This window comes from Winogradskyella poriferorum (assembly GCF_036553625.1).
Lineage (GTDB): Bacteria > Bacteroidota > Bacteroidia > Flavobacteriales > Flavobacteriaceae > Winogradskyella > Winogradskyella poriferorum.
Genome location: NZ_JAZHOU010000005.1, coordinates 115,344 through 173,014 on the forward strand (window position 1 = coordinate 115,344; position 57,671 = coordinate 173,014).

Annotated in this window: 55 protein-coding genes (1 of these 55 only partly in view); 29 read left to right on the forward strand and 26 right to left on the reverse strand. The window is 32.8% G+C overall.

All coding sequences use genetic code 11. The features are described from left to right. Nucleotides 1-28 precede the first annotated feature (28 nt). Together V1468_RS13600 and V1468_RS13605 are read left to right on the forward strand one after the other, a co-directional pair. Nucleotides 29-448 carry an EF-hand domain-containing protein gene (locus V1468_RS13600; protein ID WP_331810770.1) on the forward strand — a complete coding sequence of 140 codons (420 nt, stop codon included), beginning with the start codon at nt 29-31 and terminating at the stop codon, nt 446-448. Nucleotides 449-548: 100 nt separating this feature from the next. Next, entirely contained in the window at nt 549-1,439 is an 891-nt protein-coding gene (locus tag V1468_RS13605; protein ID WP_331810771.1) for a YitT family protein, read from the forward strand. Here the strand turns inward: V1468_RS13605 and V1468_RS13610 are convergent. The 4 genes from V1468_RS13610 to V1468_RS13625 all read right to left on the reverse strand — a co-directional run bounded on the left by V1468_RS13610 (nt 1,434) and on the right by V1468_RS13625 (nt 4,675). Next, nucleotides 1,434-2,123 (reverse strand): uracil-DNA glycosylase family protein, encoded by a 690-nt coding sequence (locus V1468_RS13610; RefSeq protein WP_331810772.1) that lies wholly within the window; start codon nt 2,121-2,123, stop codon nt 1,434-1,436. The two genes, V1468_RS13605 and V1468_RS13610, sit on opposite strands and share 6 nt — an antisense overlap. After that, entirely contained in the window at nt 2,123-2,881 is a 759-nt protein-coding gene (yaaA, locus tag V1468_RS13615) for a peroxide stress protein YaaA (protein ID WP_331810773.1), read from the reverse strand. The genes V1468_RS13610 and yaaA overlap by 1 nt, the downstream gene beginning before the upstream one ends. A 198-nt stretch (nt 2,882-3,079) precedes the next feature. Beyond that, a complete protein-coding gene (locus V1468_RS13620; RefSeq protein ID WP_331810774.1) occupies nt 3,080-4,114 on the reverse strand; it encodes an RluA family pseudouridine synthase in 1,035 nt (344 codons plus the stop codon). A gap of 9 nt (nt 4,115-4,123) precedes the next feature. Then, a complete protein-coding gene (locus V1468_RS13625; protein WP_331810775.1) occupies nt 4,124-4,675 on the reverse strand; it encodes a PASTA domain-containing protein in 552 nt (183 codons plus the stop codon). A 152-nt stretch (nt 4,676-4,827) separates the two neighbouring features. Here V1468_RS13625 and V1468_RS13630 point away from each other — a divergent pair, with 152 nt between their 5' ends. Beyond that, the gene (locus V1468_RS13630; RefSeq protein WP_331810776.1) at nt 4,828-5,805 is read left to right on the forward strand and encodes a D-alanine--D-alanine ligase; all 978 of its coding nucleotides are present in this window, start codon (nt 4,828-4,830) and stop codon (nt 5,803-5,805) included. Nucleotides 5,806-5,840: 35 nt separating this feature from the next. After that, nucleotides 5,841-6,299: a pantetheine-phosphate adenylyltransferase gene (coaD, locus tag V1468_RS13635; protein ID WP_331810777.1), complete on the forward strand. Its 459-nt coding sequence runs from the start codon at nt 5,841-5,843 to the stop codon at nt 6,297-6,299. A gap of 64 nt (nt 6,300-6,363) precedes the next feature. On the opposite strand, the gene V1468_RS13640 is transcribed toward coaD, so the two are convergent. From V1468_RS13640 to V1468_RS13665, 6 genes are all read right to left on the reverse strand, one after another. Continuing rightward, nucleotides 6,364-7,008: a response regulator transcription factor gene (locus tag V1468_RS13640; protein WP_331810778.1), complete on the reverse strand. Its 645-nt coding sequence runs from the start codon at nt 7,006-7,008 to the stop codon at nt 6,364-6,366. 67 nt (nt 7,009-7,075) lie between these two features. Further along, nucleotides 7,076-8,158 carry a sensor histidine kinase gene (locus V1468_RS13645; RefSeq protein WP_331810779.1) on the reverse strand — a complete coding sequence of 361 codons (1,083 nt, stop codon included), beginning with the start codon at nt 8,156-8,158 and terminating at the stop codon, nt 7,076-7,078. A gap of 31 nt (nt 8,159-8,189) precedes the next feature. Beyond that, nucleotides 8,190-8,948, reverse strand: a complete 759-nt coding sequence (locus tag V1468_RS13650) for a tetratricopeptide repeat protein (RefSeq protein ID WP_331810780.1) — start codon at nt 8,946-8,948, stop codon at nt 8,190-8,192. A gap of 38 nt (nt 8,949-8,986) precedes the next feature. Beyond that, the gene (locus tag V1468_RS13655) at nt 8,987-10,927 is read right to left on the reverse strand and encodes a tetratricopeptide repeat-containing sensor histidine kinase (protein ID WP_331810781.1); all 1,941 of its coding nucleotides are present in this window, start codon (nt 10,925-10,927) and stop codon (nt 8,987-8,989) included. A 207-nt stretch (nt 10,928-11,134) separates the two neighbouring features. Continuing rightward, on the reverse strand, nt 11,135-13,006 hold the full coding sequence (locus V1468_RS13660) for an outer membrane protein assembly factor BamB family protein (protein WP_331810782.1): 1,872 nt from the start codon (nt 13,004-13,006) through the stop codon (nt 11,135-11,137). Nucleotides 13,007-13,016: 10 nt separating this feature from the next. Beyond that, nucleotides 13,017-13,553 carry a DUF6252 family protein gene (locus V1468_RS13665; protein WP_331810783.1) on the reverse strand — a complete coding sequence of 179 codons (537 nt, stop codon included), beginning with the start codon at nt 13,551-13,553 and terminating at the stop codon, nt 13,017-13,019. A gap of 240 nt (nt 13,554-13,793) precedes the next feature. On the opposite strand from V1468_RS13665, the gene V1468_RS13670 reads away from it, so the two are divergent. Then, complete coding sequence (locus V1468_RS13670; protein ID WP_331810784.1) at nt 13,794-14,207, forward strand: HEAT repeat domain-containing protein; 414 nt, start codon at nt 13,794-13,796, stop codon at nt 14,205-14,207. A 3-nt stretch (nt 14,208-14,210) separates the two neighbouring features. On the opposite strand, the gene V1468_RS13675 is transcribed toward V1468_RS13670, so the two are convergent. Genes V1468_RS13675 through alaS form a run of 3 tightly spaced genes read right to left on the reverse strand, consistent with a single transcriptional unit; the run spans nt 14,211 to nt 18,113 of the window. Then, complete coding sequence (locus V1468_RS13675; protein WP_331810785.1) at nt 14,211-15,164, reverse strand: GSCFA domain-containing protein; 954 nt, start codon at nt 15,162-15,164, stop codon at nt 14,211-14,213. A 2-nt stretch (nt 15,165-15,166) separates the two neighbouring features. Next, nucleotides 15,167-15,496, reverse strand: coding sequence for a hypothetical protein (locus V1468_RS13680; protein ID WP_331810786.1), 330 nt, complete (start codon nt 15,494-15,496; stop codon nt 15,167-15,169). Nucleotide 15,497: 1 nt separating this feature from the next. Beyond that, nucleotides 15,498-18,113, reverse strand: a complete 2,616-nt coding sequence (gene alaS / locus V1468_RS13685) for an alanine--tRNA ligase (protein WP_331810787.1) — start codon at nt 18,111-18,113, stop codon at nt 15,498-15,500. A 130-nt stretch (nt 18,114-18,243) separates the two neighbouring features. Here alaS and V1468_RS13690 point away from each other — a divergent pair, with 130 nt between their 5' ends. The 6 genes from V1468_RS13690 to V1468_RS13715 are packed head-to-tail and all read left to right on the forward strand — an operon-like array spanning nt 18,244 to nt 21,964. Then, nucleotides 18,244-19,215: a M23 family metallopeptidase gene (locus tag V1468_RS13690; RefSeq protein ID WP_278004041.1), complete on the forward strand. Its 972-nt coding sequence runs from the start codon at nt 18,244-18,246 to the stop codon at nt 19,213-19,215. 1 nt (nt 19,216) lies between these two features. Next, nucleotides 19,217-19,546, forward strand: coding sequence for a MerR family transcriptional regulator (locus tag V1468_RS13695; protein WP_331810788.1), 330 nt, complete (start codon nt 19,217-19,219; stop codon nt 19,544-19,546). 12 nt (nt 19,547-19,558) lie between these two features. Then, on the forward strand, nt 19,559-20,143 hold the full coding sequence (locus tag V1468_RS13700) for a LemA family protein (protein WP_331810789.1): 585 nt from the start codon (nt 19,559-19,561) through the stop codon (nt 20,141-20,143). 11 nt (nt 20,144-20,154) lie between these two features. Then, on the forward strand, nt 20,155-20,592 hold the full coding sequence (locus V1468_RS13705) for a TPM domain-containing protein (protein ID WP_331810790.1): 438 nt from the start codon (nt 20,155-20,157) through the stop codon (nt 20,590-20,592). Next, nucleotides 20,592-21,428, forward strand: a complete 837-nt coding sequence (locus tag V1468_RS13710; RefSeq protein WP_408647374.1) for a TPM domain-containing protein — start codon at nt 20,592-20,594, stop codon at nt 21,426-21,428. The genes V1468_RS13705 and V1468_RS13710 overlap by 1 nt, the downstream gene beginning before the upstream one ends. Before the next feature lie 26 nt (nt 21,429-21,454). Next, a complete protein-coding gene (locus tag V1468_RS13715; protein WP_331810792.1) occupies nt 21,455-21,964 on the forward strand; it encodes a TPM domain-containing protein in 510 nt (169 codons plus the stop codon). On the opposite strand, the gene V1468_RS13720 is transcribed toward V1468_RS13715, so the two are convergent. The 3 genes from V1468_RS13720 to der form a co-directional block, all read right to left on the reverse strand. Beyond that, a complete protein-coding gene (locus tag V1468_RS13720) occupies nt 21,965-24,742 on the reverse strand; it encodes an outer membrane beta-barrel protein (RefSeq protein ID WP_331810793.1) in 2,778 nt (925 codons plus the stop codon). Between the two features lie 93 nt (nt 24,743-24,835). Next, nucleotides 24,836-27,268, reverse strand: coding sequence for a T9SS type B sorting domain-containing protein (locus tag V1468_RS13725; RefSeq protein ID WP_331810794.1), 2,433 nt, complete (start codon nt 27,266-27,268; stop codon nt 24,836-24,838). Between the two features lie 14 nt (nt 27,269-27,282). Beyond that, nucleotides 27,283-28,587 carry a ribosome biogenesis GTPase Der gene (der, locus tag V1468_RS13730; protein WP_331810795.1) on the reverse strand — a complete coding sequence of 435 codons (1,305 nt, stop codon included), beginning with the start codon at nt 28,585-28,587 and terminating at the stop codon, nt 27,283-27,285. Between the two features lie 122 nt (nt 28,588-28,709). Between der and V1468_RS13735 the strand changes: the two genes are divergently transcribed. Next, on the forward strand, nt 28,710-29,252 hold the full coding sequence (locus V1468_RS13735) for a GTP-binding protein (RefSeq protein ID WP_331810796.1): 543 nt from the start codon (nt 28,710-28,712) through the stop codon (nt 29,250-29,252). Between the two features lies 1 nt (nt 29,253). Here V1468_RS13735 and era read toward each other — a convergent pair whose 3' ends face one another. Further along, a complete protein-coding gene (gene era / locus V1468_RS13740; RefSeq protein WP_278004052.1) occupies nt 29,254-30,135 on the reverse strand; it encodes a GTPase Era in 882 nt (293 codons plus the stop codon). A 141-nt stretch (nt 30,136-30,276) separates the two neighbouring features. Here era and V1468_RS13745 point away from each other — a divergent pair, with 141 nt between their 5' ends. Then, nucleotides 30,277-31,944 carry a formate--tetrahydrofolate ligase gene (locus tag V1468_RS13745; protein WP_331810798.1) on the forward strand — a complete coding sequence of 556 codons (1,668 nt, stop codon included), beginning with the start codon at nt 30,277-30,279 and terminating at the stop codon, nt 31,942-31,944. A gap of 10 nt (nt 31,945-31,954) precedes the next feature. Here the strand turns inward: V1468_RS13745 and V1468_RS13750 are convergent, their stop codons facing one another. Next, nucleotides 31,955-32,413 carry an RNA methyltransferase gene (locus V1468_RS13750; protein ID WP_331810799.1) on the reverse strand — a complete coding sequence of 153 codons (459 nt, stop codon included), beginning with the start codon at nt 32,411-32,413 and terminating at the stop codon, nt 31,955-31,957. Nucleotides 32,414-32,513: 100 nt separating this feature from the next. On the opposite strand from V1468_RS13750, the gene V1468_RS13755 reads away from it, so the two are divergent. The 16 genes from V1468_RS13755 (at nt 32,514) to V1468_RS13830 (ending at nt 47,168) form a co-directional block, all read left to right on the forward strand. Further along, nucleotides 32,514-33,053, forward strand: a complete 540-nt coding sequence (locus tag V1468_RS13755) for a hypothetical protein (protein ID WP_331810800.1) — start codon at nt 32,514-32,516, stop codon at nt 33,051-33,053. Nucleotides 33,054-33,089: 36 nt separating this feature from the next. After that, on the forward strand, nt 33,090-33,272 hold the full coding sequence (locus V1468_RS13760; protein ID WP_331810801.1) for a hypothetical protein: 183 nt from the start codon (nt 33,090-33,092) through the stop codon (nt 33,270-33,272). Between the two features lie 176 nt (nt 33,273-33,448). After that, nucleotides 33,449-34,282, forward strand: coding sequence for a universal stress protein (locus V1468_RS13765; RefSeq protein WP_331810802.1), 834 nt, complete (start codon nt 33,449-33,451; stop codon nt 34,280-34,282). Nucleotides 34,283-34,798: 516 nt separating this feature from the next. Further along, entirely contained in the window at nt 34,799-36,685 is a 1,887-nt protein-coding gene (locus tag V1468_RS13770; RefSeq protein WP_331810803.1) for a sensor histidine kinase, read from the forward strand. Continuing rightward, entirely contained in the window at nt 36,678-37,727 is a 1,050-nt protein-coding gene (locus V1468_RS13775; protein ID WP_331810804.1) for a response regulator, read from the forward strand. The genes V1468_RS13770 and V1468_RS13775 overlap by 8 nt, the downstream gene beginning before the upstream one ends. Nucleotides 37,728-37,807: 80 nt before the next feature. Continuing rightward, a complete protein-coding gene (locus V1468_RS13780) occupies nt 37,808-38,656 on the forward strand; it encodes a universal stress protein (RefSeq protein WP_331810805.1) in 849 nt (282 codons plus the stop codon). Between the two features lie 7 nt (nt 38,657-38,663). After that, on the forward strand, nt 38,664-39,050 hold the full coding sequence (locus tag V1468_RS13785; RefSeq protein ID WP_331810806.1) for a hypothetical protein: 387 nt from the start codon (nt 38,664-38,666) through the stop codon (nt 39,048-39,050). 519 nt (nt 39,051-39,569) lie between these two features. Beyond that, nucleotides 39,570-40,418, forward strand: a complete 849-nt coding sequence (locus tag V1468_RS13790) for a universal stress protein (protein ID WP_331810807.1) — start codon at nt 39,570-39,572, stop codon at nt 40,416-40,418. A 19-nt stretch (nt 40,419-40,437) separates the two neighbouring features. Further along, nucleotides 40,438-41,280: a universal stress protein gene (locus tag V1468_RS13795; RefSeq protein WP_331810808.1), complete on the forward strand. Its 843-nt coding sequence runs from the start codon at nt 40,438-40,440 to the stop codon at nt 41,278-41,280. 74 nt (nt 41,281-41,354) lie between these two features. Then, nucleotides 41,355-42,185 (forward strand): universal stress protein, encoded by an 831-nt coding sequence (locus tag V1468_RS13800; protein WP_331810809.1) that lies wholly within the window; start codon nt 41,355-41,357, stop codon nt 42,183-42,185. Between the two features lie 42 nt (nt 42,186-42,227). Then, nucleotides 42,228-43,082 (forward strand): universal stress protein, encoded by an 855-nt coding sequence (locus tag V1468_RS13805; RefSeq protein ID WP_331810810.1) that lies wholly within the window; start codon nt 42,228-42,230, stop codon nt 43,080-43,082. Between the two features lie 114 nt (nt 43,083-43,196). After that, a complete protein-coding gene (locus V1468_RS13810; RefSeq protein WP_331810811.1) occupies nt 43,197-44,048 on the forward strand; it encodes an ATP cone domain-containing protein in 852 nt (283 codons plus the stop codon). 2 nt (nt 44,049-44,050) lie between these two features. Further along, entirely contained in the window at nt 44,051-45,424 is a 1,374-nt protein-coding gene (locus V1468_RS13815) for an MBL fold metallo-hydrolase (RefSeq protein WP_331810812.1), read from the forward strand. A 106-nt stretch (nt 45,425-45,530) separates the two neighbouring features. Then, the gene (locus V1468_RS13820; RefSeq protein ID WP_331810813.1) at nt 45,531-45,983 is read left to right on the forward strand and encodes an Hsp20/alpha crystallin family protein; all 453 of its coding nucleotides are present in this window, start codon (nt 45,531-45,533) and stop codon (nt 45,981-45,983) included. A 68-nt stretch (nt 45,984-46,051) separates the two neighbouring features. Continuing rightward, nucleotides 46,052-46,501 (forward strand): hypothetical protein, encoded by a 450-nt coding sequence (locus V1468_RS13825; protein WP_331810814.1) that lies wholly within the window; start codon nt 46,052-46,054, stop codon nt 46,499-46,501. A 7-nt stretch (nt 46,502-46,508) separates the two neighbouring features. After that, a complete protein-coding gene (locus tag V1468_RS13830; protein ID WP_331810815.1) occupies nt 46,509-47,168 on the forward strand; it encodes a hypothetical protein in 660 nt (219 codons plus the stop codon). 29 nt (nt 47,169-47,197) lie between these two features. Here the strand turns inward: V1468_RS13830 and V1468_RS13835 are convergent, their stop codons facing one another. From V1468_RS13835 to V1468_RS13870, 8 genes are all read right to left on the reverse strand, one after another. Then, nucleotides 47,198-48,031, reverse strand: a complete 834-nt coding sequence (locus tag V1468_RS13835) for a universal stress protein (protein ID WP_331810816.1) — start codon at nt 48,029-48,031, stop codon at nt 47,198-47,200. 191 nt (nt 48,032-48,222) lie between these two features. Further along, complete coding sequence (locus tag V1468_RS13840; RefSeq protein ID WP_331810817.1) at nt 48,223-49,683, reverse strand: cell wall anchor protein; 1,461 nt, start codon at nt 49,681-49,683, stop codon at nt 48,223-48,225. Nucleotides 49,684-49,685: 2 nt separating this feature from the next. After that, the gene (locus V1468_RS13845) at nt 49,686-51,632 is read right to left on the reverse strand and encodes a T9SS type A sorting domain-containing protein (RefSeq protein ID WP_331810818.1); all 1,947 of its coding nucleotides are present in this window, start codon (nt 51,630-51,632) and stop codon (nt 49,686-49,688) included. A 33-nt stretch (nt 51,633-51,665) separates the two neighbouring features. Next, a complete protein-coding gene (locus tag V1468_RS13850) occupies nt 51,666-52,094 on the reverse strand; it encodes a response regulator (protein WP_331810819.1) in 429 nt (142 codons plus the stop codon). Then, nucleotides 52,091-53,950 carry a PAS domain S-box protein gene (locus tag V1468_RS13855; RefSeq protein WP_331810820.1) on the reverse strand — a complete coding sequence of 620 codons (1,860 nt, stop codon included), beginning with the start codon at nt 53,948-53,950 and terminating at the stop codon, nt 52,091-52,093. Before V1468_RS13855 ends, V1468_RS13850 begins: the two co-directional genes overlap by 4 nt. After that, the gene (locus tag V1468_RS13860; protein WP_331810821.1) at nt 53,947-54,357 is read right to left on the reverse strand and encodes a DUF7793 family protein; all 411 of its coding nucleotides are present in this window, start codon (nt 54,355-54,357) and stop codon (nt 53,947-53,949) included. Before V1468_RS13860 ends, V1468_RS13855 begins: the two co-directional genes overlap by 4 nt. 177 nt (nt 54,358-54,534) lie before the next feature. Next, nucleotides 54,535-56,907 carry a sigma 54-interacting transcriptional regulator gene (locus V1468_RS13865; RefSeq protein WP_331810822.1) on the reverse strand — a complete coding sequence of 791 codons (2,373 nt, stop codon included), beginning with the start codon at nt 56,905-56,907 and terminating at the stop codon, nt 54,535-54,537. Nucleotides 56,908-57,542: 635 nt separating this feature from the next. Continuing rightward, nucleotides 57,543-57,671, reverse strand: the end of a protein-coding gene (locus tag V1468_RS13870) for an MBL fold metallo-hydrolase (protein WP_331810823.1). The gene runs 636 nt beyond the window's last position; the window shows 129 of its 765 coding nt (coding positions 637-765); the start codon falls outside the window, past its right edge — the gene reads right to left on this strand; it ends in the stop codon at nt 57,543-57,545.

A 57,671-nucleotide genomic window follows, 5' to 3' on the forward strand; every position in this document is an offset into this window, starting at 1 on the left:
AGTGTAAAACAATTAAAACATTAAACTTATGATTTCAAAAACATTAAAATTAAGCGTATTGGTCATCGCAATTTGCTCTATATCATTTATAGATGCACAAGAAAGACAGCGCAAACACAGACCAAGTCCTGAAGAGTTGTTTCAAAAATTAGATACTAATGACGATGGTGCACTATCGTTAGATGAATTTAAAGATAAACGTCAGCGAAAAGAAATTAAAGAAGAAACTCTTAACGAACACTTTAAAGAATTAGACACCGATTCTAATGGCTCATTGTCGCAAGAAGAATTTAATGCCAGAAAAGAAGTAATGAAGCAAAAACGTATCGAAGATCGTTTTTCAGAAATGGACAAAGATGGTAACGGCACTGTAGATTTAGACGAGTACAAAGCCTTTGTGGAAGACCACAAAAAAGAAAGACCAAAGCGTAAGCATGGCAAACACTAATTGAATCTTTAAAAATCCTCTAACATTAGAGGCTTTTTTTGTTTTCTTAACCAATTAATTATTTTGATTTTGTACCTTTTAGTTTCAAAAAAGGAAACTTTTGAAACACATAAAGTCGATAAAAATTATCTCAGAATATGTTCAAATTATTTTTGGTATCATATTAGCAAGTATTGGTTTAAAAGCCTTTTTATTACCCAATGGTTTTTTAGATGGTGGTGTTACAGGTATTGCTCTTTTAGTAAGTTCTGTTCTAGATATTAATGTTTCTATACTATTGATACTTTTCAGCATCCCTTTTTTAATCTTAGGTTTTTATACAGTTTCAAAACGAATTGTGATAAAATCTATAATTAGTATTCTAGGCTTAGCGCTGTTTATTCAATTTGAAAATTTTAGTACAATTACAGAGGACAAGCTACTGATATCTATTTTTGGAGGTTTGTTTCTTGGTGCTGGTATCGGAATTGCTATCAGAAATGGCTCTGTCTTGGATGGTTCTGAAATTTTGGGCATTTATATAAATGATAAATTTGGTATTAGTATTGGACAAATTATTTTAATATTTAATATAGTTTTATTTAGTATTACCGCTTTTGTACTTTCAGTAGAAGTAGCACTTTACTCCATATTAACCTACATCGTAACTGCAAAAGTAACAGATCTAATTATAGAAGGTTTTGAAGATTTTATTGGTGTTACTATTGTATCAAAAAAATATGAAGCTATTGAAATTGCCATAATGGAAGAATTGGGTGCTGGCATGACACTTTATAAGGGTACACGAGGTTTAGGCAGTTCTGGAAAAACTGAAGATTTTGACATTATACATACCATTGTTAATCGTATTGATATTAAAAAAATGTATCGTGTTGTCGATAAAATAGATCCAAAAGCTTTTATTGTTGAGTTTGATGTTAACACTGTAAAAGGTGGTGTTCTACGTCATTATCTCGACAAGAAAAAGAACAAAGTATTACCTAAGTTATAAAAACTCAGAATATTGCATCACTCTAAAATCAAAGGTATTAAACTCAGGATTTCTGGTTTTTAATTGTCGGTAAAGTGGTAATCTACTAATGGATATGTTTGCTGCTCCTGAAGCAGAAGTTAGAGAGACGGTTTTTACTATTCTTTCTGATTTGGCAGATTGCTTCGTTTCACTCGCAATGACAGGTAGTTGAAATTGATGAATTCGTGGCACTTCGTTGGTAACTAATTCTAGTTTTAGCTTATAGTCTCTTAAATGCTTTCTAAAAAAATATTCTGGTCCATTTTTACTGTTTCCTCCTGTAAATAAAATGGTTTTAATATTTGGATACTGTTTTAAATAACCAACAATATCTCTCAATTTCACATTGCTCATTCCAAGGTCTGAAGCATCAACTTTTTCACGTTCACATGATGCTACAATATCACAAACACCTATTTTGTTTTTAATCAAAAACTGTTTACGCTGTACTATGGCTTCTTCAGAGTTGTCGTATCTAAAATTAAGGTTATGAATCTTCTGTATAAACAGCCACAACGAATTATAATAACTCCCATAACAAAAATCCACATCTTGTTCTAATAAATCTCCTGTAGAAAATCTTGGAGGTGGTAAAGTGCCAACAATTAATTTTTCAGTATCATGTTTTATAAATGGAGAATATGGATGCTTATGAAGAAACATTATCTGGTAAACACCAACTCTTTTTCAGAAGATAATTCTTCACTAAAACCGTAGTTTTCATAATTAAAGCCTTTTACGTCGTCCAGCGTTTTTGCGTTTGTATCTATAATGTACCTTGTCATTAAACCACGCGCTAATTTTGCAAAAATGGCAATGGTTTTATACTTGCCATCTTTAAACTCTTTAAAGTTAACATCAATCACAGGTACTTTTAATGCTTTTCTATCTACAGCTTTTGAGTACTCGTTACTAGCAAGATTTAAAAACAGTTCGTCTTCTCCTAATTCGTGATTAAGTGCTTTTGTAACTTTCTTTTGCCAAAATTCATAAAGATTCTTATTCTTACCAACAGGCATTTTTGTTCCCATTTCTAATCGGTAAGGTTGAATTAAATCCAACGGTTTTAGAATACCATAAAGACCAGAAATTATACGAACCGTATCCTGTACCTTATCTAACTTTTTAGTGTCAATAGTATAAGCATCTAAACCTCTGTACACATCTCCATTAAAGGCATAAATGGCTTGTCTTGCATTATCTTTTGTAAATGGCAATTCCCATTCTTGGTTACGCTCGTAATTCAGCTGACCTAAATTATCAGAAATATGCATTAACTTAGATAAGCTCTTTGCAGACTTCTTTTTTAGTAATTTATTCAGACGTTCTGCCTCAGCTAAAAAACAACCTTCAGAAGTTTTTGTGGTTGGCAATTTGCTTTCGTAATCTAAAGATTTTGCTGGTGATAGTATTAGTTTCATAAAAAAGCCCCTTTTAATTTCCCCAAAGGGGAAAAATTGAACACTCAAAAATACAACCTTAAAGAGATAGTTAAAAATGGAACTAAAAACTTCTTTTGATAGTGATATTAATAATGTCTATCATTATTATTGAGATTCTGAAACAACACTTCGACTGCGCTCAGTGTGACAGTTCAGAATGACAAAAAAACTAGATTCTTACTGACTTTGGTGCTTGGCGTAGCCTCTCCATTTCTCTATACATTGCTGCATATCTTCTGGTATTTCGGTTGAAAAACTCAACCACTCACCAGTTGTTGGATGCTCAAACCCTAATGTTTTAGCATGGAGTGCTTGTCTTGGCAATACCTTAAATGCGTTTTCTACAAACTGCTTATACTTGGTAAAGCTTGTTCCCTTTAAGATTTTTTCTCCACCATAACGCTCGTCATTAAAAAGCGTATGACCAATATGCTTCATATGTACACGGATTTGATGTGTACGACCTGTTTCGAGCTTGCAACTCACTAAGGTAACATAGCCTAAGCGTTCTAAAACTTTGTAATGCGTTACTGCTGGTTTTCCTTTATAAGCTTCATCACCTTCATAAACAGTATTTTGAAGTCGATTTTTAGGATGGCGACCTATGTTACCTTCAACAGTTCCTCCTTCTTCTTCAATATTTCCCCAAACTATAGCCACATACTCGCGTTCACTGGTTTTTTCAGCAAACTGGTTAGACAAATGCGCCATAGCTTGTTCGGTTTTAGCAACTACTAAAAGTCCGCTGGTATCCTTATCTATACGATGTACCAAACCAGGACGATTACTAGAGTTATTCGGTAAGTTTTCAAAATGATAGATTAATCCATTGATTAAAGTCCCAGAATAGTTACCATGACCTGGATGTACCACCATACCAGCTGGTTTGTTTACTACAAGTAAATCATCATCTTCGTAAACAATATCTATTGGAATATCTTCTGCAACCAACAAATACTCATGTGGCGGATGCTCAAATTTCACAGTAATATGATCATTTGGTTTTACCTTGTAATTAGATTTTACAGGTGTTCCGTTTACAAAAATACTGCCGTCTTTTGCCGCTTGTTGAATTTTGTTTCGTGTGGCATTTTCAACAAAATTCATTAAGTATTTATCGATACGAAGTGGTTGCTGTCCTTTTTCTACCTTAAAAGCATAATGCTCATAAAGCTCGTCTTCTGCTTCAGACATGTCTACAATATCTGCCATGTAATGTTATTAACGGTTGCCGTTTCCTAAAACTACATCTATGGTAGATGTTAGAGGCAACATTGTTCCTGGTTTTAGGGTTTTGCCTTTATGTTTTAGACCTAATACTACATCTTTTCCGATGTTATCAATGTAGGTAATCTCACCAATCTTAAACTCTAATGCTTCTAACTGAGGTTTAGCTTGTCTAAAGGTGCGTTTTAAGATATTTGGCACCTCAACTTTTCGGTAACCTGAAGGATTTGTAATCAAATATATCTTCCGGTTTTCTTTTACCTGAGCACCTGCTAATGGATTTTGCTCAATAACGGAATACTTTGGGTAATTTGGATTATAGTTAGCCGAATCTTGAAGGTGAAGCTCTAGGTCTAAGTCGTCCAATTCTATCTTAGCAGTTTCTAAAGATTTACCCTTTAAGTCTGGCACAGTTACAAATTCGCCATGATTTGTTGTAACATTTAACCATTTTAAGATTAAAAAACTAAGAACAACGATGGCGACTATAGCCAATGCTAACTGCTTAAAAAACACTTTACTGGTTAAAAACTTAACTAAACTCATAAGCGAATGATTGGTTGACAAATCTAAATAAATAATCTAACGTTATAAAATTAATATACGTATGCTTTGTTTCATTTAGATTATTGAAAATAAATGATACTTTTACATTACGACTTGTTCAACATATATTACCTAGTTTATAGGCTCTGAAAATGAAGAAAAATATTGCTATAATTATGGGAGGCTACTCTAGCGAATATAAGATTTCGCTAAAAAGTGGCTCCGTTGTTTTTGAAACATTAGATCGCAATCTATATACACCTTATGCTATCCATATTTTTAAGGAGAAATGGGTTTATGTAAATGAAAATAATGATGAATTTCCTGTAGATAAAAATGATTTTTCAATTACACTTAATTCTGAAAAAATAACATTTGACTGTGTATTTAATGCTATTCATGGTTCACCAGGTGAAGACGGTTTTATGCAAGCCTATTTTAAACTCTTAAATATCCCTCAAACTAGCTGTAGCATGTATCAAGCAGCATTAACGTTTAATAAACGTGACCTGCTAGCGACCTTAAAACCTTTCGGTATTAAAACTGCTGAGAGTTACTATGTAAACCTTGGAGATGTTATTAATGAAGAGGACATTGTTAAAAAAGTTGGTCTGCCTTGTTTTGTAAAAGCTAATAAAGCAGGTAGTAGTTTTGGAATTTCTAAAGTGTATAAAAAAGAAGATTTAAAAACGGCTATCGAAACCTCTTTTAAAGAAGATGACGAAATAATTATAGAACAGTTTTTAGACGGCACTGAAGTTTCGGTTGGTGTGATTTCTTATAAAGGAAATACTACTGTATTACCAATTACAGAGATCGTATCTGAAAATGACTTCTTTGATTACCAAGCAAAATACGAAGGCAAATCTCAAGAGATTACTCCAGCAAGAATATCTGAGGATTATAAAACCAAAGTTGAAACTATCGCCAAGAAAATTTACGAGGTTCTAGGTATGACAGGTTTTTCTCGCAGTGAATTTATTTTTAAAAATGATGAACCTCATCTTCTCGAAGTAAATACTGTACCTGGATTAACCAAAGAAAGTATTTTACCTCAGCAAGCTGCAAAAGCTGGTATTAGTTTAAAAGATTTGTTTAGTAATGCCATTGAAGAAGCAATGAAGAATTAATAGTTATCTTTGAGGTCATAAAGAAGTTTACACAAATGAGACGCGCACTATTCCCTGGATCCTTTGATCCTATTACTAATGGACATTACGATATTATAAAACGTGGAGTAAAACTCTTTGATGAAGTTATTGTTGCCATTGGTGTAAATTCTGAAAAAAAATATATGTTCTCTCTAGAAGAACGTAAACATTTTATTGAAGAAGCCTTTAAGAATGAGCCTAAAGTAAAGGTGGTTACCTATGAAGGGTTGACTATAGATTTTTGCAAAGAAATTGATGCTGAATTTATATTAAGAGGTTTACGTAATCCTGCTGATTTTGAGTTTGAAAAAGCGATTGCGCATACTAATAGAAAACTTTCAAAAATTGAAACTGTATTTCTACTTACAGCCTCGAGAACATCTTATATCTCATCTTCTATTGTGCGTGATGTAATAAGAAATAATGGAGATTACACTGTTTTAGTACCTGAAAGCGTGAGAGTAAAATCTTAAAAATTTAAACTTATCTTGTCATGAAATACTGAAACAAGTTCAGGATGACAACAATGATTTGTTGTTAAATAATATTATTGCGTTTAGCTTTTTGTACAGCCTCTAACTTATTATGAACTTGTAGTTTGCGGTATATATTTTCTATATGCTTTCTAATTGTTCCGGTAGAAAGAATTAAATTTTCTGCAACCGCATTATAACTTAAGCCTTTGCTTAATTGCTCTAAGACATCGACCTCTCTGCTGGTTAACTTTATTTCTTCTTTTTCTTTTGCTTCTACAAAAGGGTTTCTAAGCAATTTTAATGTTTTTAACGCTATTGAAGGGTTCATAGCTGCACCTCCATTAAGGGTTTCTAAAATACCAGAATGTAAGTCTCCTGCATTTATTTCCTTAAGTAAGTAACCATCTGCGCCAGCTTTTATGGCGTTAAATATATTTTCGTCATTATCAAAAACAGTAAGCATTATAATCTTAATCTGTGGATACTTTTGCTTTACCAATTCTGTGGCTTCAATACCGTTCATTACAGGCATTTCTATATCCATTAAAATTAAATCTATACCATTGTTTGCTTCTAATTTTTCAAGAACATCTTTGCCGTTCATAGCTGTAAATCTTACTTCTAAATCTTCAAAAAAAGAAAGCTTCTCTTCTACCGTTTTTATAAGAAAAGTATTGTCATCTACTATGGCTATTCTTGTTATCATTCGCTTTTTAATTAGATTATAAATATCCTCAATATAATTATTTTATGCTATACGTATTTTATCGTATTTATATCTTTACCTCAACTGTAGTGCCTTGGCCTATCTCTGACTGAATTGTTAATTGCCCTTTTATATCCTCTGATCGTTTCCTCATATTATTAAGTCCGTTACCACGATTTATAGTAGCTTCGTTAAACCCTTTTCCGTCATCTTTTATTCTAATTATCATTGTGTCTTCTTGCATAGAAATATCAACATCTATTGCTGACGCTTCTGCGTATTTTACAGCATTATTTATAGCTTCTTGTATTATTCTGTAAACATTCATTCCCTTTACAGAAGTAAAAGCCATATCACTATCTACAGACTTATCTACATTGAAATTAAACTTTATGTTTTGAGCTGCAAGATTTGCCTGATCTATAAAGTTTGAAATGCGTATTTGTAAGTCTTCAAATGTAATTTTATCCTTATTCATGGCCCAAATCGTATCTCTTAACTCATGAATAGTTATTGTTGTAAACTCGCTGATTCCTTTTATTTTATTACCCAATTTTTCGGGTATTTTAAAACCATATTTTAGATTGTCTAATGACGAAATAATAAAGGTGAGCTGCGCTCCTATATTATCATGCAGATCTCTACTAATCCTAAGACGTTGTTCTTGAAGCTTACTTTGAGTTTCAATCTTTATTAAAGCATCTTTGAGTTGATTTTCTTTTTGAAGTTGACGGTTTTTTAGCTTTTGCTGGTTGTAAAACAAATACCCTAGAAGTCCTAAAACAACAGCTAGTGCGCCCAAACCTAAGATGTAAATATTCTTTTTACTAAGGTCTAATTCTTTTTCTGCAAGATCTGCACGCTGTGATAGGATTTCTTTTTCTTTTTTTTCGGTTTGAAACTCTATTTCGAGCTCTGCTATCTTACTTGTGGTTTCTATATTAAGAACGCTATCTCTTACCCTTGAAAACTCTTTATAATACGACAACGCTTTATCCTTATCGTTAGTAACTTCATAATATTGAGAATAATTTTGCAGAGCCATTTCTACATCCACTGCTACATTATACGTTGTTGCATAATAATAGGCACTATCAATATATTTTTTTGCTTCTCTTGCTCTGTCAAATTCCATTAAAACCTGAGCCATATTATTATAACTCGCCCCTACACCTGCATAGTTACCTATCTGCTTTTCTAAAAAAAGCTGATTTTTTAAAATAGACCAGAGCTGAATCTATTTCTTGCAAATAGTAGAAGACCGCACCAACATTATTTACAGACTCGGCAATACCTTTTTTGTCATCTAATTCCCTTTCAATTTCTAATGAATATTTAAAATAGTCGAGTGCTTTTTGCAAATCTCCATCATTGGCATAAATAATGGCTATATTATTATATACTTCTGAAATTCCTTTTTTATTATTTAACTCTTCGAAAACATCTTTGGCTTTTAGGTGATATTCTATGGCTTTATCATTAGCTCCTAAATAGCTGTACACCATACCAATATTATTAGTTACAGTAGCCTCTTTTGATTTTTCATTTAAAGCATCATATATATTGAGTGCTTTTAAATATTGGGTTAGCGCTTCTTCATATTCGCCGAGTTGTCTTTTACATACTCCAATATTATTAGAAGCACTTGCCACCAAAAGTGAATCTGAAGACATCTCTATAGCTTGGCTAGAAAGCTCAATAGCTTTATTAAAATCACCCAAATCTCTATATACTAATCCTAAACCATTAATCGCTCTAGCTTCTTCAAATATTTGGTTCTTTGCTTTAGCGATGGACTTAGATTTTTCTAAGATTGAAATTGCCTTTTTAGGATTGTTCTTATAAATGCTTATTGCTGAATCATTAAGCTTTTGTGGGTTTTCTTCATTTTGGCCATAGCACAACATATTAAATAGAAGAAAACAAATAAGTACTCTCATAAAATTTTAGTTGGTTAACAGAATATTTGTTTTAGCTTTTATACGATAACAATTATTTGGGTTCCTTGATTTTCTTTTGTGTTGATTTGAATTTCTCCACCAATATTTGCAATTCGTTTTTCCATATTGGTGAGGCCATTACCTCTTTTCACAGAAGCTAAATCAAAACCTTTTCCATTATCATAAATTTTAAACACCAAATTAGAAACTTCTTTATATACTTCAACTTTTATCTGAGACGCTTCAGCATATTTTAAGCTATTGTGTATGGCCTCTTGTATAACACGATGAATATTCATACCCTCAACAGATGTGAAGGTTTTGCTTGTATCTACACTGCTATCTACGTTGAATGAAAACTGAATATTAGCATCATACAAATGTGCCTTGTCAATATAGTTTGAAATTCTGGTCTGCAGGTCTTCAAAAGTAATTTCACTTTTATTCATTGCCCAGATGGTATCTCTTAATTCATAAATAGTGCCTGATGTAAAATCGCTTATCGTCTCAAGTTTATGAGTTAGATTTTCATCTTTAATGTCAAAACCATATTTTAGATTGTCTATAGACGAAATAATAAAAGTTAATTGCGCACCTATATTATCGTGTAAATCTCTACTAATTCTTAAGCGTTGCTCTTGTAACTTATTCTGGGTTTCAATTTTTATTAAAGCGTCTTTAAGCTCATTTTCTTTTTGTAGCTGATGATTTTTTAGCTTCTGTTGGTTGTAGAACAGAAAACCTACTAAGCCCAGTATTAATGTTAACAAGGCTAATCCGTATAGTTGATAGTTTCGCTTCTGAATGACCAAATCTTGCTCTGCTAATTCTGCACGTTGTATAAGAATCTCTTTTTCCTTTTTTTCAGTTTCATATTTTACTTCTAAATCTGCTATTTTTTGGGCATTTTTTTCTGAGAATATTGAGTCTTTTAATTTTATATAAGTTCGCTTTTGCTGTCTGGCTTGGTCGTAGTTTCCAAGCATGTAATTGCTTTCTGCGAGTGTTAAGTACAAATCTGCGGAAACCAATTCTATTTCTGGATATTTCTTTACCAAATTAAAACCTTCTTCTGCGTAATGTTTGGCTATTTTTGGTAAACTTTTTTCGTTATAAAGTGTTGCTATATTATTGTATGTAGAGAGCATTCCGCGCTCATCACCATTATAATTTTCTTTCTTTTTTAAGGCTTCTAAATACGTTTCTAATGCTAAGTCTTTATTCCCTTTATCGTAGTATGCATTAGCCAGATTATCTAAAATCTTATAGTACTCTATTCGGTTATCGAGTTTTTTGGCCAACGCTAATCCTTTTTTATAAGACAATATCGCTTCATCTATTCTACCTAAATCCTTTAAGTTTATACCAATGTTGTTATGTGATGCTATTTGCTCATTTTCAAGTTTATACTTTTCTCTGACTTTTAATGCTTTTTTATGATATTCAAGAGCTTTCTCATTAAGATTCATTTCTTGGTAAATAAGTCCAATATTATTCAATGATGTGGACGTGGATTTTTCACTTTGTTGAGCTTCATCCATTTTTAAAGATTGAAAAAAATAATCTAATGCTTCATTATAATTTCCGCGATTCCAATTAAACATCCCAAGGTTATTGATACACATGGATTCAATGTTTTTAAACCCAAAATCTCTACTCATCATTAGTGCCTTTTCAAAATAATAAGCTGCAGAGTCCGATTTACCAGTAACATCCATATATATACCATGAGTATTTACTAACTCTGTTAGACCGAAATTAAAACCTGCAGCCTTGGCAGATTCTTTTCCTTCTTTAAGTACTTTAAGTGCCTTATCTGTATCATTAAATATGTAACCAAAGGCAATTTTATTATACATTCTGATTTTTACAGAATCATTTTTTGTACTGCGTGCAACTGTAAGTAAACTATCTAGATTTTGAGAATAAGCAGATATGCCCATTAAAATACTCAAAGAGATGAGTAGGTTTTTCTTCATACCATTTAAAGAAAAAAGCATCAGAGATATGCTACTTGCTGTAAATAGTATAACTGATGCTTTTTTGAGAAAATTGATTAATAGCATTATCAATATAAAATTTTTTAACTGTAAGCTAACTTTTATTCGATTAAGGTACAATTTAAGAAGATTAAGCGTAACTACAGTTGGTTACGCTTAATCAAAAACAAATCTCAACAACAAGATTTATTTTTTAAGATCATAAGCATAGATAGTCTTGTCGTTTAACTTGTAGTATAAATACCCTCCAAATTCATCTACTTTATATTCTGGTTTTTTGTCTTTTAGCAAAATTTCTTTTTCAACTGCACCTGTATCTTTATTTAGCTTTACTAAACCCACTCCACTATCGAGCTTTGTAAGTATAAATTGAGAATTTTGGGTAGCAGATGTTGCCTTAAAACGTTTTGCCAATTCGTTAAAAGATGCTGTACCAATAGCAGCAAACATATCTTGTGTACGCTTCATTTCTGCACCATAGCTATTATATTTGCCTAAAGCATTTTTATTAGCACCAGCTCTGTAAGCCGCTGATGCAGCTATAGCTGTTGAAGCCACTGCGGTAACGCCTGCTAATACAGCTCCAAAGGCACTTTTTCCTGGTGCTCTATGGTACTCATGCCAATTGGTTTTTGCATCCCAATCTAACAGCATCATATTTTGATCTGAAGTCAACAAAATACCATTATCTCTAATCTCTACATGATTAGGGTCCTCTTTACCTTCAAAACTTGCTTCTGCTAATAGTTGAGAATCACCGGAAGTAGCATCTATACTATACAGTTTCTCATCGGCTGCAATTAGATACCTATTGTTCTTCTCATCAAACGTGGAGCTTACATTATTTGCTCGTTTAAACTTTAATGGTTTATCCCAAACTTGCTCACCTGTTTCTAAATTAACAATATTTGCATCCTCTGAAGTGATATAAATTAAGCCTTGAGGTGTTTCTGCCATGGTTAAAATATTTTCACCTGTTTTTAATGGCTTTTTAAATAACGACTGACCATCAAAAGAAATCTTATTTATTCCACCAGAATGTATTCCGAATAAAATACCATCTTCCATAATATAAAAATGCTGAACGTATCCTTTAGTTTTTGGTGCCTTCTCCCAAAGATCTTCACCATTAGAAGCATTAAACATTGTTATTTTAGACTCAGACTTGGCTGCTAAAGCACCGCTTCCGCCAACAACATTACTTACTACAGCCAAACCTTGTGGTAATATTTGAAAATTAGCTACAGATCCTTTCACTTTTCTTTCATCTTCCCAAGCCTCTGCTCCATTAGCATTCAACTTATAAATTCTGGTATTTTTACCGTTTGCTGTTGCTGCAAAAGCATAAATATCATTCTCTGTATCATTACTTGTCATCCAATTGACATTCTTTATCTTATTTTCCCAAAGTGTTTCCCCTGTTTGGGACTTAGCTACAATACCTTGACTTGTTGGAATTAGCAACTTATCTTTTAACAACAAAGGTTTTCCTGTAACTGCGTAGTATTTCATACTTACCTTACCTGGTGTTAATAAGAAAAACGAGTAATCCTCTTCACCTGTTCCTAAATCATAGACGGCTACTTTTGGAGTATTCTTATCTTTCATATCACCGACTTTTTGAAAACCACTTACTACTAATTTGTTTTGTGGCATGATAACATCGCATGTAAATACATTTTTCCATCCTTTTGATTCTGTAGTGAACAAAATTTTTCCTGACACATGGTCAATTACAGCCTTCTTTGAAGATAAATTTGCAAATCCTGTTTGGCCAACCATTACATACGGAGAAAGTGGTATATAATTTAATTCTTCAGGTTTCACTTTTCCGTAATCTGTAAAATTGAATAACAGGTTATTAGAACCTGGCTTTATTCCTACCAAACCATCATTTGTGGCTACGACTACAGTTCCGCTCTGGGTAATAGTCATATCGTTAATTTTAGCTCCTAAATCATAGCTAAAATCTGGTGTTTCTTGAGCAAACAACGATGTTGCACTCATTAAGAGCACAAACATCATTACCTTATTGATTGAAGTTAATAGCGTTTTCATAGTCAATCAATTATTGTACTTGCTTATTTAAGTTAAATGAACCATCTGTGATTGTTTTAACAGACTGATCTCCATTAACATTTTTGCAAGTAAACTCAAATGTTCCTATCAATTTATCTTCTGTTTCTTCTGAAATACTTAATGATCCTACCATAGAGTTGTCATATGGTGCCTGCCAAATTTCTGTAGTTGAAGCTTGCGGATTATTAATATCTACGTCTGTTTCTGTGTAAGAAGCAACATTTACATTATTTATATTAGAGCCATCTAAATCGTATGTTCCTACTCCGTCATAACCCCAAACCGTAAAAGAAAACGCATTTCCATCACTATTAGAAGCAATGATAATTAGATTTTGTCCGTTGTTTGCTATTGTTGCAGAAGAGGAAATCTCCCAAGATTCATAGCTAGTACCATCTACTTTTGCGACTAAAGTTCCTGATGGAGCATTACCACCACTTCCACCATCATCATCACTGCTACATGATGTAAATGTTGCTAATGATAATGTCATTACTAATAACATAAAGTTTTTTAAAGTTCTCATTGTTGATTTAATTTATTGGTTAATACAGAAGCAAATTTCAACAATAAGAGGATTGTAAACCATACGATGAATTACGTATATTCTTTCAAAACATTGATTTTTAATTATTTAACTTGTTAAAACAGAACTATTCAACCTAATATTTGATAAACTTTATGTAACATAACTCAGAAATCTACTACCAATAATTAACCGAAAACGTTAGTTATGTTTTATCAATTTTCATATTGGTTATTAAAAATGAAACTTTCTCAACCTTCAGAGAAGGTTATCTCCTATTGGGTTGGTACAAACTCGGTTAATAAGCTAGAATATGCTTTAACTCATGGCAACTATAAAACAAGGCAGCTAGCTGCTGAAGCTTTAGAATTTGTTGGTCGACCTTCTTCCATTCCTGTATTATTAATTGCTATTGATGATAAAATTAAAAACGTATCTATTGCTGCCCTAAACACATTAGAACATTTACAAGACAGTGATGAACTGATTAAATCAATTGTAAGAAAACGTTTTGATTGGCTTAAAAGACTTAGAGAAAAAGAGGAAAAACAAAAGAATAAAAGAGCTAAAAAGCATAATATTTATCGTTGGGAACGTGCAAGCAAAAAGTCTTTTGAAATGGTAAAGGAAAGATTGAAACGACCGATTCGGTAATATTTAATCGAATTTAACGTGAGGAAGTTCTTTCTGAATCTTCGCTATCTCTAATTGAAGAAGAACTAAAAATTTTTTATGCGCTTCAGAATTTGGATTAAACGGACGATGCGCTTTCTTAACTTGTATACTACCAATCTTCTGCGATGTTTCAATAGCATCTTCTGCCAACCAAACGGTTTTAAAGGTTTCCCAAATGTAGTCAATAGCTAAATCATTTGGATGTATCATATCCTGATTATAGAATCTGTAATCTCTCAATTCATCCATCATAATTTCATACGATGGAAAGTAAAACAGTTGTTTTCTTGGTTCTACAACCTGATGAATTACTGACAATAAATGAGCCTTGCTTCTATTGTTTTCTACAAAACCATCTTTGAGATGTCTTACAGGAGATACCGTAAAAATGAAATTTACTTTAGGATTTACACTTCGTACTAAAGCAATTATACGCTCTAATGAAGCAACAACATCTTCAACAGACAATAATTCTTTTAGAAACTGTTTTTGAGGTATTTTATGGCAATTAGCAACAATTTTATCAGTTGCTTTATGTCTATAAACCCAAGCTGTACCGAGTGTAATAATTATATGCGATGCAGATTTAACCTGATCTAATGTTTCGCTTAATTGCGTATTTAAACTCTCAAGTAATTGTACTTTAGAAAGCGCATTTAATTTTGAATGCGCATCGAAACAACTATAAATCTCATTCTGATGTATAACCTCTTCTTCACTATAGAAATCTTCGTTTATACTTCTAGTGACTAGATTTTCTATAGCCACAGGATGAAATAAAATTCCAAATGGATTTACGTCTGATTGAAACTTATGATACTCAAACTTACTACCAATATTCTCAGAAAAACATGATCCCAACAACATCAATTTAGACGTGTAATCTATTTGATGATGTGGTTGTTTCTGTAGTTTTATGTTGGTTTGTAGCTTCATTATCAATTTAACAAATCATCTAGCATGTTGTTGAATAGTGTATTCCAATCTTCTTTTCTCTTTTCCTTATCAATTGCTAAATGATTTAGTACCACTTCAATTTTATGTTTCAACAACTCATACTTCAACTTCGAAGTTTTCAAATCATCATGAAAATCTGTATGAAACATTACACCATATATACCTATAGTTATAGCATAAGGTGCGTTATAGCAGTTCTCTTCAAGACTTACTCTTGCTCCATTTAAGTGTTCCTCATCAAATAAAATCGTTCCTCCTTCGGACCCCTTTGAGTCTACTGTTTTACCATTATCAAAAGGAACCCAACTCATTTTACTTAATGTAGTCTTTTGCAGCTTCCAAAGCCTCCTCAATACCTGCTGGATTTTTACCTCCTGCTGTTGCAAAGAAAGGCTGGCCTCCGCCTCCACCTTGAATGTGCTTACCTAATTCTCTAACAATCTGACCTGCGTTTAAGTCTTTTTCAGCAACCAGATTTTTAGAAATATAGCAAGACAATAACGCCTTTCCATTATTATCTGCTCCGAATAAAGCAAAAAGATTATCCACTTCTCCTCCTAACTCAAAACATAGGTCTTTAATTCCAGAAGCATCTAAATCTACTTTTTTGGCAATGAAATTTACACCATTAAGCTCAGTGATTTCGTTTTTAAGATCACCTTTTAAGTTCTTAGCTTTATCCTTTAATAGTTGTTCTATCTGCTTTTTTAAACTCGCATTTTCATCCTGTAAATTCTGAAGTGCTTTTACAGGTTCTTGAGCATTGTTTAATAGATCTTTCATTTCAAAATACGCTCTGTTATTTTCAAAATAAAAGTCTTTAACCGCATCATAAGTAATAGCTTCTATACGACGAATTCCGGCTGCAACTGCTCCTTCAGATACAATTTTAAAATGCCAAATATCTCCCGTATTCTTTACATGCGTACCACCACAAAGTTCTATGGATTGTCCAAATCTCACGGTACGAACTGTGTCACCATATTTTTCACCAAAAAGCGCCATTGCACCATCAGAAATTGCTTGATCCATTGGTACATTTCTTTGCTCTTCTAATGGTAGTTTTCCGTCGATACGTGCATTTACAAAGTTTTCTACGTCTCTTAATTCTTCAACTGTTAGTTTAGAAAAATGAGAGAAATCGAAACGTAAATATTTAGAGTGTACTGCAGATCCTTTTTGCTCAACATGTGTTCCTAACACTTCGCGCAATGCTTGGTGCAATAAGTGTGTTGCCGTGTGGTTACACTCGGTTCTAAATCGTTGTTTTTGGTCTACAACAGCTTTAAATGTATCATTTAAATCGTCTGGTAAATTTTTAGCAAAGTGAATAATGACATTGTTCTCTTTCTTGGTGTCTACAATATATACTGTATCACCATGGTTATCTTGCAAGTACCCTTTATCACCAACTTGTCCACCACCTTCGGCATAAAATGGAGTGAGATTAAACACCAACTGATACATGTCTCCTTCTTTTTTTGAAGTGACTTTTCTGTAGCGTGTAATTTTTACGTTGGCTTCAAGAGCGTCGTAACCGATAAATTCTTGCTCAGCATCATCAACTAAAATCGTCCAATCTTCTGTAGAAGTTTCACTTGCTTTGCGCGAACGATTTTTTTGAATTTGAAGTTGCTCTTCAAATCCTTTTTCATCTAATTTTAAATTCTTTTCAGATAGAATTAAAGCCGTTAAATCTATAGGAAAACCATAAGTATCGTACAATTCAAATGCCTTTTCGCCCGAAACTGTATCGCCTTTTGTTTCTTCAACAATACCATTTAACAAAATAAGACCTTGCTCTAATGTTCTTAAAAAAGAGGCTTCTTCTTCCTTAATTACGTTTTCAATCAATTGTTTTTGAGCTTTAATTTCTGGAAAAGCAGTTCCCATTTTTTTGCTCAACACATCTACCAAACGGTAAATAAATGGTTCTTTTTTATCTAAAAATGTAAAGCCATATCGCACTGCTCTACGTAAAATTCGACGTATAACGTAACCTGCTCCAGTATTACTTGGTAGCTGACCATCTGCTATAGAAAACGCTACGGCTCTTACGTGGTCTGAAATAACTCTAATAGCTACATCTATTTTTTCATCCTTACCATAATCCTTGTTGGTAATGGTTTCAATCTCACGAATTATTGGTGTAAACACATCTGTATCGTAATTAGATTGCACACCTTGTAACACCATACACAAACGCTCAAAGCCCATACCTGTATCGATATGTTTGTTTGGCAATACCTCTAGAGTTCCATTGGCTTTACGGTTGTATTGCATAAATACCAAGTTCCAGATTTCTACAACCTGAGGATGATCCATGTTTACCAAAGACTTGCCATCAACTTTTGCTTTTTCTTCAGCCGAACGAATATCTACATGTATCTCACTACATGGTCCACAAGGGCCTTGGTCTCCCATTTCCCAAAAATTATCCTTCTTATTTCCCATAAGAATACGATCTTCAGAAATGTATTGTTTCCAAATATCGTAAGCCTCTTGGTCCATTTTTAGGTTATCGTTATCATCGCTACCTTCAAAAACAGTGACATATAAAATATCTTTATCTATACCATAAACTTCGGTTAGCAACTCCCAAGCCCAAGCAATGGCTTCTTTCTTAAAGTAGTCACCAAAACTCCAGTTGCCGAGCATTTCAAAAAGTGTGTGGTGATACGTATCATAACCCACTTCTTCTAAATCGTTATGCTTACCTGAAACTCTTAAACATTTCTGAGAATCTGCGATTCTGTTACTTTTTGGATCACTATTACCAAGAAAAAACTCCTTAAAAGGAGCCATACCAGAATTGACAAACATTAAGGTAGGGTCATTTTTTAAGACCATTGGTGCAGAAGGCACTACGAGATGTTCCTTACTTTCAAAGAATTTTAAAAACTTAGTACGAATATCTTGAGACGTCATATACAGAAATTATAGCTTGTTTAGTTTTAATTACCACATTTACAAAACAATTTATATCTTTGGTCGTTACGCTAATAAAAGACACCTGTTTTGTAGTCATATTAGGTGCAAAAATAGTATAAATTAGAACATGGCTAAGGTAAAATATTATTATGACGCTGAGACGCTTTCGTATCGTAAGATAAAGCGTAAAAAAGCAACAACGTTTAAATATGCTTTTGTCTTCTTACTTGCAGCAGCACTTTTTGCCTTATTGTTTAATTTTATTTCTAACCAGTATATAGATTCACCTAAAGAGCGTCAACTAGCCAGAGAATTACAAAATATGCAATTGCAATACGAGTTATTAAACAAACGTATGGATGATGCCATTGCTGCTTTAGAAAATGTTGAAGAGCGTGATAATGCCATTTACAGACTATATTTTGAAGCAAATCCGATTCCTGAAGAGCAACGACGTGCTGGTTTTGGTGGTGTAAACCGCTACAAAAAGTTTGAAGGCTACGATAACTCACAACTCATTGCAGAGAGCAATAAACGACTAGATATACTTGAAAAGGCTATTGTTGTTCAATCCAAATCATTGGATGAGATTGCTAAATTAGCTGAAGACAAAGAGAAATTTTTAGAAGCTATACCTGCGATACAACCTGTAAGAAACGAAAATCTTACGCGTATGGCTTCGGGATATGGTTATAGAACAGATCCATTTACTAAAGTGCGTAAGTTTCATTTTGGTATGGATTTTACTGCTCCAAGAGGTACACCTGTTTACGCAACAGGAAATGGTATTGTAAAACGTGCAGATAACAGTTCATCTGGTTATGGTAAACACATTCGTATAGACCATGGTTATGGTTATGTATCTCTATACGCACACTTGTACAAATACAATGTTCGTGTTAATCAGCGAGTAAAACGAGGCGATATAATTGGATATGTAGGCAGCACAGGACGCTCAGAAGCACCACACTTACATTACGAAGTATTTAAAGATGACGAGCGTATAAACCCAATAAACTTCTATTATGGCAATTTATCTGCCACAGAATTTAATGAGTTACTAAGAAAGGCATCGTTAGAAAACCAATCCCTAGATTAATATGCATATAGATCTTCCAGAAAAACGCTATTATGGTATTGGAGAAGTTGCTAAAGCTTTTAAGGTGAATGCTTCTTTAATTCGATTTTGGGAAAAAGAATTTGACATAATTAAGCCTAAAAAAAACGCTAAGGGTAATAGAAAATTTACTCCAGAAGACATTAAGAATCTTAAATTTATTTATCATCTTGTAAAAGAGAGAGGGTTTACACTTGAAGGAGCCAAAACTCATCTAAAAGAAGAACGTAAACAATCGCTCGAAAAATTTGAAATTATTGAAAAGCTGGAAAGCATTAAAGCACAGCTCATTAAGATAAAAACACAACTTTAAAACTTATCAATTATGAAAAAATGGTTAATCCCTCTAGTACTCATTGCCGTTACTTTATTCTGGGGAATTGGTGTATATAATAGCGCTGTAGAATTAGATGAAAATGTTGGTAAAGCATGGGCAGATGTAGAAAGTAGCTATCAAAGACGTAATGATTTAATAGGTAATCTGGTAAAAACCGTACAAGGAGCTGCAGATTTTGAAAAAAGCACTTTAACAGATGTAATTGAAGCAAGAGCAAAAGCCACTTCAATTAATATTGATCCAAACAATGTTACACCAGAACAATTAGCTGAATTTAATAAGGTTCAAGGTGGCCTTTCAGGTGCTTTAAAAAGTCTATTAGTAACTGTTGAACGTTACCCTGATTTAAAAGCTAATCAAAACTTTATAGAACTTCAAAGTCAATTAGAAGGCACTGAAAACAGAATTGATGTTGCCAGAACTCGTTTTAACGAAGCTGTTAAACCCTACAACAGTTATATAAGAACTTTTCCCAAAAGTTTAATTGCAAAAATCGCTGGATTCGACAAAAAGGCTTATTTTGAGTCTGAGGATGGCGCTGAAAAACCTGTGGATGTAGAATTCAACTTTTAAAACAACACATCATGCCACACATTGAAGATTTCCTGACACAGCAAGAAGAACAGGAAATCATTGAAGCCATTCGTATTGCAGAACGTGAAACTTCTGGCGAAATCCGTGTACACATAGAACAAAAATGCAACATGGAGATTTACGAACATGCCTTGGAAGTTTTTCATTATCTAAAAATGGATAATACTAAGGAGCAAAATGGTGTGCTTATTTATGTGGCAGTAGATAATAAGGCTTTTGTTATTTATGGAGACAAAGGTATTAACGATATTGTTGGTTCTGATTTTTGGAATTCCACCAGCGATAAAATAGCCTCTCAATTTAAAAAAGGCAACTTTAAACAAGGGCTTATAGATGGTATTATTGAAGCTGGTAAAGTCCTTGCTTTACATTTTCCTTGGAAACATGGAGATCATAACGAATTAGATAATTCAATTTCTAAAGGATAATGCCAAAGCTAAAACACATATTGAAGAGATTTATCCTATTGTTATTATTAGTTAGCTCTTCATTTACTTTTGCACAATATAAAATTCCACCCGTTCCAGAATTTCAAACTAGTGTTTACGACGAGATTAACTTACTAAGCCCTTTACAAAAAAATAGTTTAGAAGATAAACTTATACGTTATTCTGACACAACTTCAACACAGATAGTTATTGCTACAATAAGCTCAACAAGAGGCGAATATATTAATTATCTAGGTGCTAGATGGGCAGATAAATGGGGAATTGGACAAGCTGATAAAGACAATGGTATTTTTATACTTCTTGCAAAAGACGATAAAAAAATTGGTATAAATACAGGAAGAGGTGTAGAGCATTTGCTAACTGATGCCATGAGCAAACGTATTATAGATAGGGAGATTATACCCTACTTTAAGAAAAACGATTACAACGGAGGACTCAACAGAGGCGTCGATGTTATCTTTCAAGTAATGCAAGGCGAATACAAAGGGACCCGAAAAAATAACGCTGTTCGCTTTCCGTTTGAAATCATAATTTTTATAGCTATATTTTTCATCTTATTCATCATAGCCATTTCTAAAACACGTGGTGGTGGACGAGGCGGCAATAAAGGTAATCGAAGAGATGACGATGCCAGAAGCATCCTTGAAGCTATTATATTAAGTAATATGGGACGTGGAAGCTACTCTAGAGGTTCATCTTCTGGTGGTGGCATTTTTGGCGGTTCTTCATCAGGTGGAAGCTTTGGTGGCGGAGGCTTTGGTGGTGGTTTCGGAGGCGGAAGCTTTGGTGGTGGAGGTGCCTCTGGTGGTTGGTAATTTGTATTATATGTTTCTTTAGATTTATGCTTCAGACTTTTGGCAATAGATTATTTATTCTATGTTTTGCTTCTCTACTGTTATTAAGTTGTAAGGAAACAAAATCTAGTATCTGTATAGATATTCCAGAAAATGCTAACCAAAACATTGTTTATGATACTGCTGAATTATTTTCTAAAACAGAACGAGATTCATTAGCATATAAAATAATTCAATTCGAAAAGCAAACCACAAATCAAACTGCTATTCTAACCATTGATTCTATTCCAAAACATATAGATATTATGGAATTTGGCAAGGAAGTGGCAAATTATTGGGGAATTGGCACCAAAGAAAAAGATAATGGATTACTCATCACAATTTCTAGATACGATAGAAAAATTGCCATAAATACTGGTTTAGGCACCGAAAAAACAATTTTAGATTATGAGTGCAAAATCATAATTGATAGTGTTATGGTTCCTCAATTTAGAAAAACCCAATATTACAAAGGAGTTGATAAAGCTTTAGATGCTCTTTTTGCTCTTTGGGATTAACTAGAACATCAAGAAATCATCATCTCCTGTTTCACCTTTAGAGCCCAAGCTATTAAACTTATAACTAAAGCCTAACATAAAGTACTGACGCAAAACTGTGCTTTGATAATCTTGTATATAATCTTGTGTTGCGGTACGCCTTGCGTTTGTGTTTTGGTTGAGTAAATCGTACACTTTTAAAGATATCAACCCTTTATCCTTTAGGATGCTGTATGTCAATGTAGAGTTCCAGAACCAAGCACTTTTTTGAAAGCCTTCAGCTACATTTGGGTTATAACTAAATCTAATATCATTTTCCCATTCAAACTTTTTAGGTAAAAAGGTAGCGGTTCTCAATCCTGCATTATGACGTGTAAAGTTTCGGTCTTCAAATGCTTCAATGTCAAAGGCGTTGTTCGAAATATTAACTTCGTAATATGGCTTTAATTCCATTACCTTATCCCAAATAAAATCTATTCCTAATCTTGGAGTTATTGTATTTACTGTACTCGCGTATTGCACATCATTATTAAAGTTGATGTTCTTACTTCTATCAAAGCGAGTTCTTAAATTAAGCTTTATAGATTTTAAAGTATCTAACTTTATTTCTTTACTATATGTTCCAGAAATACCAAAACTATAGTTACCATCTACGTTCTCATAGGTTGTTGTTCTTACTAAAGTTTCAGGATCTACAACCGTTCTAGAAACTACTTGATTGTTGGTAAAATTTGAATTAAAGTTAGCGTAAAATCCTGTTCGCTTTTGCCAATCGAAAGCATTATAACCTGCATAAAAGCTATGTCTCCTAGATGGTTCTAGGTTTGGATTACCAACAATGACACTTAATGGATTTGACACATCTGTAAATGCTTGTAATTGACGCAATCCTGGCGGATTATTACTTAACCAGTAGCTTGCATAAACAGATGCTTTAGGACTAAATCTATAATTAACTCTGTAACTCGCTTCTAAATTTTTGAATTGTCGCTCAACATTAAATTGAGGTCGTAATAAATCATTATTTTCTAATGTGCGGATATTGTAACCTATGTTTAATCTTGTATAAAACTTTTCGCCATTATACGTTACACCAACTCTAGGTATGCTTCTCGAGTCTGTATATTCAAAATCTGTACTTAGTTCTGTATTGAAGTCATCAAAACCTTCAGAAGTGTCGTTATAATCAAAAGTACTTTGCCTATTATTCTCCTTGTCTCTAGAATATTCGTATTCAAAATTTAGAAAGAGCTTTTTTGCTACTATTGGTAACCTATAGGTTAATTCTGTAGAAACACCATAACTATCATTAACACCATCTGTAAATTGATTTCTTACTATAGTTTCAGGATCTGTTCCAAAAATTTCTGCAACAGAATTTAAATAGTCATCACTTTCTTGTTTGTTAATTTCTGTTTCTACCTCAGCCTTTATAAAAGCTCCTTTGCTTCCAAATCGTTTTGTAGCAGAAATATTTGTAGAAAACTCTCTGGCATAACTTTCTACATCAGAGTTTACAGCAGACTGGTTGGTAAGCACTAAATCCTCATCTAAAGTTTCGTCATTGCTATTATAGAATGTTTTGGTTTTAGAATAGCCAAATGAAGGCTCAATACTTAATTGAAAAGTTGAATCTGTTTCAATCTCAAATTCTAAATTTGCAGAATGGCTGTCTGTATCATTATTTGAAGTTGAACGCGAATTTGTAAAAAATCTTGAATCTGCTAAGATAGTTTCGCGCTCAGAAATGGTTTGATTTTCAGAATTACTTGATGAATTAAAATAATCTGCTGCAATATCAACAGTTTCGCCAATTACGTCGGCATAATTTAAGCCTGTACTTCTAGATGTTGTAATACCTTGCCCACCTCCAAAAGAGCGACCATCAAACCTAAAAGATCCGTTACTGTTAATATAAATGCTACTTGCGTTTCCAAACATTTTAGAAAGTTCTCCAAAACTAAAACCTGGTGAATTAATATTATTGCCACCTGCAAGCACACTAATACGTCTATCATTATTAAAAAGGTTAACCATACCTGCATATTCATAGCGCTGATCTGTACCAGCACCTGCAGCTACTCTACCAAAAACACCTTTATTATTTTCTTCTTTTATAGTTAGATTTATGGTTTTATTTTCTTTGTCACCAGCTTCTCCTGTAAATGCTTCGGACTTTGTTTTGGTATCAACGACTTGAATTTTTTCAATAATATCTTTAGTAAGGTTCTTTGTTGTTATGGTTGGATCGTCACCAAAAAACGGTTTACCATTTACTAAAATCTTGTTTACCTCTTTACCATTTACTGTGATTTTACCTTCTTCATCTACTTCTACACCTGGCAATTGCTTAAGCAAATCTTCTACTGTGGCATCCTTTTTTGTCTTAAAAGATTTTACATTAAACTCTAGAGTATCTTTTTTTATAGTTATTGGTGCGGTAGACTTTATAAGCACTTCCTTTAGCTGATTATCTAGCTGCATAGAGATCGTCTTTAAATCTATGGATCCTTTTGTTATATCTATTTCCTTTTTATAGATACCATAACCAATATAAGACGCGTAGAAGTTAAGACGCTCATCAAAGGTTCGTCCTTCAATTTTAAAAAATCCGTTTTTGTCTGAAATTGTATAAGAAACAACACTACTGTCTTTTAGTCGTTCGAGGTAAACTGTAGCTGACTCTATTGGCAGATTAGAATCTTCTGTTATTAAAGTTCCTGTAATTTCGAAAGTTTTTTCTTGTGAAAAAGTAAAACATGCAAAGAGCAATGCAAAAACTAAAGTTAGTTTTTTCATAGAGATTGATTGATGGTTAATTAAATAGCTAAAGCTTTAACGCAATAAAAGAATAAATCGTATGAAATTTCTTAAAAAAACAATAAAATTTCGCTATCGCTTTAGCGTAAAGTGCCCTTTGAAAGTCCTTCCATCTGCTAATTCTGCTTCAAACCAATAGTCATCAGATGGTAAAGTTTCACCTTTGTAACTACCATCCCATTGCGAATTAGACGCGTTTAAAACTGTAATAATTTTCCCAAATCTATTAAAGATTTTTACTGATGCCGTTACAGGAAACTGAGAAGAAAACCCACTAATTTGCCAGGTATCGTTTATTGTATCTCCGTTAGGTGTAAAGAATTTAGGAAATCCTAAGACTGATATATCTTCTGAAATAATACCACAATCTGCCTTTATATCTTTGATATAAACCGTGTATACACCTGATGCTACATCTTCAAAAGTATTAGACTCTTGGTATGGTCCATTTTCATCATTTAAAGCATAAAGATATTCTCCTTCACCTGATGTTAGAATTGTAATTGTATTATACTCCGAAGCGTCTGACACCTCAATAGTTTCTACCACTGCAGTACTAGATGGTAATACCGTTATAGTTCTTTGATTGGTGCAACCGTTAGGTCTTGTTACTTCTACGGTATAAGCTCCTGGCTCGTTAATATCTATATTAATTGTTGTCTCTCCAGTAGACCAATTATAATAATAATTGTTAGGTACATCATTAATAATACCTCCATATAATGAAATGGTCTCTGGAAATGTGTTCAAACAATAATAGACTGTTTCATCTTCCATAAGTTCTGGAAGTGGCTCAACATTCAACTCCACTTCTACTATACTATGACAATTACCATCTTGCTGAACACGAGCATAAACTACTTGATAGTAAGGTTGACTATTATTATAGTTATTATTTAAAGGATTTTGAAGTAAAAGAGCATCATTATAAGTTTCATAAAAACCTTCTACTTGCTTATCGAATCCTTCGTTTGCATAAATAGCTGTTTCTGCTACCGTAAGATCAAACGTTACTAAACCTGTTTCTTCTAAATTATCACATTCTTCTATACTAACTGATGGAGACAACGCTGTATTAACAATCAAAACTACCTCAGCCTGATTACTACATTGTGTTAACGCATTAGTTACTAATGCATAAATTGTTTGATTATTGAATGAATTTATATAATTCTGATCATCGATCTGATTTAAAAATTCAGCATCAGAAAAGTATGCAACCTCTATATTAGACAAATCGCCACTTACAATTGCATCATTATACTCACTCAGATTAAAATTTGTAGAACCATCTATAACTTCATCTTCGCACTGAATAATTGTTATATCATTAGTCTCTGGTACTGCGTTAACATAAACGGTTACAGGATAACGCTGTGTATTACCAATACATGCTGGCACTACTGGCAATATCCAATACGTCGTAGTTTCTGTTAAAGAAACATCATACGTTGTACCAGAATGCACAGGCACTGCGGCTGTCTCTGAAGTATACCAATCTGCATTATTGGTAGAAGATTCTACTGCTATAGTTACCTGCTCTACGCCACAAACTGTTATATCTTCAGATAAAATTCTAGGTGTAATGATGGTACTATTAGCCGAAAGATTTATTTCTGGTTCATTAGGTAAACCACCAAACTCTACAATGTAGCCTTGCGGATGATAAGCTCCACCTGGATTTGTATCTCCTGTAACAGCTAAGTCATTCCAAGACCCAAGTATACCAATACTTGGTGAAGTTATATGTGCATAATCTTCGTCTCCTGCATTATTCGGTTCGCCAGAATTCCAAAATGAAAATTCCCCATTTACTGGATTTCCATTAGCAGCGCCCTGCCAAAAAACAGTACCTGCTTCAGGACCAGTTTCCCACTTCCATGTTCCTTCTGTTTCTGCATCAGATGCACCAATCCATCCTGTACCAGAGGTTTGTTCACCTGACAATTGTGCTTCTTCTTCTGATGTTATTGTGGCTAAATACCCTGTTAATCCGTAGTAATTTTGATTTGCAGCTGCATCTCTTGCTTCTGTCCAGGTTATACCAGGACTAGAAACATAAAAATAATAATGTCCTGTACTTGGTAAGTAGTTCGCATTTCCTAAGTTGATCGAAAATTGCTTGTCTTCAGAAAAATTGACTTGTGTGGTCTGAAAAAGCACATCTTCAATTGCAGATTCAAACTCAGCAAACGTTGCTGGTCCAAATAACGCTAACTGTCCTTGAGCTGCATTCCAGGTTGAAGTAATATTTGGATGTACACCACTTAAAACTAATGTATCTTCACCTAACTCATAACCCTCCGCTATTTGAACAAACACTTGTTGCAAGGTTGTATCTTCTGGATTTGGGTCTGTAATAGATACAGATGTTACAATATTCATTGGTGTATCTGAACAATAATACTGTTCACCTGTTACACTAATTTCTGGCGGAGCGTCTTGAGCAAATAGACTAAATGATAGTACTAATGCACCAAACAAAAACAACTTATGTATTTTCATAGCGAATAAAAGTACTATTTTTTTCGCATGTAAACACTTACAGGTACTCCATTAAAATCAAAGTGGTCTCTAAGCTGGTTTTCTAAAAAACGTCTGTAAGGATCCTTAACGTATTGAGGCAAATTACAGAAAAATGCAAACTGAGGTTGTGGAGTTGGCAGCTGCATTATATACTTTATCTTCACGTACTTTCCTTTATAAGCTGGTGGAGGGTTATGTTCTATAATTGGCAATAACGTTTCGTTTAAAACACTGGTTTTAATCCTCTTAGCTCTGTTTTTATAAACTTCTACAGCAGTTTCTATTGCTTTAAAAATTCGTTGTTTATTTAATACTGAAATAAATACAATTGGCACATCTGTAAAAGGTGCTATTTCTTGTCTGATGTGTTTTTCAAATTCCTTGGCTGTTTTGTTATCTTTTTCAACCAAGTCCCATTTATTTACTAAAATTACGATTCCTTTTCTGTTGCGCTCAGCTAGCCAGAAAATATTCTGAACCTGACCATCAAAACCTCTTGTAGCATCTAGCACTAACAAACAAACGTCGCAATGCTCTATAGCTCTTATGCTTCGCATTACTGAGTAAAACTCTAAATCCTCTTTAACTTTAGATTTGCGACGAATACCAGCTGTATCAACCAGATTAAATTCAAATCCAAAACGGTTATACTTTGTATCGATAGAGTCTCTTGTAGTACCAGCAATGTCTGTTACGATGTAACGATCTTCACCAATTAATGCATTTATAAATGATGATTTACCAGCATTAGGACGACCAACTACTGCAAATCTTGGCAGTTGCTCTTCTTCTACTTCTTCTTTTTCTGGTAAGGCTTCTACAACAGCATCTAATAAATCTCCCGTTCCACTACCATTGATACTCGCTATGGTATAATAATCACCTAAACCAAGCGAATAAAATTCAACAGCATCTTCACCTCGCTTATTGTTATCTACTTTATTTACAACAAGGAAAACCGGTTTTTCTACTTTTCTCAAAAGTTTTGCCACATCCTCATCCATACCAGTAACACCTGTTTCTACATCTACCATAAAGATGATGGCATCTGCTTCATCTATTGCTAGTTCTACCTGCTTATCTATTTCGGCTTCAAAAATATCATCGCTACCAACGACATAGCCACCAGTATCAATGAGTGAAAACTCTCTTCCATTCCAGTCGGTTTTACCATAGTGACGGTCTCTGGTTACACCACTAACGGCATCAACTATAGCTTCACGCCTTTTTATTAAACGATTAAAAAACGTTGATTTACCAACATTTGGTCTTCCTACTATTGCAACAATGTTTCCCATATATTATAATTTAATCTGCATTACATATCCTGTAAGCGGTAGCAAAGGTAGGGTTTAATTTTAGATTAACGATTTATGTATTTGGAATTTAAGTTTTGAGTTTAATTAAGAAAATATGTAAATTGAAATTAATATTATTTATAATGGAACTTTCTAACGAAATTGTTTTAAGGCCAAGATTTAAATTCAATGTCAGTCATGACAATGAAAGTCTGTTATCACTATTTGAAAAAGAAGGTAAAAGTCAATCTGAATTTATTGTAACACGTGTTGATGACCATGTGTTTATAAAAATACCCAAAGCTAAGCAGCACTTTTGGTCACCACAATTGCATCTTGAAATCAATGAGGATTACGACAATGAAAAGCTTAGCACTATTTATGGTCTATTTGGACCTAACCCAACAGTATGGACCATGTTTATGTTCTTTCATTTTGCTGCTGCTGCTTTCTTTTTTGGATTTGGGATTTGGGCTTACGTCAATTGGTCTCTGGGTAATAATTTTGCCATACAGCTTTTTGTTACCTTACTTATGATAGTTGTTTGGTTTGCTCTTTATTTTAGCGGAAGACTTGGCAAAAAAGCTGGTATGGAGCAAATGCATCAATTACATCATTTTATGCGAGATACGTTGCGAAGTAAAGATATACATGCAGTAGAATAACTTACTTCTGGTTATACCCAAATCGTTTTAATTGTTTTTGATTCGATCTCCAGTTTTTGTTCACCTTAACGTATAATTCCAAGTGAATTTGTTTACCAAAAAACTTTTCTAAATCTTTTCTAGCTTCTACTCCAACACGCTTTAAAGCAGAACCCTTGTGACCTATAATAATCCCTTTTTGTGTATCGCGCTCTACCATAATGACAGAGCGAATTCTTATAATGTTTTCCTCTTCAAAAAACTCTTCGGTATCAACCTCTACAGAATATGGGATTTCCTTTTTATAGTGAAGCAATATTTTTTCTCTAATCGCTTCATTAACAAAAAAGCGCTCTGGCTTATCAGTTAATTGATCTTTAGGATAAAATGGCGGAGACTCTGGTAATAACTCAATTATTCTTTGAAATACATTTTGAACATTGAAACCATTTAAAGCAGAAATTGGATAAAACTCTGCATTTGGCACTTTACTTTGCCATAATTCCGCTTGTTCTTCTAATTGCTCTTGGTTTGAGTTATCTATTTTATTTAACAGTAATAAAACAGGAATTTTAGAATTGGTAATTTTCTTAAAAAAGGCTTCATCTTTGAGTTCCTTCTCACCTATTTCAACCATGTAGATTAGCACATCTGCATCTTCAAAAGCGGACTTTACAAAATCCATCATTGAGGATTGTAACTCGTAGGCTGGTTTTATGATACCTGGTGTATCACTCAACACCATTTGAAAGTCTTCACCATTAACAATTCCAAGGATTCTATGTCTTGTGGTTTGTGCTTTCGATGTTATGATGGATAGCTTCTCACCAACAAAAGCGTTCATCAAGGTCGATTTACCGACGTTTGGATTACCAATAATATTTACAAAACCAGCTTTATGCATGTATCAAAGTTTTGGCAAAGTTACAACCTTTAAGTTTATAAGTTCTCAATAGACCGATACATTTTCACACATGACAAAAATCACCATTTATCTGATTTCAATGGTCTAAATTTGAATTTGTATGAATTCATCTTAAAAACTATGACTGATCTTCAGATTGCCAAAAAAGTAAAACTAAAGCCCATAACCGAAATAGCAGAGAAGTTTGGTATTGATCCAAATAATATAGAAATGTATGGTAATGATAAAGCCAAGCTTCCATTATCGCTCATTAATAGAAATAAAGCCAAGAAAAGTAATCTTATACTAGTTTCTGCAATCTCACCTACTCCTGCTGGAGAAGGCAAAACAACAATTTCTATAGGCTTATCTGAAGCCCTAAACCAACTAAATAAAAAAACAACCGTTGTTTTAAGAGAACCTTCCTTAGGTCCTGTTTTTGGTATAAAAGGTGGAGCAACAGGTGGAGGCTATTCGCAAGTATTACCTCTAGAGGATATTAACTTACACTTTACTGGTGATTTCTCAGCCATTGAAAAAGCGCATAACCTTTTGGCTGCAGTTATAGATAATAATATACAAAGCAAAACAAATTCCGTAGGATTAGACCCAAGAACAATTACCTGGAAACGTGTTGTTGATATGAACGATAGAGCACTAAGACGTATAATTGTTGGTCTTGGCGGCACAACCTCTGGAATCCCAAGAGAAACTGGCTTTGATATTACTGCTGCTTCTGAAATTATGGCGATTTTATGTATTTCAAAAGACCTTAGTGACCTCAAGAATCGACTGGGAAATATCTTTATAGGTTACACATTTTCGAAACAGCCCATATATGCAAGAGACTTAAAAGTTGCTGGAGCTATGGCCACACTTTTAAAGCATGCTATAAAACCCAATTTAGTACAAACCATTGAAGGTAATCCAGCTATAATTCATGGCGGACCATTTGCTAATATTGCTCAAGGTACCAACTCCGTTATAGGCACTTTAATGGGAATGTCTTTTTCTGATTATACTGTAACTGAAGCTGGTTTTGGTTTTGACTTAGGAGCTGAGAAGTTTTTTGATATTAAATGCCAAAGTGCCAACATATCTCCAAAAGCAGTAGTATTAACCACAACAATACGTGCCCTTAAATATCATGGAGGTGCCGATTTAAAAACTTTAAATGAACCAAATGTTGAGGCACTGAGACAAGGCCTTCCTAATTTAGAAAAACATCTTGAAAATATTCAGCAATTTGGTGTTACTCCTATAATCGCTATCAATAAATTTAAGTCCGACACTAAAGAAGAAATTCAACTCATAAAAGACCTAGCTAAAATTAAAAACATCAGAGTTGCCGTAGCCAATGTTTGGGCCAAAGGTGGTAAAGGAGCGTTAAAGCTTGCCGAACATGTTATTGAAGTTGCAGAATCAAACAAGGCTAAATTTAAACCACTTTATAACTGGGGCATGGATGTTGAAACAAAGATTGAAACCATAGCTCAAAAAATTTATGGTGCTGAACACGTAGATTACAACACAAGTGCCAAACGGCAACTAAAACGTATTAAAGAACTAAAACTAGATAAGCTACCAATTTGTATTGCAAAAACTCAAAAATCATTATCCGATAACCCTAAATTACTAGGCAGGCCAAAAGATTTTATAATTACTGTGCGTGAAATAGAAATTGCATCAGGAGCAGGCTTTTTAATTCCTATTACAGGCGAAATAATGCGTATGCCTGGTTTACCAGCGCATCCAGCATCTGAAGGTATTGACATTAGTGATAGTGGTGAGATAAGTGGTTTGTTTTAGATTAAAAAACTTACGATCTTGGCTTATTAATTCCTCTGTCGTACATTACAATGCTTCCTGCTACAGACACATTAAGGCTTAGTTGCGATTTGAATTTTACCAAAAAATGACTCTTTTCTATGGCTTGTTTAGAGAGTCCATGGTCTTCTGCTCCGAGAAGATACACACATCGTCTTGGATGATGAAATGTTTCTAAATCTACGGCTTCATCTGTTAACTCTACTCCAACTAACCTAGCACCTTTAGGCAAATTATTATAAAACTCATCAAAAGTTTCATAATGAAAATAAGGCATCGATTTTACGGCATTATGCGTATCACACGCTTGCTTTGCATACCGATTACCAATGGTAAAAATAAAACTGGCACCTAAGTTTTGTGCTGATCTCCATAGTACGCCAAGATTCTCTGGCGTTTTACCATTTTGTATACCTATACCAAAAAATTCGTTTACAAAATTGTCTGTCATAATTGCAAAAATAAGACATACTGACAAAATGTAAGTTCGTATTGGAATGGCATTTTTTTTGATTTTTAGATGGCAGATGTCTAATTTAAAATTGTAAAAAATGAAAAAAGTAATGCTCTTTTTATTTGTAGCAATTTTAGCTACAAGTTGTAATGCACAAGACACTGAGAATTCTTCTAAAAATTCTTCAGATTTAGAAATTCAAAAAGACAGCCTTCTAAAGCCTAAAGGCACATGGAAGGTGAATAAAGAAGTAGACGAAAACGGTAATATAGTCCGTTACGATTCTATTTATAGTTGGTCATCGTCTGGAAATATAAAAAATATGGAAAGCGACAGCATTTTTAACCAAATGAATTCTATGATACAAAAGCGCTTTTCTATGCTACAGCCTCCTAATTTAAACGGTTTCTCAGAACACGATTCGATTATGAAACAGTTCTTTTCTGATGATTTTTTCAAAGATGATTTGTTTTCTAGTGGCATGCCATCAGGCTTCTCGAACATGGATGCCATAATGAAACAAATGGAAGCTATGCGACAAAACTTTTTTAATGATAAGCACAGATATATTATCCCACCAGAGAAGACAGAACCTAAAGAGAAGAAAACTAAGACAATCGAAAAAAAGCAGGTGTAATAATTTTTATGGTTTAATTTTTAAAACAATTAGATTATGAAGAAACAACCTATTGAAGTTAGATTAGTTAATCAAAAGGGAAATGTTTACCACATCAAATTCCCTAATCTCGAAATTCCAGTTAAGGTAAACGAACATCTTTATCACAAAATGCTTCACAGTCCAGAATATCAATTTAGATCTTCTAATGCTGTTGTAAAACAATCGTATTCGGCTTAGCCTTATTATAATTAAAGTAACAATCAATGATTGCTCAATAACGAGCAATCATTTTTTATTTCACAAAAAACCAAACCTAAACTATTGTTTATTAATTTTTTAGCTGACAAATATCATGGGAAATTTTAAATCTTAGTCATAACTTTAAATACTAAGAACCATAAAACCCTTCGATTATGTTGTCTATCTTATTGCCTACCGATTTTTCACAAAATTCTGAAAATGCTATTAACTATGCTTTAGAATTGTATAAAAATGAAGACTGTAAATTTCACTTTTTACATTGCTATCCTCCAGTTATATTTTCATATGAATATCAAATAGAAAAAGGACTCATAGGAAAGGATATACATAAAATTCTTCAGGAAGAATCTAAAGAACGTCTTTACGAATTTGCACTTTCGTCAATGCGGAAATATGGTATGGAACAAGAGTTCGAGGTTGAAGTCGTAAAAGGGTTTTTACCAGATCGAATTTCGAGAGCAGTGTCTGATAATGATATAGATCTCATTGTCATGGGAACAAAAGGCGCAACAGACTCTGACAGGGTCGTTTTTGGTAGCAATACCACACAGATTATAAACAAACGTTGTTGTCCTGTTATTGCTGTACCAGATGATTATGAGTTTGCTGGTATAGAGAATATATTATTCCCTTCAGATTTAAATCTTGCATTTAAAAACAAGCATTTTCAGCCAATTCTAAAAATATTAAAACTACACAAAAGCAATATAAAGGTTCTGCATATTTCAATATTAGGACTTACATCTCTACAAAGAATACATAAAGAATTCATCAAAGAAACATTTACAGATTACAACACCACATACGATATTTTAGAAGAAAAAGACATTGCAGATGTTATCTATGATTATCAGCAAGAACATAAATCTGAACTGCTTGTAATGATAAATAATAAACATACATTTTTTGAAAATCTGTTCTTTAAACCAACGATTTCAAAAATTGCAATGCACTTACAGACACCATTTATGGTGATACCTGCTTAACAAAGTTGTTTAAAATATTATAACTGATGTAAAACTAAAGTCATGAAAGTTCTTGTTTACAGCACCAGAGATTTTGAGAGAGCGTAATTAGAGCAAGCTAATAACAATAAGTATAGTCTTACATTTACAAAATAAACCGAATCATTATTAACAGTCATTAACGTTGTAGTTTACAATGCTGTCTCTACTTTTTCTGCAGAGACATTGTCTTTTTGTAATGTATTAAACTGATTTTTTATGACGTCTCGTTTAGCTTCTACAAGAAGAGACCATCGCCTTTTTTAGGCTTTCAGACAACTTAACATATTATTCAAAAGATAAGTTATTATCTGCCTTAGAAATGACATAAAACACACACCTTAGATGTATTAACAGATCCTTATTCATTATAACCAAAAATTAGTTATAACCTAAGGTATTTAAATCCCTCTAAATAAAGAATGATATTGATCATTATCATACAATAATCGCTTTTAATTACGTATCTTTAAAAGATACACCAATCACTTGTTTGGTATGATTAAACAAGACCAAGAAATATTCAACATTCTTTTAGAAGCTATCTCTGAAGCCGTTATTATAGTTGATGAAAAACAACATATAATGGAAGCTAATGGCATGGCCGAGCATATTTTTGGATACAAAAAATCTGAGCTTAAAGGTAAATCCATTAACATACTTATTCCTTCTAACTACCATAAATCTCACAAGAAAAATGTTGACCAATTTATGGAAGATTATAAACGCACTAAAATGGGAAGAACAGCAGATGTTTATGGTCTAAAAAAGATAGGTGATATAATACCAATTGAAGTTGAACTTAACCCTTTTAACATCTATAACAAAACTTTTGTTATGGCATTAATTAGAGATATTTCTAAACAGAAAGAGAGCGAGTTTAATTTTATGCTTAGAACAAAAGCGTTAGATTCTGCTAACAATGGAATTGTAATAACAGATGCCTTAAAACCAGACAATCCCATCATATACCACAATGCAGCTTTTGAAAGGCTAACTGGCTTTACTAAAAAAGAAATTTTAAACAAAAACTGCAGATTTCTTCAAGGTGATGATAGAGACCAAAAAGAGATTTCAAAAATTAGAAAAGCCGTTAAAAATGGTGAAAGTTGTTTAGCAACTCTTAGAAATTACAAAAAAGATGGTACCATATTTTACAACGATTTATACATTACTCCAATAACCAACAGAAGAGGTGTGGTAACACATTTTATTGGTGTTCAAAATGATGTTACAGAACGTGTTAGAGCTCAAGAAGAAAAAAACCATTTGGCTACAATTTTTAACGAGTCTTTAAATGAAATATATGTTTTTGATGCCAAAACACTCAAGTTTATAAATGCCAATAGAGGTGCTTTAAAAAACATTGGCTACTCATTAGATGAGCTAACTTCTATGACACCTTTAGATTTAAAAGCTAACATAGACCTCGAAACTTTTAGAGAAAATTACATTAATAAACTTCTAAAAAAGCAAGAAGAACAAGTAGACTTTGAAACTATTCATATTAGAAAAGATGGATCCTCTTATCCTGTAATGGTGCACTTACAGCTTTCATTATTAAAAGATAAAAAAGTGTTTGTGGCTATAATAGTAGATATTACCGAACAAAAAAATTACACCATAAAACTTGAACAAACAGTACAAGAAAGAACACTGCAACTACAAGAAGCTCTGAGCAAAGAAAAAGAACTTAATGAACTAAAAACAAAGTTCTTGTCTCTAGTATCACATGAATTTAAAACACCTCTCAGTGGCATAGCAACCTCGTTGATGCTGTTAGAAAAATACAGACTAACTGAAGAACAGCCAAAACGTGATAAGCATTTAGCCATTTTAAAGGATAAAGTAAACTATCTCAACACCATTTTAAACGATTTTTTATCTATTGAAAGATTAGAAACTGGCACTTTTAATTACACGTTTACAGATTTTAGATTAAGTAAGGTTATAAATGAAGTGGTTTACAACTGCAACATGCTTTTAAAAGAAGGACAACGCATCAATTACCCTAAGGATATTGACAACATAGCAATGTATCAAGATGAGAGAATTATAGAAATTATTTTATCTAATATTCTACAGAATGCTATAAAATATTCAGGTAAGAATTCTACCATAGATATTAGAATTCATCAAGATAAAAACGACACTTTTTTTGAGATTGAAGACCATGGCATTGGTATCCCAAAAAAGGAAGTGGAGAATATTTTCACTCGTTATTATCGGGCTGAAAATGTACTTAATTTACAAGGTACCGGAATTGGCCTCAATATTGTAAAAACACATCTCGAAAATTTAAACGGCACTATAAAAATTGAAAGTAAAGAAAACAAAGGAACATTAGTTACTTTAAAAATACCTAATAAGGCAAAGCATGACTAAGGTTTTACTCATAGAGGACGATACGGTTTTAAGAGAAAATATAGCCGAACTTTTGGAGCTTTCAGACTTTGAAGTTCTGACTGCGCCAAATGGAAAACTTGGCTTAAAATCTATAAATATTAATATACCAGATATTATAATTTGCGATATAATGATGCCAGAACTAGATGGTTATGAAGTCTTAAATGAGGTAACCAAAAACAACAAGACAAAACATATACCTTTTATCTTTTTATCTGCAAAAACCGAACATCAAGATGTTAGAAAAGGTATGAATCTTGGTGCAGATGACTACATCACTAAACCTTTTACTGAAGACGAGTTGGTAAGTGCCATTAAAAGTAGATTAGCTAAAGCCAGTATCCTTAAGGAGAAAGAACAAGATAACGTTCATAATTACTCTGAGAAGGATGAATTAATCAACCTCAATGACTTAAAGAACTTCTTTGACGATTATGGCAATGAGTTTATGTTTAACAAGGGAGATATCATTTATAGAGAAGGCGACCATTCTAATTTTATTTATCTCATTACCAAAGGTGCTATAAAATGCCATAAGTTAGATACTAAAGGCAAAGAATTAGCAACAAGTCTTTACAAAGAAGACGATCTGTTTGGCTACACATCTTTTACGCACAACTTACCACATAAAGAAACTGCCACAGCAATAAAGAAGACCACATTAGTTGGCTTATCAATATTACAATTAACCGAAATTTTAAAGAATAACAATAAACTGGCCATAGCACTAATAGACCACCTAACAGACGATTTATCACATTTTAAAGACCAGCTATTAGAAATGGCATATAGTTCAGTAAACAAGAAAACTGCCAATACTATTCTTCAATTTGCCGAAAAGATTAATCGAAGACCTAATGATCCAATAAAAATCTCCAGAAATGACTTGGCAAGTGTTGCTGGTATCGCAACAGAAACTTTTATCAGAACATTAACCAATTTTAAAAATCAAGGACTGATTAAATCCGAAGGAAGAAACATTGTCGTTTTAGATATTGATGGTCTTAAGCAAATTAAGTAACCATAATTATCTAAAATGATTCTAGTCATTTTATAAACCGCTTTTAGCACCTAATTTTAAGATATTAAATTATTAATATCATGAAAAATGTGCTTTTACCAACGGATTTTTCTGAAAACTCATGGAATGCTATTAAGTATGCCATTCATTTTTTTAATGCTATTGAATGTGGTTTTTACCTGTTACATGTTAACAGTTTAAATAATTTTATTCCACAAGACGAGGCTTTAACCATAGACTCTTACTATCTCGAAAACACATACATTAAACCAGCAAAACAAAAGTTACGCAGTTTTGTAAAGCGTATTTCTAAGTTAAAACCAAATAAAGACAAGCACAAGTTCTTTGTACTCACAGAAACTGGTTTTTTTATAGATTCTATTCGAAGAATTATAAAAGAAAAAGAAATAGATTTTATTGTTATGGGTACAAAAGGTGCCTCTGGTTTAAACGAAATCATTCTTGGTACCAACACTGCAGATGTTATTACCAAAGTTAAATGTACAACACTTGCAGTGCCAGAGAATGCAGAATTTGTTCCTCCAAAAGAGATTGCTTTTCCTTCAGATCTAAACCTCACCTACAATCTAGATATTTTACATCCATTATTAGATATCGTAGAGCACTTTAAAGCATTTCTTAGAATACTTCATATTAATAAAAACAAAAGGGATTTAGAGCGAGAGTTAAATCAGAACATAACATTATTAAAAGACTACTTTACAGATATTAAAAGCAGTTTTCATTACCTCACAAACAAAAAAGTAGAAGATGCTGTGCAATGTTTTGTAGAAAGTAGGGATATAGATCTTATATGTATGGTAGCAAAAAGCCTTAACTATTTTCAACAAATATTCTTTCACAGCAGAGTTGAAAAGGTGAGCTATCACACAGACAAACCATTATTAGTATTACACGAAAAAAATTAATAAAACCATGGAAAATTCACTATTCTTTACAAAATTTTGGGGCTGGTATCTTATCATATTCTTTTTTATACTAAGCTTTAATCCAAAACGCATAAAACAGATTTTTAACAATCTTAAAGATGAAAAGTTTTTAATTCTGGCAGCATTTATTTGTATTACGCTAGGACTAACTACCGTAATTTCACATAACTATTGGGAATTAAATTACAAACTGGTTATTACTTTAATAGGATGGTCTTTTCTATTTTCTGGTTTGGCACTGTTTATTTTTCCAAATAAAACAGTGTCGTGGTTAATATTAACCAACGTTAAAATGGTTCAGCTTATTTATATGTTGCTATTTTTAATTGGTCTGTTTTTATTAAATATCGTTTATCAAATAATTCCATATTAGCCAAAATTGATAATTATCATTTTTTAAAACCAAAAGCTTAATTATGTTTAACATATGATATTAAGGCCTACATAAATTTAATATCATGTGCTATTAATCACGAAAAAAGCCAGAGCAATCTCTGGCTTTTTTTGAGACATACATTCTGATAATTTAATACCAAAACTGACATTCCTCATTTTTTAAAACAGACTCAATAATTACATTTACTATGTTAGGATAAAAGCATAAAAATCCTTAATAATTTTATTAAGGGTTATGAATGTAAAAAAGTGTTTAATGCTTTGGTTGAATAAAAAAGCGATCCATTATAATTCTTTGTAGTCAGAGGAATTTAGGGTTTTCAAAATAAGAGGTGAATTATAGAATTAAACACTTTACGGAAACAGGAAGTTAATGCTTCCTGTTTCTTTTTAACCTTTTCTCTCATTAAAATTTCCTAGTTGAATTGTATGATAAATATCATTGTAAAATGATGCTAAATGCCTTAGCTTTAATAAGCTATAAAATGAATTTGTCATGAGAAACATTCTAATCCCAACAGACTTTTCCGCCAATGCAATGAATGCATTAAAATACGCTTCTGAGTTGTTTAAATACGACAAAAGCAGGTTTTTTATTATGCATGCTTACCAAGATGAAATTTTTGAAGACGAAGAACTCATCAAGGAGGAAACTCTTGTAAAAGTTACAAAACGCATTGCAGACAAATCGCAATCTAATCTTGATAAGGTCTTAAAAGACATAAAGGAAATTTCTCCAAACCCAAGACATAGCTATTCAATTATTTCTGCAAATAACATGTTGGTAGATGAAGCAGACAAGATTGTAGACGAAGAAAATATAGACATTATCGTTATGGGAACTCGTGGCAATACTAACGATAAAAAATTAACTTTTGGAAGCCATACGCTACAGGTTCTTAGATATGTACAGTGCCCTGTTTTAGCCATACCAGAACATTATGTAGGTATTCAGCCAAGACATATCCTCTTCCCTACCAATTACCTTATTCCTTATAAGAGAAGAGAACTGAAATTACTATGTGAGCTAGCTGCACCATACAGAGCTGTTATAGATATGCTGTATGTTTCTAGCAGTGACAAACTATCCATGAGACAACAGAATAACCAAAGCTTTGTTAAGGATGAACTTTGCAAAAACGAGATTAATTTTAAGACTGTTAAAGATTCGAGCATTACAGACGCTATTTGTAATTACATAGATGAAAATAATGTAGATATGCTTGTTATGGTTAATACAAGACACTCGTTTTTTGAAAACATATTCTTTCAGTCTAAACTAGATGAAATAACGCTGAGGATAGATATTCCGTTTTTGGCACTGCAAAACATTAGACGCTATTAATTCTTTAAAATCTATCGTCATGAAAAAAATACTATTACCAACGGATTTTTCAGATAATGCATGGAATGCCATTACATACGCATTACAACTATATAAAAATGTAAAATGTAATTTCATTTTACTAAACACATATACTCCAATTGTGTATCAGGTTGAATTTATGCAATCTAGCGAACCACAGTTTCAACTTATGGAAACCATTAAAGAGACTAGTAAAAAAAGGCTACAAGAATTAGTAGAAAAAATTGAAGCTGAGTTCCCTAATCCTAACCATCAATTTACAACCATTTCATCTTTTAATACACTTACTGGTGAAATAAGCGAATTGTATGAAGGCAATGTAATGGATCTAATAATTATGGGAACCAAAGGTGCATCTGGCGTCAAAGAAGTTTTGTTTGGTTCTAACACCATGCATGTACTTAACAATGCTAAATGTCCTGTAATTGCAATTCCTAGTGATTTTGATTTTGAAAAACCACACGAACTCTTGTTCCCTTCAGACTATGAAATAGATTTTAAAGATCAGCACTTACAACCTCTTTTAGACATTGCTAATCTGTATAACATTCGTGTTAATATTATGCATGTGCACTATGGTGAAGCTTTAACTAAAAGACAAGAAACCAACCGACAAAAACTTGAAGCAAAGTTTAAAGGTATTGCGCATCTTTTCCACAATATTAAAAATAAAAATATACCAGAAGCAATTACAGAATTTCAGATAAAAACAAGAATCAACTTGTTGGTGATGATTAACAATAAGCATTCATTTTTTGAAAATCTATTCTTTAAATCCAATATAAAACACATAGGTTTTCATCTTAATGTTCCGTTTATGGTTATTCCGTCACAACTATAAATAAGACTGATTATTATCATTTCAAAATGCAAAAGTTAACAGTATCTTTTGCTAATGAACTAAAGCTACTCGCCATGAAAAAAATACTATTACCAACGGATTTTTCGGATAATGCCTGGTGTGCAGCCGTTTATGCACTTAAACTCTACGAGAAGGAAGAATGTACTTTCTATTTTTTGCATTCTTATAAAATGAAAGCTTCTGCAATGTCTAACATTTCAAACAAATTATTGAGATCTATGGCAGATAATGCAAAGCAGGAGTTGCTAGAACTCAAAGACATGGCAGAAAGAGCAAACGACAACCTTAATCATAATTTTGATATCTTACTCAGTGTGGATGCCATGGATGATGCCATTGATATGGCTATCACTAAATACAAGATTGATATTATTGTAATGGGAACCAAAGGAGCTACTGGTGCCAAAGAAATATTTATGGGTAGCAACACTGTAAAAATCATAAAGCATGTAAAGTCTTGCCCTATTCTCTTAATTCCTCATGAGTTTGACTTTGATGAGCCAAAACAAATTGCATTTCCAACAGATTTTAATCGATTTTATGGCGAAGAGTTGCTTCCTCTAAAAAACCTATCAAAACTGTACGATTCTAAGATTAGAATATTACATATTAACGAAGAAAAAAATCTGAGTCACCAGCAAGATTACAATCTGGCAATGCTAAAAGCTTATTTAGAGGATAATCCACATACTTTCCATTGGATGCCAGATTACACAAAGAAAGAAAATGCAATAAACGACTTTATAGAAGAGCTTAACATAGATATTTTAGTAATGATTAACTATGAGCACAGTTTTATAGAAAGCATAATTAATGAGCCTGTAATTAAGAAGATAGGGTTCCATGCTACAATACCATTTTTTGTAATTCCGTCTTCAGCTTAGTGAACGATTGGCTCAAAGTACAACAACTTAAAACATAGAATCATGAGGCATAAGATATTATTACCAACAGACTTTTCGGACAATGCTTGGCATGCCATAGATTATGCTACCGAGCTATTTAAAAATGAACCTACAGATTTTTATATCCTAAATGTGTTTTCGGCCACCGGAAATTTAGTTGAAAGCTTAATGAAACCACAATCTGGAAGCGACATCTATGAATCTAAAAAATGGGATTCTGAAAACGGACTGGCTAAAATTTTAGACAAGCTTGTACTAACAAAGAAAGACAATCCAAAACATCATTTCAAAACCGTTTCGATGTTTAATAACACTATTGATGCCATTAAAGACATCGTGGACAAAAAGGATATAGAAATGATAATTATGGGTACTAAAGGCGAAACACACTCTAGAGCTACGGCCTTTGGTAGTACTGCAATATATGTAATGGAAAAAGTTCGTAATTGCCCAGTGATTGTAGTACCTGTGGAAGCAGAAATAAAGCTTCCAAAAGAAATAGTATTTCCGACAGGTTTTGAAGTACCATACAAACGCAGAGAGTTGGTTTACCTTACTGATATTGCTAAAAAGTCGGATGCATCAATCATTGTCTTGCACGTTAAAGAGCAAGATGAATTAGATGATTCTCAAAAAGAAAATAAGGCACTTCTAGAAGAAATACTAGAAGGTACAACATATAAGCACCATACCTTGTCTAACAATTCAGTAATAGCAGCAATCAATGTATTTGTTGAAAGTAGAGATAGTGATATGGTAGCATTTATCAATAAAAAGCATAAGTTTTTTGGCAGCATACTTTCTAGCCCATTGGTTAAGGAAATATCATTTCATCTCAATGTCCCGATTTTAGCTATGCACGACCTAAGAAATTAAGGCTTTGACATTGGGTTAAAAGTCATTTTTAGTTGAATTGTTTCAACAAATCTATTAGTCAGTAAAGCTGCCAGAACCAATTATGTTTTGGCAGCTTTTTTTAAATGAATAGAAATGGAAAACGAAAGCATCATCATAACCAAATCATCTGGTGATAAAGTAAAATTTTCACTTAACAAATTGCGCTCATCCTTAAAACGAACTGGAGCAAACAGAGAGACCATAGACCAAATCATAGATAAGGTTAGAGATGAATTGTATCAAGGTATTTCTACCAAAGAAATTTACAACAGAGCTTTTGCTTTACTAAAGAAAAAGAAAAGTCATTTTGCCTCTAAATACAAACTCAAAAAGGCAATTTATGAGCTAGGCCCAACAGGATTTCCGTTTGAGCGTTTTGTCGGAGCTGTTTTAAAATACTCTGGTTACAAAGTAAAAATTGGTGAAGTTTTACAAGGCAAATGTGTAACGCACGAGATTGATGTTGTTGCACACAAAGACAATGAAACTACAATCATTGAATGTAAATTTCATGGTGAACAAGGTATTAATTGTAATGTAAAAATACCTTTATACATTAACTCGCGCTACCAAGATGTTAAAGCACATTGGAATACGAATCCCAAAAATGGAACAATACTAACCAAAGGTTGGGTTGTTACCAACACCAGATTCTCAGAAGATGCCATACAATACAGTAAGTGTTGTGGACTCTACTTATTAAGTTGGGATTATCCTGAAAACAACGGATTAAAAGACCGAATTGACCGTTTAGGATTATATCCAATTACGGTATCTACATTATTATCAAACAGAGAAAAACAATTTTTGTTAAGTAGAAATGTGGTTTTATGCAGAGAATTAATACACGATAAATTCTATCTAGATCATTTAGGAATTTCTGATGCCAGAAAAGACAAAATACTTAAAGAAATCGCAGATCTATGTACAATTAAAACTGAATAGACATGGAAAAGTTTGTAAAGGTTAATTTTTTAGGTGCCTCTAGTGTAGTCACAGGGTCAAAATTTTTGTTAGAAACCTCAGAGCAAAATATTTTGATAGACTGTGGTATGTTTCAAGGTTTAAAAACGTTGAGAGAACTTAACTGGTCTAATCTTCCTGTCGATGTTAAGTCCATTGATATTGTTCTTTTAACGCATGGCCATTTAGATCATGTTGGTTATTTACCAAGACTTTTAAAACAAGGCTTTAGAGGTAAAATTGTTGGTACAGCACCTACACTTGCTATTGCCGAAATTATTCTAAAAGACAGTGCTAAAATTCACGAAGAAGAAGCAGAAAAAGCCAATAAAGAAAAATACACAAAACACAAGCCTGCTTTACCGTTTTATACCGTTGAAGAAGCGGAACAGACTATTAAATTATTTCACTCAGAAGAAGATGATAAATGGATTTCATTAACTGAAAACATCTCCTATCGATTTCAATACAATGGTCATATCATTGGTGCCACATTTATAGAATTAGATATTAATGGTAAACGGTTTGTATTCTCTGGAGATATAGGACGCACTAACGATTACTTACTCAAAAACCCTAAAACACCAGAATGGGCAGACTATCTGTTTATTGAAAGTACCTATGGCAATAAGTTACATCCAAAAGAGGATGTAGAAACCATTTTAGAGGACATCATCAAAGAAACGATTAACAGAAAAGGTAATCTCATCATACCTAGTTTTGCAGTAGAGCGTTTACAAACTTTAATGTACATTCTATGGCAATTGTATAAACAACGAAGAATCCCAAACATTCCTATTTTTATAGATAGTCCTATGGGCAACAATGTCCTCGATGTTTTTAAACACTTCCCTAACTGGCATAGATTAACAACTGAAGAATACTACGCGATGTGCAATCATGTAAACATCGTACAGTCCTACAGAGAAACCTGGGAAACCATAGATGACAAACGTTCTAAAATTGTTATTGCAGGTAGTGGAATGGTTACTGGAGGACGCGTACTCACCTACTTACAACAACTTATAGATGAACCTTCAACTACTGTACTTTTGGTTGGTTATCAAGCCGAAGGCACCAGAGGCCGACAACTGAAAGAAGGTGTGCACGAAATTCGGTTTTTTGGAAAATATTATCTTGTAAAAGCCACAATAAAAACTATTGAAAGCTTATCGGCACATGCAGATCAAGAGGATTTACTTAATTGGATGAAAACCATTAAAAACATTCCAGAAATGGTTTATCTCATTCATGGAGAGCCTACAGCTTTAGATGCCTTTAGGACTAAAATTAAAAACACGTATGGTTGGCATGTAAAAATTCCACAGTTGACTGATGTAGAAAAGCTAATCATTTAATTTAAAAACAACACGCTTCAAACTGATTAAAATCATTTCAGAATTACCATTAGCTCAGTAAATTAGAAACAGTAAAATCGAAGTTTAACACTAAAAATTTAGAGCTATGTCACTAATTAAATTTAACAACAGACAACGCTTGTTCCCTAGTTGGACAAATGAAGGCTTAAAAAATTTTTTAAGCAGCGACGATTTCTTTAACAATGACTTTTTTGAAGAAGATAGCTTAATGCCAGCTATGAATGTTAAGGAACACGATGATGATTTTGAAATTGAGTTTGCAGCTCCAGGTTTCAATAAAAAAGATTTTGAGGTAACTATAGATGAAAACATTCTTAACGTGTGTGGTGAGAAAAAACATGAAACAGAAGAAAAAGAAGAAGACTTTACACGCAAAGAATTTAGCTACAACTCTTTTAAAAGATCTATAACCCTACCTAAATCTGTTAACACAGACCAAGAGGTTAAGGCCACCTATAAAAATGGTATCCTTAAGCTTAATCTTCTTAAAAAAGAAGAGGCTAAAACACAACAACCTAAAAAGGTTGAAGTTATCTAAAATCTCTTAATTAAGCAGAGTGTATGTTTTATGGATTATACACTCTGCTATTTTAAATTTTTTGAATTATGAAAACGATACATACAAATGCCAAACATACCGAATGGTTAAGTGCAGATGAGATGCACTTTGAATCTAAAAAATGGCTTTCGGAATTAGAATTTTGCAAAGAAGAGCAATGGTTTTTTGAAGACTTAATTCGTTCGTATACACTTCAGATTTTAGACAACAATCATTTTGAAGAAAGTAAACGATTAATAGATAAACTCACTAAAATTGTTGAACAAACTCAAACCTTAATCAATGCTGTTAAATCTCATGAAAAAGAACTCTCGATTATGGTAGATGGTATAGACCAGATTAAGGAAGAAACAGCCTATAAAAAAGAACATCGTAATCTTACCGAGCTTGTAGAAGAGTTTAGAAAGCGCTACAGAACTACAAAAACCAAACTTTTTAACCTTATAAAGATGGTTATGAAAGAAGGTAAACAAAATCGACTATTAGACAAGAAATAGACCTATTATGAAAAAGCTGATTATTCTACTTTTAACAGCACTTGTAAGTGGCTGTACCTCAACACATTTAACCGATAGTTGGAAAAATCCGGAAATAGAATCCTATGCTCCTTCTAAAGTTTTAGTTGTTGGTATTACATCTAATATTGAGGCCAAGCAAAAATTTGAGAATAAGCTAAAAGAAGAATTCTTAATGCGAGGTACAGATGCTTACACAAGTTTTGAAGTTTTTCCTAAATCCTTTAAAACCGAAAAGCTAAACCAAAATGAATTAGACAGTTTGGAACAACAGCTATTACAAAGTGGATTTGATACCATCATTTTTTCAAAAGTAGTAGGCTCTGAAGATAAAATAGCATATACCAAAAACTTTGATGTGTATGATGAAACCTTTATAAAATTTAAGGAAGATTATTTAAGATATCAGGATAGTTTTTACAATCCTGAGTATTATGAAGAGTATACGGTTTACCATGCAGAAACCTCAGTATTCTGCATCTGCCCAACCAAAGAAAGAGAATTGCTGTGGAAAGGTTCAATAAGCATAGTAGATTCACAATCTATAGACAAAACTGTAAATGATTATATAGAATTAATGATTGAAGCCTTGGAGGCTGAGCAACTATTAAACCCAATTGCATTAAGTAAACAAAAGAAAATTAGTTAAAAATTAATGTTATTATAGAGGGTAATATATCACACATGAAACACCAGTAATGGTACTTTAAGTTTCTTACTAATCTCTGTTGTTGATGAACCTGTGAAGAATCTCTCAAAAAGACTTTCTTTTTGAACTAATAAAGCTATTAATTCTATACTATGCGTTTGGGTATAAGAATTAACCACATGATCCATTGGTGTATTACTTACAACATGATATTCATAGTTGATATCCCTTAGATATTTTTGAACCTGCTCAGTATCGCTATGTTCCTCTGGTGAAACTTCGTTATTGGGCTTTATTCTCATAAGGTGTAATTTTTCAGAATATGTATTCGCAAATGTCAACAAATTTGAAAAAGCCTCTCCACCTATTGAATCATTAATATCCAGTGGTAAAAGTATCTCCTTTGGTGATGTGTATGTAAAGTCTTCTGGAATTACCAGAGTTGGACAAGTTACCTTTCGTATGACGTTGATTGTATTACTTCCAAATAGCACTTCTTTAGCACCTGTAACTCCATTGGTTCCCATAACAATTAAGTCAATCTCTTTTGATGCTACAACTTGATTTACAGAATCTGCAAACACATCATGATCTATAAGCATCTCAAAATTGAAATTTTCATGTTTAAATGCTTTCTCTAAATCTGAAACGACTTTTTTTAATCTGCTTTTCGGCTTTTTAACAAGTGTATCGTAGATACTTTTACTTCCAGCAGCCATTAAATCATCAGTTAAAAACGTATTAGTAGACTCTACGTGTAACACAAAAAAATTAACCTTAGACCTACTAAATAGTTTTAAAGCATAGTGTATGGCATTGATAGAATTATCTGAAAAGTCAGTAAGTAATAATATATTTCTCATATTCTAAATTTAATAATCATTATCTAAATTTAGTATGATTTTAGTCAGATAATTTAATGGATAACCAAATAATTGAGTAAAAATAAAGCTCCAATAAAATTGGAGCTTTATGGCTAACACAAAAATTAAAATTGCTATGAACAATTATAAAATATCTTAATTTAAATCTTAACTTTTTCTATAAAGCCTTCTTACTTAATACTTAAATTCAGTGAAAAAACTGTTATAGATGTTGTACCAGATCCAATAAGTCTTTGTCCCCAAATTTCGATATAATCATTTGGTGCTAATTCAACAGTACCAGAGATAGCATTGCTCGAAATATCTGTAGTACTATTTACTCTCATTAAAGTATTGGTTTCAGTAAGCGTATCTGTTCCATTTTTTCTAATGAAAAATGCATAATAATCACCAACGCCAGAATTCCCTCTAATAGATAAAGCGGCATTAACCTGAAAAGTTCTTGTTTTCTTACCTGTATAAGTTATTCTGTTATCTTGGGTAGACATGGTGCGAAGCGCATTTACTAATGTTGTAGAATTAGAATTACTATTACCACTTAAATTTAAAGCACTGTTGTTTGTAATTGTTTGCACAAAACCAGTTGTAATAGCTCCATCATAATAAATATTTCCACCACTTACCACATCTGACTCAACTGGTATACCAGGACAATTTACGTTCCATGAGTTATTAAAGTTGTATCCTGCATAAGCCCCAGTAGTATAACCATCTACATATTGAGTACTTGTGCCAGAAAAGCTAACTCCAGATAAAACAGCATCTGAAACCGTAGGGTTTGAACTTACATCTATACCAACAGCCGAACCATCTAACGCCATAAAACCTCCTTGTTTTTGAATAAAATCAAAACTACCTGTATAGGTTTCATAAACACCAGAGTTATTTGACTGCCACGCTGTATTGCTCATTAATAATTCTGTAATATCGGTAAAAGTTATACCAGTAGTGTTATTAGCAAACTGAACAACACTAATGAATACCATATTAAACCCTGAGATACTCCCAACAGCATTAGAGTTGGCGATTACGGCATCTCTTAGAAGTAAATTATCAGAGGTAGTGCCATTTAAGCTAAACACGGAACCTCCAGGTGCTGCAAGCGTTAGATTTTTAATAAGCCCTCCTTTTGTACCAGAAAACATAGAGCCTCCTGCTTTAACTAAAACATCCTCATAAGTATCTAACCCTAATACAACTGCATTATTAAGATCAATTGGATAAGCCAAATTTATGGTTCCGTTTATTTGATAAAGTGTATTTTCATCAAGTAAATATGTAGTGCCACCTCCGCTTGTTAACTCATCACTTAAATCGGCTACGGTTTTAACTAACTTAAAATTGTTTCGAGTTGTAGAGTCAATTTTTTCCCATTGACTAGAGTTATAAAAATAAAAGACACTTTCAGTCGTATCATAGACCAACAGTCCGTTAGCAGGGCTACTAATTGCAAGCCTTTGAGCGCTTGTCATTCGTGGTGTTAACATTCCTTTTGAAGTAGAACTAACATCAAGCATTGATGAAGCATCTGGCGATAGTGTTCCTATACCAACTTGAGCAGAAGCGTTAAAACTAATCAACATCAAAACAAGACAGTTGATTATTACTAGTGTAGAATTAAATTTTTTCATAATTAATAAATTAAGATTTTGGTAGATTTTTCGGTGTTATTTATTTTAAGTACAACTATGTAAACTCCAGTATTTCCTGTAAATGGTATTTGAAGCCTTTCGTTGTTAGTATTTTCTTTGGTTAAAACGAGTTGTCCTATTGCGTTATAGACCTCTATCTTGTCTATATTAGCCCTTTGATGATTATATATTTCTATTGCATCAACTCCATTGTAATATACTTTGGGCTCGTACAATTCGTTTTGCTCCGTGCTTAATGTAGATAATGGTGTAAATGCTAAAGTATACCTATCAAAGTAATTACCTGGTTGTAAGTTAATTTGGTAGTCAGAAAGTGTTAGATCTACTTCGGTATTGCTATAATTATCTCTTAAGAAAACAGGATGATCAAAATTTTCTAATTCATCTAACATTACGGTATGAGTACCAGATTCTGATATCTTTAAAGCAAGATCAAACTCCATATCTTCATCAAAGTCTCCAACTCCTTGTATAGCATAAGGCGAACTAATATCTTCTTCGATTACAAAAAACATATCATCATCTCTTAACCCGTTTATTTTAGCATCATACCCAATGTTATAGTTTAAATCTGCATTAGTATTTGGTAAAAACCCTAATAAAATCTGTCTATGAAACCCTTCTGGATCTTCATACCCAACTCTTAAGTACTTATTGGCACTTGCAGAACTATTTGCATCTCGATAAAATGTAGTCTCCGAAGCTCCTTCTGTTTTAAAACTTCTTTGACCATTGTTAAATTGAACATTACCAGTAACAGTGGCTTCAACAAAGAATCCTTGCCCAACGGACACATATCTTGATGGTGCTGTAACAGCGCCTGAACTACCTACTCCATCAATTAATGGAGAGGCTACTGAAGGTGGCACACCTCCTGTTAAATTCCTTGTAGCATAGCCACCTAAATAATCTGTTAGATAATGAGAGGTAGAACCTCCATCGACCCAAAAGTAAAGAGCATTAACTACAGCTACATTATCAAGCAAAAATTGCTCAGCATCTAATGCCGATGGATACGGATTGCCTAAAAGAGCACTCTCACCACTATTGATACTAAAGTTGTAATCACCATTATTAGCATCACCATAAAAAACATAATTTTGATCTGGAGATAATGTCCCTGTACCTTTCATCGTAAAACCTTGTCCTGGATTTAAAGAAGTGTTTTCATCTATAGATAACCAATCGGCATAAGTGCCATTACCCATAGCATAAGTATAAAGCCAATCTTTATTAATTGTTAGAGGTGTGGTAACGTTACCACCTCCATCAGTTACAGACGGCACACCGTTATATGGTGCGCCTGTATTATAACTAATTGACTGAGGAGAGAATGGATTAACACCTGAGTCGGTACCATCAAACACACAGGTTGAAATAGTATAAACGCCTGTACGATTTACTGGTGAAGACCAATAATTATATTTATATACAGAATTTTCTCCTTGCTGATCTTTAAGTAACTTACCGTTACCTATTGTATTTGTATTAATGCCTGAATGTGCTTGTATTAATTGAGATTCACCAATTAATCTTAGATCGCCATTCTTTATATGCAGAGAATTTTCTAAATACAGCTCAATATTCTGGTCTATAGAAAGGCCCTTTGCTGTAATAGAACTCAAATCAACTTCAAGATTGTAAAAGTTAATTTGATTTGTTGTTCCCGTAATTCCTAAAAGATCGTCAACACTGTTCTTAAAATACGTTGTTCCGCTGTTAGAACTGGTATTACCGTCATTTACAAAATTAGCATTTAGATAAAGGTTACCATCACAATTGTGATTTCCTGAGTTTTCATAGTTGTTAGCAAAATACACATCTGTATTACTTACTATTTTTAGGTCGCCTTGATTACTAATCTGAGATTGTAATTGCCATTGCAATAACAATATCAAAGTAATTATTATAGTAGATTTTTTATTCATAACTGTAAAGCTTTAATGTGTTAATAAAACCTATTAAGAGGTTTTTTTATATTGCTTAGTGCTTAAATGCTCTTCTAAAAGGCTGGCGAATTTTTCTACTGTAAATGGTTTACATAGATAGCCTGAACAAAAAGAATCATTAGTAGCTCTAGATATATCTTCTGAATAAAGCGAAGAGGTAAGCATGTAGACTTTAGATTTCTTAACAAGTTTTAGTTTTTTTAGGTTTTCTAAAAATTGAAATCCATCCATTTGGGGCATGTTAATATCTACCAGAATTAAATCTGGAATGTCCAATATCTCGGATTCTCCATTATTCTGGCATAACTTAAGAAAGTATAATGCAGATCCTCCACTAGTAAAATTCCTTGTTTTGATCTCTGGATTACATTTCTCAATAATCTTTTTTGTGACAAATAAGTCAACCTTATTATCGTCAACAATCATTACATTTTTAATCATTTTGTGTTATTTATTTGATTTGGGACTAATATTTTAAATGTGGTACCAGATCCTAATTTGGTATCTACCGAAATGGATCCGTTTAAATCTTCGACAATACACTTTACAATGTAAAGCCCTAAACCTGTACCTTGTTTTCCTTCATTACTGGCTCTGTAATAGATGTCAAAAATTTTATCTTTATTCTCATCACTTATTCCCATGCCATTATCCGATATCACTATCTGCATCTTATTAGATAACTGTTGAATATCAATACTAACTTTGGGTTTAAATTGTGCACTTAATGGCTTGCTATATATAATGGCATTCTGAATTAGATTTTGAAATATTGAACACAGTAATTCTCTATTTGTTAAAAATCTTTTTGTTTGATTTATACTAACATTAAAATCTATATCTCCATAACCATCTAAACCACTTAATGACTCTAGGGTTTTATGTACTTCTTTTTCAAAATTGATGATATTAAGCTCACCCTTCTTTTGAGAAATTGAAGAAGCGAATGCAAGATTATCAAACAGCAGTTTTCCTTGGCTTAATGTAGTGCTTAACATCTCTACCAGCTGCTTGGTATCAGAATCTATATTTTCTAATTTTATAAGCTCTATAAGACCTTCTGCTGATGTTATAGGTGCTTTTAAGTCGTGAGCAGATCGATATAAAAACAGCTCTAAATCTTTAGACTTTTCCTGTAATCGTTTTTCTAAGTTTTTACGCTTTGTAACATCAATCATTACTGCAGAAAAGTATCGTTCCTTACCACAATACCAATTGTGGATGGCTAGCTCTACCGGAAACTGTTTTCCGTCTTTTTTCTGAACTACTAATTCTGTTGTTTCACCTTTTTTGTTAGATGTAGAGGCATTCTTAATTTTTAGAAGTTCGGCTATACCATCATCTAGATAGTCTTTTGCTATTAGCATTTTTAAAGATTTACCTATAACTTCTTTTTCTGTGTAACCAAAAGCTAACTTAGCCCCTTTATTCCACTCCTTAATAATACCATGACTATCCGTAATTACTATAATACCAAAATCGCAAGATTTTAAAACCGATTTATATTTGGTCTCAACATCTTGTAGTTGTTTTAATATTTTTAAATTTTTTGTTTTATATTCTGTAGTAATATTTGCATAAGAAACATCTCCATACCTATCGAGAACTGGATTAATTCTTGAAACATAAAGCTCGTTTGCATCTTTATCTGGGTTATTTTCAAACTGAAAATCATTAGAAATTTTATCTACAAAAACTTCCTTTATCTTAGACCTAACAGCTTTGTGATAATCTTTAGGAATAAAATCATAGATATAAAAACCTACTACTTCGTCATAATCTCTAGTGAGCTCCTTATCAGTGGCTCTTATTATTTTGGCTCTATTATTAACTGATAATATTAAGTCATCAATATTTTTTAAAGACGAATTTTCAGTACTAAAAACCTTATCAAAACTGTTCTGAAATTTATTGTAAGCAGTAACATCTTTATATGTAACTAAAAATTTTTGGCAGCCTTGATTAGAATTTATAGGATATAAAGCTGTCTCTAACCAAAAATCTTTAAGTCCATTCAATTTATAATATAAAACACCTTGCCAAGATTTACCTTTATTAATTGCAGACCACAAGGATTTGTATACTTTATCTGCAACTAAGTGAGATTTTAGGATATCATTGGCTTCTCCTATTAATTGTTTTTTAGGTTTTTCAACTAGATTGCAAAAATTATCATTAACATAAATTAAACGTCCTATACTGTCAATGATTGAAATTGTCTGTTGAGACTCTAACACATTCAAAATCTCCAGACTGTAATCTTCAATTTTTATTCTTTCAAGTTTTTGCGCTCTCATACTTCTACTTTCTTTTTTGCCTCGCAATAATCTAAAGCTTCCTTGAAGGTGTTAAAAATCCTATACTGCTTGTCTGGTTCATAAATTCTTTTGTACGATAGAACTAATAGCTTGTTATTAATTTTATTAGTTACAAAAGCTTCGCATAAAATATTTTTTTGATATGATGTATTATTGATTAGTATTTTTGCTGCATCTATAGAAAATGAGCCTACAACATCTCTTAGATCTACTAACAACGGCATACATTCACCTTTTGCCAGTTGATCTATTATTTCTAAATACTGGTGTACATCTTTTTCGATAAGCTGCTGATTAATATTGCCACCTAAGAATTGACAAAACAGAATACCTCTTTCTGACCATAATCTTACAGTATCGAACTCATATGAAATTTTTTGGGGCATGGTTCATTTATGTTTGAAACCTATATTGCCAATAGTGTGCCATTAAAGATTTTTTAACAAAAAAAATAATTTAATTATTTGATTTTTAGACACTTATGGTTTTAGAACAAATATAAAGGCCCACGATATATCGTGAGCCTTTATATTTAAAAAACTAATTATCACGGAATTCCGTGACTAGACCTTTGCAATTCCTAATTTTTTCATTCTATCTCTAAGGGTACTAGGTTTTATGTCTAAAGCTTGTGCTGCACCATTAGAACCATCTATTTTCCATTTAAACTTTTCTAAGGTTTGTTTTATATGCATTTTTTGAACTTCATTAAGACTAAGAACCGTTAAATCAATTGGTGTTTCGTCCTCACCGTTTATAAATCCTGGTACGTACAATGAATTATCATTGCTTAAAATTACTGCACGCTCTATAAGATTTTCTAGTTCTCTAATATTACCTGGCCATTCGTAGTTGTATAAGGCTTGCCTGGTTTCTTGAGATATTAGCTCTATATTTTTACCATATTTTTTGCAAAATTTGTTGACAAAATGCTCTATTAAAATTGGAATATCTTCTGGTCTATCTCGCAATGGTGGGATATTAACAGGAAATACGTGGAGTCTGTAATACAAATCTTGTCTAAATCTGTTGTCTTCTACATCCTTTTGCAGGTCTCTGTTGGTTGCTGCAATTATTCTAATATCTACTTTTTTTACTTCAGAACTACCTATCGGCTCAATTTCAAACTCTTGTATTGCTCTTAGTAATTTTGGTTGCATATCTATTGGTAGTTCTCCAATTTCGTCTAAAAATAAAGTACCTCCATCTGCGAGTTGAAACTTACCTTCTTTATCACTAAAAGCACCTGTAAAAGATCCTTTTTTATGCCCAAACAACTCACTTTCTATTAATTCCTTTGGTATGGCAGCGCAATTTACTTTTATTAATGGTTTATCTGCCCTATCACTAATATTATGTATGGCTCTTGCAACAAGCTCTTTTCCGGTTCCTGTTTCTCCACAAAGCAAAACTGTAGCGTTAGTATTAGCTACTCGTTCTACATCAGTTAGTACATTACTAAATAATGCACTACCATACACCATATCTTCATAATTAAACACTAAATCTATCTCTTCCCTTAGGTACGTATTTTGCTGCTCTAATCCTTTTTTTAGCTCATTTAATTCTGAAATGGTAGATTTTAATTTCTTGTTTGTGCGCTCTAGCTCATTTTGAATTTTTTTGCGTTTTGAGTTTTCTAGCGCAAGAGAAATTACACTTGCAATTGTGGTTACAAATTGTTCCTCTTCTGATGTCCATATCCTTACATTACCAACTTCTTCAAAACAAAGTACACCAAATGGCTCATTAATGCCTATAATGTAGGCATCTAGCATAGACTTAATATTATACTTGTTTAAATAATTTTCCTTAAACTCTTCATTTATAGCTTTGTTATTATCAACGTCATCAACTTTTACAATTTTATTTTTATAGAGTTCTGTAAAATAGTTTGGGTAATTATCTATTTTCATTTCTGCATGGTTCAAAAACTTATCACCCTCCGCTTGGTACGCGACCAAACATTCTATTTTAGTTAAGTCTTTGTTGAAACGCCAAACGCTTACACGTTGTACTTTTAATACTTTTGAAGAAATTAAAGTGACATTTTTAAGAAATTCGTCAAAATTTTTATCCTTAAGATTTAGTAAGTTTATAATCGAATTCTTTTTTTCATTAGCCTTATGCGACTTTTCAATCAAAGAATTTTGAAACCTAACTTGTTGTGAAATGTCTACGGCTGTAGAAACATAACCCATTAACTCATTTTTTTCATTTAATATTTCCGTGGTTGTCAGAAGCACTTCAAAACGTTCGCCATTGGCCCTTTTAAAAGTTAACTGACCTCTAGTAAATTTTCCTTTCAGGTAATTTGATATGTAATTTTGAATATTTTCGTACTCCTCTGGTGGCCAGTGTGGAAAAGGTGCTTTTTCACCTAGAATATCATTTTCTGTATAACCCGTTAATTTTGTAAATGCTCTATTGACTCTTACACATGTTCCAAATTTATCAAGAATAAAAACAGCCTCATAAACACTAGCTAATAGACAGTCCGAAAATTTAGTAACTAATTTTAACTCTCTGTTAGTTTTTACAAGGTCAGTTATGTCTACTATTGATGAAAGAATTACAGAATTATCATCTTGTTCTAGCAACTGAAATGTGGCAAGACCAAAGGCTTTTTCACCAGACTTTCGTCGGATTTGTATCTTATGAGACTTTAGCAAATCCGATTCGTTAAGACTTGTATATAATTCTTCTAAGTAGGATTGGGTTACGATGTTAAGCTCTACACTTGTTTTCCCAATAACCTCATCACGCTTAAAACCAGCAAAATTTTCCCAAGATTCGTTTACTGCTATTATTTTACCGCTATCAAATTCGGATAAAACATTAGCTGCAGGACTAGAGTAAAATATCTCTAAGTAAGAATCACCTTTATCGAGATGAATCTCGGCTTTTGGTAATTCATTTTTTTTAAGACCTTTCATAGCATGAATGATTAAGTTAACAATAGAAACTACATTATCAAAACTGAAATCAGATCCCTAACAAATAATTAATCCCTATTATAATATACGAAAATTTTTGATACCATAGATAAAAGTCTATATGTATTTCGTTGTAATGCATGAGTTTAACAACAAGACACAAAAAATATAATCGTAAAATGAATCTGGCACACACACTGTCACGGCTTCAACTATTCATAACGATTTAGCCCGTAGCGCAGAAAATTATATTAATGTTAGTTTATCTGATGTTGCTATTGTAACTGACACAGAAATAACCGATTGGTCTCAACAAAACAATGCTATCTCAGTATTTGTAGAAGGAATTTACAAAGCACATAGAATAAAAATCAATCTTATTGATATTCCTATGGAGCATTAGTTTAATTAGTTAAAAGACTTTAAACGAAAATCATCATTAACCTATTAATGCATAACATAACTTTTTAGTATTCATCAATAGCACATTCAAAATAAAATTATAAACGAAGCTAAATTAAGACTTCAAAACTCAGACAAAACCATTGCTGAAATTGGTTACGATTTAGGCTTTGATTAACCAACGTATTCTTCAAGATTAAAAAAAAGGAAAAAAGACTTTACACCAACACAGTTTAGAAAGTAAGTGTTTCGCCATCTTCAGGAATAAACACTTTTTCTAAAAGACTTAATTCTGTAATATTTGTTCTTAATGTGCTTCGCTTTGTTGGACAGTGGTTAACCGCTTCCATATGGTTGGCGAT

Coding starts and splice junctions, on each gene's coding strand:
- V1468_RS13835 (WP_331810816.1), bottom strand. CDS start 48,031: ATGAGAAATATATTATTACTTACTGACTTTTCAGATAATTCTATCAAT.
- V1468_RS13825 (WP_331810814.1), top strand. CDS start 46,052: ATGAAAACGATACATACAAATGCCAAACATACCGAATGGTTAAGTGCA.
- yaaA (WP_331810773.1), bottom strand. CDS start 2,881: ATGAAACTAATACTATCACCAGCAAAATCTTTAGATTACGAAAGCAAA.
- V1468_RS13675 (WP_331810785.1), bottom strand. CDS start 15,164: ATGAAGCTACAAACCAACATAAAACTACAGAAACAACCACATCATCAA.
- V1468_RS13785 (WP_331810806.1), top strand. CDS start 38,664: ATGGAAAATTCACTATTCTTTACAAAATTTTGGGGCTGGTATCTTATC.
- V1468_RS13810 (WP_331810811.1), top strand. CDS start 43,197: ATGGAAAACGAAAGCATCATCATAACCAAATCATCTGGTGATAAAGTA.
- alaS (WP_331810787.1), bottom strand. CDS start 18,113: ATGACGTCTCAAGATATTCGTACTAAGTTTTTAAAATTCTTTGAAAGT.
- era (WP_278004052.1), bottom strand. CDS start 30,135: ATGCATAAAGCTGGTTTTGTAAATATTATTGGTAATCCAAACGTCGGT.
- V1468_RS13830 (WP_331810815.1), top strand. CDS start 46,509: ATGAAAAAGCTGATTATTCTACTTTTAACAGCACTTGTAAGTGGCTGT.
- V1468_RS13705 (WP_331810790.1), top strand. CDS start 20,155: ATGCCACACATTGAAGATTTCCTGACACAGCAAGAAGAACAGGAAATC.
- V1468_RS13760 (WP_331810801.1), top strand. CDS start 33,090: ATGAAGAAACAACCTATTGAAGTTAGATTAGTTAATCAAAAGGGAAAT.
- V1468_RS13680 (WP_331810786.1), bottom strand. CDS start 15,496: ATGAGTTGGGTTCCTTTTGATAATGGTAAAACAGTAGACTCAAAGGGG.
- V1468_RS13745 (WP_331810798.1), top strand. CDS start 30,277: ATGACTGATCTTCAGATTGCCAAAAAAGTAAAACTAAAGCCCATAACC.
- V1468_RS13725 (WP_331810794.1), bottom strand. CDS start 27,268: ATGAAAATACATAAGTTGTTTTTGTTTGGTGCATTAGTACTATCATTT.
- V1468_RS13700 (WP_331810789.1), top strand. CDS start 19,559: ATGAAAAAATGGTTAATCCCTCTAGTACTCATTGCCGTTACTTTATTC.
- V1468_RS13695 (WP_331810788.1), top strand. CDS start 19,217: ATGCATATAGATCTTCCAGAAAAACGCTATTATGGTATTGGAGAAGTT.
- V1468_RS13690 (WP_278004041.1), top strand. CDS start 18,244: ATGGCTAAGGTAAAATATTATTATGACGCTGAGACGCTTTCGTATCGT.
- V1468_RS13755 (WP_331810800.1), top strand. CDS start 32,514: ATGAAAAAAGTAATGCTCTTTTTATTTGTAGCAATTTTAGCTACAAGT.
- V1468_RS13765 (WP_331810802.1), top strand. CDS start 33,449: ATGTTGTCTATCTTATTGCCTACCGATTTTTCACAAAATTCTGAAAAT.
- V1468_RS13780 (WP_331810805.1), top strand. CDS start 37,808: ATGAAAAATGTGCTTTTACCAACGGATTTTTCTGAAAACTCATGGAAT.
- V1468_RS13860 (WP_331810821.1), bottom strand. CDS start 54,357: ATGCCCCAAAAAATTTCATATGAGTTCGATACTGTAAGATTATGGTCA.
- V1468_RS13650 (WP_331810780.1), bottom strand. CDS start 8,948: ATGAGAGTACTTATTTGTTTTCTTCTATTTAATATGTTGTGCTATGGC.
- V1468_RS13845 (WP_331810818.1), bottom strand. CDS start 51,632: ATGAATAAAAAATCTACTATAATAATTACTTTGATATTGTTATTGCAA.
- coaD (WP_331810777.1), top strand. CDS start 5,841: ATGAGACGCGCACTATTCCCTGGATCCTTTGATCCTATTACTAATGGA.
- V1468_RS13770 (WP_331810803.1), top strand. CDS start 34,799: ATGATTAAACAAGACCAAGAAATATTCAACATTCTTTTAGAAGCTATC.
- V1468_RS13720 (WP_331810793.1), bottom strand. CDS start 24,742: ATGAAAAAACTAACTTTAGTTTTTGCATTGCTCTTTGCATGTTTTACT.
- V1468_RS13715 (WP_331810792.1), top strand. CDS start 21,455: ATGCTTCAGACTTTTGGCAATAGATTATTTATTCTATGTTTTGCTTCT.
- V1468_RS13800 (WP_331810809.1), top strand. CDS start 41,355: ATGAAAAAAATACTATTACCAACGGATTTTTCGGATAATGCCTGGTGT.
- V1468_RS13670 (WP_331810784.1), top strand. CDS start 13,794: ATGAAACTTTCTCAACCTTCAGAGAAGGTTATCTCCTATTGGGTTGGT.
- V1468_RS13645 (WP_331810779.1), bottom strand. CDS start 8,158: ATGGCTCAGGTTTTAATGGAATTTGACAGAGCAAGAGAAGCAAAAAAA.
- V1468_RS13660 (WP_331810782.1), bottom strand. CDS start 13,006: ATGAAAACGCTATTAACTTCAATCAATAAGGTAATGATGTTTGTGCTC.
- V1468_RS13750 (WP_331810799.1), bottom strand. CDS start 32,413: ATGACAGACAATTTTGTAAACGAATTTTTTGGTATAGGTATACAAAAT.
- V1468_RS13795 (WP_331810808.1), top strand. CDS start 40,438: ATGAAAAAAATACTATTACCAACGGATTTTTCAGATAATGCATGGAAT.
- V1468_RS13620 (WP_331810774.1), bottom strand. CDS start 4,114: ATGGCAGATATTGTAGACATGTCTGAAGCAGAAGACGAGCTTTATGAG.
- V1468_RS13865 (WP_331810822.1), bottom strand. CDS start 56,907: ATGAAAGGTCTTAAAAAAAATGAATTACCAAAAGCCGAGATTCATCTC.
- V1468_RS13655 (WP_331810781.1), bottom strand. CDS start 10,927: ATGAAGAAAAACCTACTCATCTCTTTGAGTATTTTAATGGGCATATCT.
- V1468_RS13790 (WP_331810807.1), top strand. CDS start 39,570: ATGAGAAACATTCTAATCCCAACAGACTTTTCCGCCAATGCAATGAAT.
- V1468_RS13850 (WP_331810819.1), bottom strand. CDS start 52,094: ATGATTAAAAATGTAATGATTGTTGACGATAATAAGGTTGACTTATTT.
- der (WP_331810795.1), bottom strand. CDS start 28,587: ATGGGAAACATTGTTGCAATAGTAGGAAGACCAAATGTTGGTAAATCA.
- V1468_RS13840 (WP_331810817.1), bottom strand. CDS start 49,683: ATGAAAAAATTTAATTCTACACTAGTAATAATCAACTGTCTTGTTTTG.
- V1468_RS13625 (WP_331810775.1), bottom strand. CDS start 4,675: ATGAGTTTAGTTAAGTTTTTAACCAGTAAAGTGTTTTTTAAGCAGTTA.
- V1468_RS13820 (WP_331810813.1), top strand. CDS start 45,531: ATGTCACTAATTAAATTTAACAACAGACAACGCTTGTTCCCTAGTTGG.
- V1468_RS13630 (WP_331810776.1), top strand. CDS start 4,828: ATGAAGAAAAATATTGCTATAATTATGGGAGGCTACTCTAGCGAATAT.
- V1468_RS13600 (WP_331810770.1), top strand. CDS start 29: ATGATTTCAAAAACATTAAAATTAAGCGTATTGGTCATCGCAATTTGC.
- V1468_RS13640 (WP_331810778.1), bottom strand. CDS start 7,008: ATGATAACAAGAATAGCCATAGTAGATGACAATACTTTTCTTATAAAA.
- V1468_RS13775 (WP_331810804.1), top strand. CDS start 36,678: ATGACTAAGGTTTTACTCATAGAGGACGATACGGTTTTAAGAGAAAAT.
- V1468_RS13815 (WP_331810812.1), top strand. CDS start 44,051: ATGGAAAAGTTTGTAAAGGTTAATTTTTTAGGTGCCTCTAGTGTAGTC.
- V1468_RS13610 (WP_331810772.1), bottom strand. CDS start 2,123: ATGTTTCTTCATAAGCATCCATATTCTCCATTTATAAAACATGATACT.
- V1468_RS13805 (WP_331810810.1), top strand. CDS start 42,228: ATGAGGCATAAGATATTATTACCAACAGACTTTTCGGACAATGCTTGG.
- V1468_RS13710 (WP_408647374.1), top strand. CDS start 20,592: ATGCCAAAGCTAAAACACATATTGAAGAGATTTATCCTATTGTTATTA.
- V1468_RS13665 (WP_331810783.1), bottom strand. CDS start 13,553: ATGAGAACTTTAAAAAACTTTATGTTATTAGTAATGACATTATCATTA.
- V1468_RS13855 (WP_331810820.1), bottom strand. CDS start 53,950: ATGAGAGCGCAAAAACTTGAAAGAATAAAAATTGAAGATTACAGTCTG.